This is a genomic window from Bradyrhizobium sp. GW821-FHT12B03, assembly GCF_058807535.1.
This window is the reverse complement of the sequence record NZ_JBXAQU010000010.1, coordinates 113,813-168,126: the sequence shown is the minus strand read 5'-3', so window position 1 is coordinate 168,126 and position 54,314 is coordinate 113,813. Positions and strand designations below refer to the sequence as shown.

General features: G+C 64.8%; 57 protein-coding genes (2 of these 57 running past the window's edge). 27 read left to right on the top strand and 30 right to left on the bottom strand.

The annotated features are described in order from the left end of the window. The 5 genes in view from AC1RUR_RS20600 to AC1RUR_RS20580 are tightly spaced (at most 42 nt apart) and all read right to left on the bottom strand, a layout consistent with a single transcriptional unit that may run on beyond the window. Nucleotides 1–385, bottom strand: the 5' portion of a protein-coding gene (locus AC1RUR_RS20600; RefSeq protein ID WP_492847411.1) for an aspartate/glutamate racemase family protein. It extends 347 nt beyond the left edge of the window; 385 of the gene's 732 nt are visible here — the first part of the coding sequence; its start codon is at nucleotides 383–385; the stop codon falls past the left edge of the window. 20 nt (nucleotides 386–405) lie between these two features. Further along, nucleotides 406–1,284: an ABC transporter permease gene (locus tag AC1RUR_RS20595; protein WP_492847264.1), complete on the bottom strand. Its 879-nt coding sequence runs from the start codon at nucleotides 1,282–1,284 to the stop codon at nucleotides 406–408. A 3-nt stretch (nucleotides 1,285–1,287) separates the two neighbouring features. Then, on the bottom strand, nucleotides 1,288–2,247 hold the full coding sequence (locus AC1RUR_RS20590; RefSeq protein ID WP_492847262.1) for an ABC transporter permease: 960 nt from the start codon (nucleotides 2,245–2,247) through the stop codon (nucleotides 1,288–1,290). Between the two features lie 4 nt (nucleotides 2,248–2,251). Continuing rightward, nucleotides 2,252–3,541, bottom strand: coding sequence for an ABC transporter substrate-binding protein (locus tag AC1RUR_RS20585; protein WP_492847261.1), 1,290 nt, complete (start codon nucleotides 3,539–3,541; stop codon nucleotides 2,252–2,254). Nucleotides 3,542–3,583: 42 nt separating this feature from the next. Beyond that, nucleotides 3,584–4,570: an ABC transporter ATP-binding protein gene (locus tag AC1RUR_RS20580; RefSeq protein WP_492847259.1), complete on the bottom strand. Its 987-nt coding sequence runs from the start codon at nucleotides 4,568–4,570 to the stop codon at nucleotides 3,584–3,586. Between the two features lie 268 nt (nucleotides 4,571–4,838). Between AC1RUR_RS20580 and AC1RUR_RS20575 the strand changes: the two genes are divergently transcribed. Then, nucleotides 4,839–5,546 carry a GntR family transcriptional regulator gene (locus AC1RUR_RS20575; RefSeq protein ID WP_492847257.1) on the top strand — a complete coding sequence of 236 codons (708 nt, stop codon included), beginning with the start codon at nucleotides 4,839–4,841 and terminating at the stop codon, nucleotides 5,544–5,546. A gap of 119 nt (nucleotides 5,547–5,665) precedes the next feature. Here the strand turns inward: AC1RUR_RS20575 and AC1RUR_RS20570 are convergent, their stop codons facing one another. The 4 genes from AC1RUR_RS20570 to AC1RUR_RS20555 all read right to left on the bottom strand — a co-directional run bounded on the left by AC1RUR_RS20570 (nucleotide 5,666) and on the right by AC1RUR_RS20555 (nucleotide 9,766). Continuing rightward, the gene (locus AC1RUR_RS20570; protein WP_492847255.1) at nucleotides 5,666–6,289 is read right to left on the bottom strand and encodes a transglutaminase-like cysteine peptidase; all 624 of its coding nucleotides are present in this window, start codon (nucleotides 6,287–6,289) and stop codon (nucleotides 5,666–5,668) included. A 330-nt stretch (nucleotides 6,290–6,619) separates the two neighbouring features. Continuing rightward, on the bottom strand, nucleotides 6,620–7,231 hold the full coding sequence (locus AC1RUR_RS20565) for a PilZ domain-containing protein (protein WP_008140941.1): 612 nt from the start codon (nucleotides 7,229–7,231) through the stop codon (nucleotides 6,620–6,622). 68 nt (nucleotides 7,232–7,299) lie between these two features. Beyond that, nucleotides 7,300–8,466, bottom strand: a complete 1,167-nt coding sequence (locus AC1RUR_RS20560; protein ID WP_492847253.1) for an MFS transporter — start codon at nucleotides 8,464–8,466, stop codon at nucleotides 7,300–7,302. A gap of 52 nt (nucleotides 8,467–8,518) precedes the next feature. After that, the gene (locus AC1RUR_RS20555; protein WP_492847251.1) at nucleotides 8,519–9,766 is read right to left on the bottom strand and encodes an MFS transporter; all 1,248 of its coding nucleotides are present in this window, start codon (nucleotides 9,764–9,766) and stop codon (nucleotides 8,519–8,521) included. A gap of 440 nt (nucleotides 9,767–10,206) precedes the next feature. Between AC1RUR_RS20555 and AC1RUR_RS20550 the strand changes: the two genes are divergently transcribed. Beyond that, nucleotides 10,207–11,358 carry a zinc-binding dehydrogenase gene (locus AC1RUR_RS20550; RefSeq protein WP_492847249.1) on the top strand — a complete coding sequence of 384 codons (1,152 nt, stop codon included), beginning with the start codon at nucleotides 10,207–10,209 and terminating at the stop codon, nucleotides 11,356–11,358. A gap of 102 nt (nucleotides 11,359–11,460) precedes the next feature. After that, a complete protein-coding gene (locus AC1RUR_RS20545; protein WP_492847247.1) occupies nucleotides 11,461–11,883 on the top strand; it encodes a VOC family protein in 423 nt (140 codons plus the stop codon). Between the two features lies 1 nt (nucleotide 11,884). Here AC1RUR_RS20545 and AC1RUR_RS20540 read toward each other — a convergent pair whose 3' ends face one another. Both AC1RUR_RS20540 and AC1RUR_RS20535 read right to left on the bottom strand, forming a co-directional pair. Then, nucleotides 11,885–12,238, bottom strand: coding sequence for a cupin domain-containing protein (locus AC1RUR_RS20540; protein WP_492847245.1), 354 nt, complete (start codon nucleotides 12,236–12,238; stop codon nucleotides 11,885–11,887). A gap of 71 nt (nucleotides 12,239–12,309) precedes the next feature. Further along, nucleotides 12,310–12,810: a hypothetical protein gene (locus AC1RUR_RS20535; protein ID WP_492847243.1), complete on the bottom strand. Its 501-nt coding sequence runs from the start codon at nucleotides 12,808–12,810 to the stop codon at nucleotides 12,310–12,312. On the opposite strand from AC1RUR_RS20535, the gene AC1RUR_RS20530 reads away from it, so the two are divergent. Both AC1RUR_RS20530 and AC1RUR_RS20525 read left to right on the top strand, forming a co-directional pair. Beyond that, entirely contained in the window at nucleotides 12,809–13,141 is a 333-nt protein-coding gene (locus AC1RUR_RS20530; RefSeq protein WP_492847241.1) for a hypothetical protein, read from the top strand. The genes AC1RUR_RS20535 and AC1RUR_RS20530 overlap by 2 nt on opposite strands. After that, entirely contained in the window at nucleotides 13,138–15,072 is a 1,935-nt protein-coding gene (locus tag AC1RUR_RS20525) for a DEAD/DEAH box helicase (RefSeq protein ID WP_492847410.1), read from the top strand. The genes AC1RUR_RS20530 and AC1RUR_RS20525 overlap by 4 nt, the downstream gene beginning before the upstream one ends. Nucleotides 15,073–15,141: 69 nt before the next feature. Here AC1RUR_RS20525 and AC1RUR_RS20520 read toward each other — a convergent pair whose 3' ends face one another. Beyond that, nucleotides 15,142–15,447: a hypothetical protein gene (locus tag AC1RUR_RS20520; RefSeq protein ID WP_492847238.1), complete on the bottom strand. Its 306-nt coding sequence runs from the start codon at nucleotides 15,445–15,447 to the stop codon at nucleotides 15,142–15,144. A gap of 125 nt (nucleotides 15,448–15,572) precedes the next feature. Continuing rightward, complete coding sequence (locus tag AC1RUR_RS20515) at nucleotides 15,573–16,079, bottom strand: GNAT family N-acetyltransferase (RefSeq protein WP_492847409.1); 507 nt, start codon at nucleotides 16,077–16,079, stop codon at nucleotides 15,573–15,575. A gap of 146 nt (nucleotides 16,080–16,225) precedes the next feature. Here AC1RUR_RS20515 and AC1RUR_RS20510 point away from each other — a divergent pair, with 146 nt between their 5' ends. Next, on the top strand, nucleotides 16,226–16,615 hold the full coding sequence (locus tag AC1RUR_RS20510; RefSeq protein WP_492847236.1) for a COG4315 family predicted lipoprotein: 390 nt from the start codon (nucleotides 16,226–16,228) through the stop codon (nucleotides 16,613–16,615). 172 nt (nucleotides 16,616–16,787) lie between these two features. Here AC1RUR_RS20510 and AC1RUR_RS20505 read toward each other — a convergent pair whose 3' ends face one another. Then, nucleotides 16,788–17,342 (bottom strand): PAS domain-containing protein, encoded by a 555-nt coding sequence (locus tag AC1RUR_RS20505; protein ID WP_492847234.1) that lies wholly within the window; start codon nucleotides 17,340–17,342, stop codon nucleotides 16,788–16,790. A 575-nt stretch (nucleotides 17,343–17,917) separates the two neighbouring features. On the opposite strand from AC1RUR_RS20505, the gene AC1RUR_RS20500 reads away from it, so the two are divergent. Together AC1RUR_RS20500 and AC1RUR_RS20495 are read left to right on the top strand one after the other, a co-directional pair. After that, on the top strand, nucleotides 17,918–18,739 hold the full coding sequence (locus AC1RUR_RS20500) for a rhomboid family intramembrane serine protease (RefSeq protein ID WP_492847232.1): 822 nt from the start codon (nucleotides 17,918–17,920) through the stop codon (nucleotides 18,737–18,739). A gap of 190 nt (nucleotides 18,740–18,929) precedes the next feature. Further along, the gene (locus AC1RUR_RS20495) at nucleotides 18,930–19,358 is read left to right on the top strand and encodes a CBS domain-containing protein (RefSeq protein WP_492847230.1); all 429 of its coding nucleotides are present in this window, start codon (nucleotides 18,930–18,932) and stop codon (nucleotides 19,356–19,358) included. Nucleotides 19,359–19,364: 6 nt separating this feature from the next. Here the strand turns inward: AC1RUR_RS20495 and AC1RUR_RS20490 are convergent, their stop codons facing one another. Then, complete coding sequence (locus AC1RUR_RS20490) at nucleotides 19,365–20,396, bottom strand: patatin-like phospholipase family protein (RefSeq protein WP_492847228.1); 1,032 nt, start codon at nucleotides 20,394–20,396, stop codon at nucleotides 19,365–19,367. Nucleotides 20,397–20,646: 250 nt separating this feature from the next. Between AC1RUR_RS20490 and AC1RUR_RS20485 the strand changes: the two genes are divergently transcribed. Continuing rightward, the gene (locus tag AC1RUR_RS20485; protein ID WP_492847226.1) at nucleotides 20,647–21,720 is read left to right on the top strand and encodes an RgsD C-terminal domain-containing protein; all 1,074 of its coding nucleotides are present in this window, start codon (nucleotides 20,647–20,649) and stop codon (nucleotides 21,718–21,720) included. 170 nt (nucleotides 21,721–21,890) lie between these two features. Here the strand turns inward: AC1RUR_RS20485 and AC1RUR_RS20480 are convergent, their stop codons facing one another. Continuing rightward, the gene (locus AC1RUR_RS20480) at nucleotides 21,891–22,784 is read right to left on the bottom strand and encodes a LysR family transcriptional regulator (protein ID WP_492847224.1); all 894 of its coding nucleotides are present in this window, start codon (nucleotides 22,782–22,784) and stop codon (nucleotides 21,891–21,893) included. Between the two features lie 101 nt (nucleotides 22,785–22,885). Between AC1RUR_RS20480 and AC1RUR_RS20475 the strand changes: the two genes are divergently transcribed. Together AC1RUR_RS20475 and AC1RUR_RS20470 are read left to right on the top strand one after the other, a co-directional pair. Further along, entirely contained in the window at nucleotides 22,886–23,869 is a 984-nt protein-coding gene (locus AC1RUR_RS20475; protein ID WP_492847222.1) for an aldo/keto reductase, read from the top strand. Between the two features lie 260 nt (nucleotides 23,870–24,129). Next, a complete protein-coding gene (locus AC1RUR_RS20470; RefSeq protein WP_492847220.1) occupies nucleotides 24,130–24,369 on the top strand; it encodes a hypothetical protein in 240 nt (79 codons plus the stop codon). Nucleotides 24,370–24,409: 40 nt separating this feature from the next. Here the strand turns inward: AC1RUR_RS20470 and AC1RUR_RS20465 are convergent, their stop codons facing one another. Both AC1RUR_RS20465 and AC1RUR_RS20460 read right to left on the bottom strand, forming a co-directional pair. Then, complete coding sequence (locus tag AC1RUR_RS20465) at nucleotides 24,410–25,279, bottom strand: tripartite tricarboxylate transporter substrate-binding protein (RefSeq protein WP_492847408.1); 870 nt, start codon at nucleotides 25,277–25,279, stop codon at nucleotides 24,410–24,412. A gap of 101 nt (nucleotides 25,280–25,380) precedes the next feature. Next, nucleotides 25,381–26,244: a PhzF family phenazine biosynthesis protein gene (locus AC1RUR_RS20460; RefSeq protein WP_492847217.1), complete on the bottom strand. Its 864-nt coding sequence runs from the start codon at nucleotides 26,242–26,244 to the stop codon at nucleotides 25,381–25,383. A gap of 116 nt (nucleotides 26,245–26,360) precedes the next feature. Here AC1RUR_RS20460 and AC1RUR_RS20455 point away from each other — a divergent pair, with 116 nt between their 5' ends. Both AC1RUR_RS20455 and AC1RUR_RS20450 read left to right on the top strand, forming a co-directional pair. Next, nucleotides 26,361–27,212, top strand: a complete 852-nt coding sequence (locus AC1RUR_RS20455) for a helix-turn-helix domain-containing protein (protein WP_492847215.1) — start codon at nucleotides 26,361–26,363, stop codon at nucleotides 27,210–27,212. A gap of 1,051 nt (nucleotides 27,213–28,263) precedes the next feature. Next, nucleotides 28,264–30,726 carry a putative bifunctional diguanylate cyclase/phosphodiesterase gene (locus AC1RUR_RS20450; protein WP_492847212.1) on the top strand — a complete coding sequence of 821 codons (2,463 nt, stop codon included), beginning with the start codon at nucleotides 28,264–28,266 and terminating at the stop codon, nucleotides 30,724–30,726. Here AC1RUR_RS20450 and AC1RUR_RS20445 read toward each other — a convergent pair. Beyond that, complete coding sequence (locus AC1RUR_RS20445; RefSeq protein WP_492847211.1) at nucleotides 30,712–31,971, bottom strand: serine hydrolase domain-containing protein; 1,260 nt, start codon at nucleotides 31,969–31,971, stop codon at nucleotides 30,712–30,714. The two genes, AC1RUR_RS20450 and AC1RUR_RS20445, sit on opposite strands and share 15 nt — an antisense overlap. 63 nt (nucleotides 31,972–32,034) lie before the next feature. After that, the gene (locus tag AC1RUR_RS20440; protein ID WP_492847209.1) at nucleotides 32,035–32,598 is read right to left on the bottom strand and encodes a nitroreductase family protein; all 564 of its coding nucleotides are present in this window, start codon (nucleotides 32,596–32,598) and stop codon (nucleotides 32,035–32,037) included. A gap of 144 nt (nucleotides 32,599–32,742) precedes the next feature. Between AC1RUR_RS20440 and AC1RUR_RS20435 the strand changes: the two genes are divergently transcribed. Together AC1RUR_RS20435 and AC1RUR_RS20430 are read left to right on the top strand one after the other, a co-directional pair. Continuing rightward, nucleotides 32,743–33,045: a type II toxin-antitoxin system HigB family toxin gene (locus AC1RUR_RS20435; protein WP_492847207.1), complete on the top strand. Its 303-nt coding sequence runs from the start codon at nucleotides 32,743–32,745 to the stop codon at nucleotides 33,043–33,045. A gap of 10 nt (nucleotides 33,046–33,055) precedes the next feature. After that, nucleotides 33,056–33,427 (top strand): helix-turn-helix domain-containing protein, encoded by a 372-nt coding sequence (locus tag AC1RUR_RS20430; protein WP_492847407.1) that lies wholly within the window; start codon nucleotides 33,056–33,058, stop codon nucleotides 33,425–33,427. A 6-nt stretch (nucleotides 33,428–33,433) separates the two neighbouring features. On the opposite strand, the gene thrS is transcribed toward AC1RUR_RS20430, so the two are convergent. Continuing rightward, the gene (gene thrS / locus AC1RUR_RS20425; protein WP_492847205.1) at nucleotides 33,434–35,476 is read right to left on the bottom strand and encodes a threonine--tRNA ligase; all 2,043 of its coding nucleotides are present in this window, start codon (nucleotides 35,474–35,476) and stop codon (nucleotides 33,434–33,436) included. Between the two features lie 182 nt (nucleotides 35,477–35,658). On the opposite strand from thrS, the gene AC1RUR_RS20420 reads away from it, so the two are divergent. Next, complete coding sequence (locus AC1RUR_RS20420; RefSeq protein WP_492847203.1) at nucleotides 35,659–36,834, top strand: MFS transporter; 1,176 nt, start codon at nucleotides 35,659–35,661, stop codon at nucleotides 36,832–36,834. A gap of 91 nt (nucleotides 36,835–36,925) precedes the next feature. Beyond that, a complete protein-coding gene (locus tag AC1RUR_RS20415; RefSeq protein WP_492847201.1) occupies nucleotides 36,926–37,315 on the top strand; it encodes a hypothetical protein in 390 nt (129 codons plus the stop codon). A gap of 18 nt (nucleotides 37,316–37,333) precedes the next feature. Here AC1RUR_RS20415 and AC1RUR_RS20410 read toward each other — a convergent pair whose 3' ends face one another. Together AC1RUR_RS20410 and AC1RUR_RS20405 are read right to left on the bottom strand one after the other, a co-directional pair. Further along, complete coding sequence (locus tag AC1RUR_RS20410) at nucleotides 37,334–37,660, bottom strand: hypothetical protein (protein WP_492847199.1); 327 nt, start codon at nucleotides 37,658–37,660, stop codon at nucleotides 37,334–37,336. A gap of 161 nt (nucleotides 37,661–37,821) precedes the next feature. Further along, nucleotides 37,822–39,123 (bottom strand): alpha/beta hydrolase, encoded by a 1,302-nt coding sequence (locus tag AC1RUR_RS20405; RefSeq protein ID WP_492847197.1) that lies wholly within the window; start codon nucleotides 39,121–39,123, stop codon nucleotides 37,822–37,824. A 354-nt stretch (nucleotides 39,124–39,477) separates the two neighbouring features. Here AC1RUR_RS20405 and AC1RUR_RS20400 point away from each other — a divergent pair, with 354 nt between their 5' ends. Together AC1RUR_RS20400 and AC1RUR_RS20395 are read left to right on the top strand one after the other, a co-directional pair. Continuing rightward, a complete protein-coding gene (locus tag AC1RUR_RS20400; RefSeq protein ID WP_492847195.1) occupies nucleotides 39,478–40,845 on the top strand; it encodes an APC family permease in 1,368 nt (455 codons plus the stop codon). 2 nt (nucleotides 40,846–40,847) lie between these two features. Next, nucleotides 40,848–42,059, top strand: a complete 1,212-nt coding sequence (locus AC1RUR_RS20395; protein WP_492847193.1) for a hypothetical protein — start codon at nucleotides 40,848–40,850, stop codon at nucleotides 42,057–42,059. Between the two features lie 21 nt (nucleotides 42,060–42,080). On the opposite strand, the gene AC1RUR_RS20390 is transcribed toward AC1RUR_RS20395, so the two are convergent. Continuing rightward, a complete protein-coding gene (locus AC1RUR_RS20390; RefSeq protein WP_492847192.1) occupies nucleotides 42,081–42,644 on the bottom strand; it encodes a helix-turn-helix domain-containing protein in 564 nt (187 codons plus the stop codon). Nucleotides 42,645–42,999: 355 nt separating this feature from the next. Here AC1RUR_RS20390 and AC1RUR_RS20385 point away from each other — a divergent pair, with 355 nt between their 5' ends. Genes AC1RUR_RS20385 through AC1RUR_RS20375 form a run of 3 tightly spaced genes read left to right on the top strand, consistent with a single transcriptional unit; the run spans nucleotide 43,000 to nucleotide 45,843 of the window. Continuing rightward, nucleotides 43,000–44,313, top strand: a complete 1,314-nt coding sequence (locus AC1RUR_RS20385) for an MFS transporter (protein WP_492847190.1) — start codon at nucleotides 43,000–43,002, stop codon at nucleotides 44,311–44,313. A gap of 55 nt (nucleotides 44,314–44,368) precedes the next feature. Beyond that, nucleotides 44,369–44,890 (top strand): MOSC domain-containing protein, encoded by a 522-nt coding sequence (locus AC1RUR_RS20380; RefSeq protein WP_492847188.1) that lies wholly within the window; start codon nucleotides 44,369–44,371, stop codon nucleotides 44,888–44,890. After that, nucleotides 44,887–45,843, top strand: a complete 957-nt coding sequence (locus AC1RUR_RS20375) for a PDR/VanB family oxidoreductase (RefSeq protein WP_492847186.1) — start codon at nucleotides 44,887–44,889, stop codon at nucleotides 45,841–45,843. The genes AC1RUR_RS20380 and AC1RUR_RS20375 overlap by 4 nt, the downstream gene beginning before the upstream one ends. 8 nt (nucleotides 45,844–45,851) lie before the next feature. Here AC1RUR_RS20375 and AC1RUR_RS20370 read toward each other — a convergent pair whose 3' ends face one another. Together AC1RUR_RS20370 and yidD are read right to left on the bottom strand one after the other, a co-directional pair. Next, nucleotides 45,852–46,064, bottom strand: a complete 213-nt coding sequence (locus tag AC1RUR_RS20370; protein ID WP_492847184.1) for a hypothetical protein — start codon at nucleotides 46,062–46,064, stop codon at nucleotides 45,852–45,854. 90 nt (nucleotides 46,065–46,154) lie between these two features. Beyond that, nucleotides 46,155–46,493, bottom strand: a complete 339-nt coding sequence (gene yidD, locus AC1RUR_RS20365) for a membrane protein insertion efficiency factor YidD (RefSeq protein ID WP_492847182.1) — start codon at nucleotides 46,491–46,493, stop codon at nucleotides 46,155–46,157. A gap of 243 nt (nucleotides 46,494–46,736) precedes the next feature. Here yidD and AC1RUR_RS20360 point away from each other — a divergent pair, with 243 nt between their 5' ends. Continuing rightward, the gene (locus AC1RUR_RS20360) at nucleotides 46,737–47,636 is read left to right on the top strand and encodes a COG3904 family protein (RefSeq protein WP_492847180.1); all 900 of its coding nucleotides are present in this window, start codon (nucleotides 46,737–46,739) and stop codon (nucleotides 47,634–47,636) included. Nucleotides 47,637–47,641: 5 nt separating this feature from the next. Here AC1RUR_RS20360 and AC1RUR_RS20355 read toward each other — a convergent pair whose 3' ends face one another. Continuing rightward, nucleotides 47,642–48,097, bottom strand: coding sequence for an iron-sulfur cluster assembly scaffold protein (locus AC1RUR_RS20355; RefSeq protein ID WP_492847178.1), 456 nt, complete (start codon nucleotides 48,095–48,097; stop codon nucleotides 47,642–47,644). Between the two features lie 240 nt (nucleotides 48,098–48,337). On the opposite strand from AC1RUR_RS20355, the gene folE reads away from it, so the two are divergent. The 4 genes from folE to AC1RUR_RS20335 all read left to right on the top strand — a co-directional run bounded on the left by folE (nucleotide 48,338) and on the right by AC1RUR_RS20335 (nucleotide 52,123). Next, entirely contained in the window at nucleotides 48,338–49,030 is a 693-nt protein-coding gene (gene folE / locus AC1RUR_RS20350) for a GTP cyclohydrolase I FolE (protein WP_492847176.1), read from the top strand. 28 nt (nucleotides 49,031–49,058) lie between these two features. Next, nucleotides 49,059–49,481, top strand: a complete 423-nt coding sequence (gene hisI / locus AC1RUR_RS20345; protein WP_492847174.1) for a phosphoribosyl-AMP cyclohydrolase — start codon at nucleotides 49,059–49,061, stop codon at nucleotides 49,479–49,481. Nucleotides 49,482–49,595: 114 nt separating this feature from the next. Then, entirely contained in the window at nucleotides 49,596–50,657 is a 1,062-nt protein-coding gene (locus AC1RUR_RS20340) for a lytic transglycosylase domain-containing protein (RefSeq protein WP_492847172.1), read from the top strand. 290 nt (nucleotides 50,658–50,947) lie between these two features. Continuing rightward, the gene (locus tag AC1RUR_RS20335) at nucleotides 50,948–52,123 is read left to right on the top strand and encodes a DUF2336 domain-containing protein (protein ID WP_492847170.1); all 1,176 of its coding nucleotides are present in this window, start codon (nucleotides 50,948–50,950) and stop codon (nucleotides 52,121–52,123) included. Nucleotides 52,124–52,293: 170 nt separating this feature from the next. On the opposite strand, the gene AC1RUR_RS20330 is transcribed toward AC1RUR_RS20335, so the two are convergent. The 3 genes from AC1RUR_RS20330 to AC1RUR_RS20320 form a co-directional block, all read right to left on the bottom strand. Continuing rightward, nucleotides 52,294–52,872 carry an Hpt domain-containing protein gene (locus AC1RUR_RS20330; protein ID WP_492847168.1) on the bottom strand — a complete coding sequence of 193 codons (579 nt, stop codon included), beginning with the start codon at nucleotides 52,870–52,872 and terminating at the stop codon, nucleotides 52,294–52,296. A 27-nt stretch (nucleotides 52,873–52,899) separates the two neighbouring features. Continuing rightward, nucleotides 52,900–53,445, bottom strand: a complete 546-nt coding sequence (locus tag AC1RUR_RS20325) for a response regulator (RefSeq protein WP_008549760.1) — start codon at nucleotides 53,443–53,445, stop codon at nucleotides 52,900–52,902. 108 nt (nucleotides 53,446–53,553) lie between these two features. Beyond that, nucleotides 53,554–54,314, bottom strand: the 3' portion of a protein-coding gene (locus AC1RUR_RS20320) for an NAD kinase (protein ID WP_492847166.1). The gene runs 19 nt beyond the window's last position; the window shows 761 of its 780 coding nt (coding positions 20–780); the start codon falls outside the window, past its right edge — the gene reads right to left on this strand; its stop codon occupies nucleotides 53,554–53,556.

The window sequence follows — 54,314 nt, the reverse complement described above, 5'->3', positions numbered from 1 at the left end:
TCAGATTGTGCTCGATCGGCACGATGGAGACACCGAGCGTCGTCACCACGGCAAAGCGCGCCGCGATCAGGCTCGCCATGTGGAATCCAGCCTCGCCAATCCCGATCACCGGTGCTCTTGCCACCGCGCGGGCGGCGTCGAGGCCGGTGTCGTCGAAACAGGCGATGATGTGCGCGTCCGCGCCGTCGCGGTCGGCCTCGCGGATGCAGCCGAGCATGCCGGGGACGGCGAAGGCCTCGTCGTAAAAGCCCTCGATCGAGACCGGGCCCATGGTCGGCTGGCGCGCGTCGATCAATGTGTCGGGCAAAGCGACGCTGCGCGCCGCAGCGGCGATCTTCGCCGTCATCGACGCCGTGGTGTTGGGGTTGACGACGTGAAGTCGCATCAGATCAGACAAGCCCCTTTTCAGACAAGCCCTTTGCCGGCGTCCGAGCCTTTGGCCGCCTGGCGCTTGTTCAGCACGTGGATGGTGCCGAGCGCAAGCGTGATCACCGTGAACGAGACGGCCGAGATCACGGTGCCGAGCGCATAGATGTCGGGGTTCGTCACGGTCGTGGTGAGGCCCTGGAGATCGAGCGGCAATGTATTCACCGCTCCGATCGCCTGGCTGGAGCGCGCGAGTTCGTCCCAGGACAGGGTGAAGCCGAACAGGCCGATACCGATCACCGAGGGCAGGATGATCGGCAGCACGACATGACGGAAGGCCTGCCACGGCGTCGCGCCGAGATCGCGCGCGGCTTCCTCGAGCCTGGGGTCGAAGCGGTTGAAGATCGCGAACATGATGAGAAGCCCGAACGGCAGCGTCCAGGTCAGATGCGCGCCGAGTCCGGAGGTGAGCAGGCCCATCGATGTCTCGAAATTCTCGTTCCAATGCGCCTTGATCAGATCGTCGATGATGCGGAATTCCAGCGAGATGCCGAGCGAGGTGATGATCGAGGGCACGATGAGGCTCGCGATCGCCGAATAAAACAGGATGCTCTGCGCCCTAAACTTGCGGCGGAACGCCATGCCGGCGGCGACCGACAGCACGACGGTGACGACCATCACGATGATCCCGAGCAGCAGCGATCGGCGGAAGGCCGCGCCGAGATCGACGATGCCGGTGCCCTGGAACAGCTTGGCGATCCAGAAGGTCGACACGCCGTTCATCGGAAAGGTGAGGCCGCCCTGCGGCCCCTGGAACGACAGCACGTAGATCGCGATCATCGGGCCGTAGAGAAACAGCACATAGGCCGCGAAGAAGATCGCGAGCACGTAGAAAGAGCGCGGGCGTCCTTCCTTCATGCGCTAGAGCTCCTTCTTGATGTCGACGATGCGCGACATCATGGTGATGATCAGGAAGGTGATGGCGAGCAGGATCACGGCGTTGGCCGCGGCAGCCGGGAATTGCAGCGCGTTGACCCGCGTCTCGATGATCTTGCCGGCGGCGGCGATCTGCTGGCCGCCCATCACGCCGATGGTGATGAAATCGCCCATCACGATGGTGATGACGAAGATCGAGCCGATCACGATGCCGGGCTTGGCGAGCGGAATAACGACGTTCACGAGCGTCTGGAAGCCGGTGGCGCCGGCGTCATAGGCGGCCTCGATCAGCGACTTGTCGATACGCACCATCGAATTGAAGATCGGCACCACCATGAAGAAGGTGAAGAGGTGGACGAGTGCCAGCACCACGGAGAATTCGGAGAACAGCAGCCATTCCAGCGGCTGGTTGATCAGTCCTGTCTTGACCAGGCCGGAATTGACGAGGCCGTTGCGGCCGAGCAGCGGGATCCAGGCGATCATGCGGATCACGTTGGAGGTCCAGAACGGAATCGTGCAGAGCAGCGACAATCCCATCTGCCAGGTCTTCGACTTGACGTGGAAGGCGAGGAAGTAGGCGACCCAGAAGCCGATGAACAGCGTGATGGCCCAGACCATGAAGCACAGCTTCAGCGTCATGACATAGGTTCGGCCGATCGTGCAGAGATCGGGGAGCTGCGCGATGCAGCCTTCGAACGTGTCGGTGTAGCCGCGGCCCGAGAAGGCCGGCAGCAACTGGTATTCGTTGTAGTCCCAGAACGAGACGATGACGACGAACACCAGCGGGATCAGGAAGAAGGCGAGAAACACCAGCATCATCGGCCCGGCCTGGAGCCAGGAGACGAAGGACGGCGACAGGCGCGTCGGCTTTGCGGCGCGCGCTGTGCCCGACCCCGGGATCAATCCCGGGGATGCCTGTTGCAGGATGTCCTCTGACGTGTCCATCAAATTACGCCGCGATGAACTCGTTCCACTTGCGGACCATGTAGTCGTTCTCGTCCATCACCGCGTTCCAGCAGGCGACGCCGCCCATGCGGTCCTCGTAGGAGCCGCCGTCGCGCACCGCGCCGGCCTTCTCGAGCAGCGAGCCGTCGGGCGCCTTGATGTCCTTCTCGGCCGGCTTGCCTTCCATCCAGTAGGCCCACTCGTAGGGCTCCATGTGCGCCTTCGCGGTGGAGAGCACGGCGGAGTAGTAGCCCTGGCGATTGAGGTAAGCGCCGGCATAGCCTGATAGAAACCAGTTGACGAACTCGTAGGCCCATTCGAGCTTGGCACCCGACACGCCCTTGGAGACGCAGAAGCCCGAGGCCCAGGAGCGATAGCCTTCCTTGAGCGGCTGGAAGGTGCAGGCGATGCCCATCGAACGCACTTTGGTCACGGCCGGCGACCACATCGACTGGATCACGGTCTCGCCCGAGGCCATCAGGTTGACGCTCTCGTTGAAGTCCTTCCAGAAGGCGCGGAACTGGCCGGCCTTCTTCGCCTCGGTCATCACCTTCATGGTGAGATCGATCTCTTCCTTGGTCATGTTGCCCTTGTCGGCATATTTGTACTTGCCGGAGGCTTCCACGACCATCGCGGCGTCCATGATGCCGATCGAGGGGATGTTGAGGATCGAGGCCTTGCCTTTGAACTCGGGGTTGAGCAGTTCGGACCACGAGCTGATCGGGCGCTTGATGAGGTCGGGACGGATGCCGAGCGTGTCGGCGTTGTAGACGGTCGGGATCAGCGTGACGAACTCGGTCGCGGATGTCGCGAACTTCTTGGAGTCCTTGCCTTCGAGATAGAGCACCTTCCAGGGCGCGGTGCCCTGGTTGCCGATCTTCTTGCCGCCGGGCGTCTCGCCCTTGGTGAAGACGGGCGTGATGTTGCCGAATTCCTTGATCTTCCTGGCATCGAGGGCAAGGATGTTGCCGGACGGCACCAGCTTCTTCAGCGAGAAATATTCAGTGTCCAGCACGTCGAAGGAATTCGGCTGGGTCATCACGCGCTTGGTGACGTCGTCGGTGGTCGCGGTGATGTATTCGATCTTGATGCCGGTGTCCTTGAGGCACTGCTTGGAGATGTCGTCGCCCTCGTTCACGGCGGTGCCGAGATAGCGCAGCACCTTGGTCTCGGCCGACTTCACATAGGGAAAGCCGGTGATGGCGCCGGAGCCGGCGGCAAGGCCGGCGAGACCGGCGGTGCCCTTCAATAGCGTACGGCGGCTGACGCCGGTTGTCTTGGTCGTCTCGGTCATATCGCTCACTCCTCTGTGTTGCGCATTTTCTGGATGACGGCGCTATTGCAGGCGCTGCGCCTTGGCGGGATCCCAGGTGGCCAGCACGCGATCGCCCGGTCGGAACGGGTGAACGTCGAAGGCGGCCTCGGGGAGGTGGGAGAACAGGGCGGTGCCGTCGTCGAGCGTGAGCGAGACGGCAATGTAGGAGCCCTGGTACTCGGTCTGGGTCAGCAGCGCCGGCGCGCCGAACGCGCCGTCAGTGAACGGCACGATGCCGAGCTGATCGGCGCGCACGGCGATGAGCTTGCCGGCGTCGCTGAGGACGTTGTGGCCGCCGATGAAGCGCGCCACGAATTCGGTGCGGGGATGGTGGAAGATGTCGCGGGCGGTGCCCTGCTGCTCGATCCTGCCGTGGTTCATCACCACGATGTGGTCGGCGAGCGCCATCGCCTCTTCCTGGCCGTGGGTGACCTGGATGAAGCTGATGCCGAGCTCGCGCTGCAGCCGTTTCAATTCGCCCCGCATCCGGACCCGCAGGAACGGATCGAGCGCGGAGAGCGGCTCGTCGAGCAGCAGGATCTGCGGCTCGGTGATCAGCGCGCGGGCGAGCGCGACACGCTGCTGTTGCCCGCCGGAAAGCTGGGCCGGCAGCCGCGCCGCATAGGGGCTCATCGCCACCAGCTCGAGCAGTTCGCCGGCGCGCTTGTGCCGCGTCGCGCGGTCGACGCCGCGCATCTTCAAGGCGAATGCCACGTTGTCGAGCACCGTCAGATGCGGAAACAGCGCGTAGGACTGGAACATCATCGCCGTACCGCGCTTGGCCGGCTCGAGATCTGTGACGTTCTGCGCGCCCAGGATGATATCGCCCTCACTGACGGCCTCATGGCCAGCGACCATGCGCAGGGTCGAGGTCTTGCCGCAGCCGGAGGGGCCAAGCAGGCAGCAATAGGTGCCGGCCGGGATCTTGAGGTTGACGTTGTCCACCGCCAGCGTCGTGTCGTAGCGCTTGGTGACGGCGACCAGTTCGAGAGCGGCGGGAGTGGCCATGGCGTGTCCGCTGGAAGGGCGATGCTCCGGCTTTCTCCGCAAGGTCCGTGCCAACCGCCCGGAGACTGCCGAATTTGGAAACTGTGCAGTGGAGTCAGGTCGTTAGATCGAATCCGGCGCAGCGGCGCGGCTCGCCGGGTGGGCAGTAATATGCACACAAAATGTGCGCGGATTGTATAAAGTTTCGCCTGTGATTGGATACAGCTGGTCGACTAACATTCGAGGCCGAACGTCGCCGATCGAGCCCTCAAACCCAACCCTCGAACTGATGGCCGCCAAGACCCGCCCAAAATCCGATGCGCCAGATGCGAGCGATCGCGTCAGCCGTATCCGGGAGGGCGTGACCGCTGCGATCCTCGAGCATCGTCTGCTGCCGGGCACCAAGCTCGGCGAGGACGAGATCGGCGAGATCTACGGGGCGAGCCGCACGCTGGTCCGCACCGCGCTCCAGCAGCTCGCGCATGAGGGCATCGTCAACATCGAGAAGAATCGCGGCGCCTTCGTCGCGCGGCCGACGCCTGCCGACGCGCGGGAAGTGTTCGAGGCGCGCCGGCTGATCGAGCCCACCATCGTCGACCACGCGATCGACGCGGTCTCGCCGGCCTGGCTCGATCGTCTCCAGCGTCATCTCACCGAAGAGCGCGAGGCGGAGCTGCGCGGCGACGCGCGCGCCTCGGTTCGGCTCTCCGGCGAATTTCACAAGCTCGTCGCCGAGATGAGCGGTCACAGCATCTATCTCGGCTTCCTGAAGGAGCTGATCGCGCGCTCCTCGCTGATCATCCTGCTCTATCGCCGCCACGATACGCCGGCCTGCGGCACCGACCACCACGCCGAGATCGTCACCGCAATCCGCAAGCGCGACAAGTCGCGCGCGCGGGCCTTGATGCTGTCGCACCTGACGGAGATCGAGGCCGAGCTGTTCCTGAAGGATCCCGCCGCCGATGAGATGCGGCTGGCCGACGTGCTCGGCGCGTGAACGCGCACTCAAAAAAGTTGCGGCCAGGCTTTGGGGGAAGCCTGGCCGCGCGCGAACCGGTCTGGGACGGGGAGGGGTGGGGATGTGACCGGGTCGCGTAACCTGTTGTCTCGTTCCTGCTAATCTCTTGCGCTGGCGGTGGAGACCGCCGGCTTGGTATCGCCCAGCGAGACCCAGACGTTGGGATCGCTCTGCGACTGGCGCTTGACGAAGCGGTAGCCGGTCTCCGTCCAGGCAACGACGTTCTCGTTCTGATTGTCGAGAACGAACTCGCCCTTGTCGGTCTTCACCGTCAGCACCGCGTGCCCTTCGCCCTTCTTGTCGCGCACGACGGTGATGAGCAGGGCCTCGCGGGGCCATCCGGCATCGATCAGCATCTTGCGCTTCAACAACACGTAGTCTTCACAGTCGCCGTAGCCGTCTGACGGCAGCGACCACTTCTCGATCACGCCCCAGTGCTCCTGGTCGGTCAAAGGCTTGACGGTCTCGTTGACCCAGCGATTGACCTTGACGAGGTCGCGCCATGCGGCCTGCGACATCACGATGTCGCGCGGCTGCGTCGACCCGCCCTGGCACTGCGCGGCATTGTCCGCACAGAACTCGACCCAGCCGATCGGCGCGCGCGTGGTGTCGCCGAGGCTTGCGTAGAGCAGACGGTTCTCACCGGCCTGCACTGTCGCGCTGATCCCGAAGAGCATGGCGGCGATCGCCAGCCTCTTCCCCTGTCCCCTGAAGTCCAACATTGCGGCCCCCGTTTCTTGTTGGGACCACATTTCGCATGGAGCTTTTGAGTTGCCGCTAAGTCGACCAAGTCAAGTCGAGACGAATGCAAGTAAAATGCGCGGCGAATTCGATCTATACTTGAATCGAATTCTCATAAAATTTGAAATGACTGCAATTGATTCAAGTTTTATCGATTAACGCGGAAACGCTGGCGGAACCGGCCTTTCCATGCGCGCGGAGGCCGCGCGTTAACCCGTGCAAGCGCGCTGCCGGGCACGAAAAAGGCGGCCTCCGCATCGCGGAGGCCGCCTTTTGGGCTGGAAATACAGTGGTTTTCGCGCGCTCTCGCTTTACCGCGCGGTAACGCTCTCTTCGAGTGTCTCGATCGGTTGCGCGTGGACGAACTCCAGCGCGAAGCCGTCTTCGAGGTTTCGGACCACGCGGCCCTGCACGCGGCCGAGCAGAACCGTCGATTTCAGCGGCGGGCGGTTCTCGGCGGCAATGGCCGCGCCTGACAGTGAGAGGTCGATGATGCGGCAGGTCATCTTGGTGCCGTCCTCGAGCGTCAGCACCGCGATCGGGTTGCGCGGCACGATACGGTCGTGGCGGCGGTCCTCCGGCAGGTTGAGGATGTCGCGGTTGGCGAGCCAGGTCAGCTGTGCGGCGAGCTTGTCGCGCTTCCTGGGCGTCGCCCCGATCGTCATGGCAAAGCCATTGTCGATGATGCGGGTGATCTTGCCCTCGACGCGGCCGATATGGTCGAGATAGGCGACCACGCGGTCGCCGACATTGCCGATGCCGGGAGCAAGCAAGGCGAGGCCCCCCGGTGACATGTTGATCACCTGGCAGGGGAATTCCCGGCGGTCCGGCAGCATGTAGCGGCCGAGCAGGTGCACCTTGACCCGCTGGAAACGCCGACGTTCCTCGGCGGCCGGAAGAAATTTTTTATTCGCCAACGCCATTTTCACAACCCGACCCCCCGCCTGGCGGAGTCCGGGACGACCCTAAGGTGCATAGGGTTAATGCCGCGTTAGGATGCGGCGCGTCGATAACGGACGGAAACAATGCGCTCGAAAAGCCACATCAAGGGCGGGCAGGCGAGCACGGTCAGGGCACCGAGGTCGAGCGCGACCGCGGCGGTTCCGGCCGATTTGGCAAGCCGCCCGGCGACCGCCGGACCCAGCATCATCGCGGCATAGAAGAGCGTGTAGAACACGCCCATCCCGATCGCCCTGGTTTCCGGCGCGAGCACACGGGCGGCCAGGCTCATGATCGGCCCGGCCGGATGGCCGCCGATCAGGCCGATCAGGACGAGGACGGTGATGATGGCGTCCGTTCGCGGCAGCCAGGCCAGCAGGAGGGCGACCGCGAGGCTGGCAGCGATCGCCAACATGAAGGGCCGCTTGAAGCGGTCAGCGAGATAGCCGCCCGCCGGCACCGAGATCACCGACAGCCACATCACGACGCTGATCGCCGAGCCTGCCGCTGCGATGCTCCAGCCGCGCTCGACCAGCAGCGTGGGGCCGAACGAGAAGATCATGGCGAAGCCGACATTATAGAGGCCCCAGATCGCGCCGGCGACGATCACCGCCATCAGCGCGAACGGATCGAGCCGGCCGGAGCCGGCAGCGCTCGCTGTCGCGCCCGGTGGCGGCCGGTAGAGCATGATCAGCAGAATGCCGACTGCCGTCAGTGCGCCTGCGGCCAGGAATACGGCGCCCGCGCCATAGGCGGTGCCGATCGCCGGCAGCACCAGCAGCGAGATCGCGACGCCGGCCGGCCAGGAATTGACGAAGATCGCCATCGCGGTCGCGATCTCCTTACCCGCGAACCAGTCGGTGCCCATCTTGGTGAGCTGCACCGTCAGCAGCACGCCGCCGGCGCCGGAGGCGAGCCGGCCCGCCATCTGCCAGCCCCAGATGTCGGCGGTGGCCATGACGAGGCTGCCGGCCGTCATCAGCAACAGCGCGGCGATCGTCGTCGGCTTGTCGCCGAGGGCCCGGCCGATCGCGCCGCCCGGCAGCGCCAGCACGACGCCCGGTGTGAAATAGAGCCCGATCAGGATGCCGATATCGGCGAGCCCGACGCCAAAGCTCTGTTGCAGCAGCGGCGCCACCGCGGCCACGCTCTGGAACTGGAACGCGATGGTGAGGCGCACGACGAACAGGATCGCAAGAATGCCCCAGCGATTGTGCAACGCCCCATCTCCCCAAATCCTGCGCCGAGCGTGCGGTGGGGAGAGGCCGGAGTCAACCGGCCGCCTTCCTCGCCGCGCGCTGATAGAGAAGACACAACAGCCCCAGCAGCACGGCAGCCGACAACCCGAGCGACCAGTGAATGCCGATCGCCGCGCCGAACACGCCGACCGTGATGCCGCTGAAGGCGCGCATGCCGAGGCCCGCCATGTTGTAGAGCCCGACGACCCGTCCGCGGATGTCGTGCGGCGCGTTCAGCTGCACCAGCGCCTGCGCCATGGTGTTGAACGACAGCTCGAAGAAGCCCGCAAAGAACAGCAGCACGATCGCGACCGGATAGATATGCACCGCGGCGAAGCCGAGCAGTGCCACGCTCCAGAGCATCGCAAGCGTGATCGCGGTGCGCGGCGTGCCCTTCAGCCGGCCCCAGGATTCCAGCGCGATGCCGGCAAGCAGCGCACCGGCGGCGTCGGCCGCGAGCAGCACGCTGTAGGACACGCCGGGATCGCCATGGCCGAGATCGCCGGCAAAGCCAGGCATCTGGGCGTGGTAGGCGTTGCCGATCATGAAGGAGGTGAGGCCGGCGAGCCACGTCATCGCGGTGAGCACCGGCTGGGTGCCGATGGCGCGGATGGTCAGCAGAATGTCGGCAAAGCCGCGCACGGCGAAGCGCCGCACGGCAATGCTCTTGTCGCGCACCGGCGCCCAGAACAGCCAGAGCAGCATCGGCAGGTAGAACAGCGTGTTGAAGATGATGCCGTGCGAGGTGCCGAGCGTCAGCATGATGATGCCGCCGACCGCAGGCCCGACCAGGATGCCGAGATAGCGCGCCATCGCGTTGAGCCGCACCGCGCTCGGAAGATCGGCGGGGCCGACGAGGTCGTAGAGCAGCAGCTGGTTCGGAGTCTGCCACAAGACGCCCGCGCAGCCGTGGATCACCAGCAGCAGCATCGCGTGCCACATCTGGATCGTGTCGGTGATGAAGAAGAAGCCCCATCCGGCGGAGGCCACGATGAACAGCAGCATGCCGCATTGGATGATGCGGCGCGGATCGAACCGGTCGGCAAGCCCGCCCACCGCAACCGAGAACAGCAGGAACGGCAGCCAGTGCGACAGCACGGCAAAACCACCCAGCGTCGGCGAATGGAATTTCTGGAACACCACCCAATAGCTGATCACATGCTCGATATTGTCGGCCATCATCGCCAACACGTAGGCGATGAACTGGAGTCGGTACGGCACGGACTTCATCGCCGCGAACGAGCCTGAGGCGGCGACGGGATTTTGGGGAAGGGGGGTCAAGGGGCACCTGGGTGGGGACTTCATCCGTCCGTACACGCTGGCTGGTGAAGGCTCAAGACACTTGGGTGTGCTTGAGCACCAGCCATGCACTGCCGCCACAACCACCGCCGTCATCCCCGCGCAACCGCGAAGCGGTTGTCGCTGGAGGTGCGAGCAAAGCGAGCCTCGAAGGATGAGCCGCAGGCGCCCTCGGCCCATCCTTCGAGGCTCCCCTCGCGATGCTGACGCATCGCAGGGCTCGCACCTCAGGATGACGGTTGAGCTTGTGGCGGCGTCGTAGCCCGGATGGAGCGAAGCGCAATCCGGGACCACTGTCCCCGCATTGCGCTGCGCTCCATGCGGGCTACGAGACTGTCCGCTTGGCACGACCGCGCATCTCACATACGCTTCGCCTCAGCCCGCACCATCAATCATAACAGACGGGCAGCGAGGACACATCGATGGACCAGATCCGCGTCTGCACCCACGCCGGGCCGGGCTCGGAGCCCGTCATCCGCACCGTGCCGTGGCCGAAGGTCGGCCGCAAGGCGGCGCTGATCAAGGTCGGCGCCTGCGGGGTCTGCGGCACTGATCTGCACATCCTGAAGGGCCACTGGCCGAAGCCGCTGCCCTGGCCGTTCACGCTCGGCCACGAGCTCGGCGGCGTCATCGTCGAATGCGGCGATGAATTCACCGAGGACTTCATGAGCAAGCCGCTGAAGGTCGGCTCCAAAGTAATGATCCCGCCGCTGATGCCGTGCGGGCGTTGCTATTACTGCATCCATTATCCGCAAGTAGCGAACAAATGCCTGACGCCGGTCTATTACGGCCGCTATCTCGGCTTCGACAAGGCGCCGCACATGTGGGGCGGCTGGGCCGAATATGTCTATGTCGATCTCGACATGCTGCCGGGCACCAAGATCTACAAGCTGCCCGACGACATGTCGCTGCGGCTCGGCGCGCTGTCGGAGCCGCTGACCTCCTGCATCCGCGCCTTCAACCGCGCCAGCCGCGCCGGCGGTTTTTCCTGGGGCGATACGGTGGTGATCCAGGGCTCGGGCCCGATCGGCATTCTCGCGGTCGCAGCCGCAAAGGAGATGGGAGCCGGGCGCGTCGTCTGCGTCGGCGCGCCGGAGGAGCCGCGGCTCAAGCTCGCGCGCGAATTCGGCGCGGAGGCGACGGTCGACATCGAGGAGCTGAAATCGCCGCAAGAGCGCATCGCGCGCGTGCGCGAGATCGTCGGCGGTTTTGGCGCCGATCTCGTGATGGACTGCTCGGGGCATCCGACCGCCGGGCCTGAGGGCATCGAGATGCTGCGCGACGGCGGCACCTATGTCGAGATGGGCCAGTTCACCGACGCCGGTTCGATCGACACGTCCTGGCACCGCATCTGCACCAAGGACCTCAACGTGCTGGGATCCTGGGGCTTCACCGGCAACGATCTGCCGCTCGGTGTCGACATGCTCTATCGCACGCGTGACAAATATCCCTGGCTGAAGATGCAGACGATCTACCCGTTCACGGAAGCGGGCGTCGCGCAGGCGGTGAGGGATGCGATGGCGATGAAGACGGTGAAGTCGACGATCGTGCCGTGGCCGGAACTGGTGGAGTGAGACCGTAGCCCGGATGGAGCGCAGCGCAATCCCGGGCCGCCGGTCCCGCATTCCGCTTCGCTCCATGCGGGCTACGAGCTGGAGTTTGGAATGAAGGACGAGATGACAAACGAACAAGGAACCGAACCGAACCGGAATTCTCCCTTCAGCGCCATCCGCGCGATCGACTACACCGTCATCTTCGTGCGCGACATGACCGCGATGCGCCGCTTCTACGAGGACGTTCTGGCCTTTCCGCTGCTGCGCGAGCTTTCGCCGAACTGGATCGAGTACGGCCTGGGCGGCAACACGCTGGCCCTGGCAAGACCGAGCCGCACCGCGGCGGATGCGCCGACGCCTGCGGGCAGCGCCTCGCTGCAATTGGCCTTCAAGGTGTCCGCGGCCGAGGTCGACCAGTGTGCCGACGAGCTGCTTCGGCAGGGTGTTGAACTGCTGTCGCCGCCGACGAACCAGTCCTTTGGACATCGGACGCTGTTCTTCCGCGACCCCGACGGCAATCTCTTGGAGGTTTACGCGGAGATCTGATCTATGCCAGCTTGCGCGCCGCGGCGGTGGCCTTGTCGCCGGTGTTCGGCGTGCCGGTCGGCTCGATCAGCATGAGGTGAACCTCTTCGCGCGCCACCGGGCGATGCTCGACTCCTTTGGGTACGACATAGAGTTCGCCCGGACCGAGCGTTACGGTGCGATCCCGCAACTCGATATCCAGATGGCCCTTCAGGACCAGAAAGAAATCGTCGGTGTCGTCATGCTTGTGCCAGGTGAACTCGCCCTTCACCTTCACCACCATCACGTCGCAATCGTTGAAGGTCGTGATCGTGCGCGGCGACCAGAAATCCTGAAAGCTCGCCAGCTTGTCGGCAAGCGAAATGCTGTCGGTCATGTTTCCCCCAAATCTGTCTCGTAAGGCACGATTTGGGATCGAATGGCCGACGCGACAAGACTTGCATTCAATCAATCGCTCTCCTTCACCACCATTGCACCCACGACCTTGCTGCCCTCCAGCTCCCGCACGATCCGCTCGTCCGGTTGCACGATGCCAAGATCGAACTCTCGCTCCGGCGTGACGAGGACCACGCGCTGGCCGACGATCACGACCACCGTCATGTCGCTGATCTCGCCTTCGACGGCCCAGGCGCGGATGTCGTCGGCGTAGGGCTGCTTGCGCCAGGCGTCGGGAAAGCCCGGGTCGCATCGGACTTCGATGCCGTCCTCCGAGGTGGTCAGGACCAGCTTCGACCGGCTCGGCTTCCAGCACTCGTCGAGGAGATCATTGACGAGCCACAGGCAGGCGAAGTCCTCGCATTCGGCTGGCCGCTCGGCGTAGACCCTGCAGCCGCGGCCGGGTTTGCAATGCCGGCACCAGCTGCCGGCCGGCTTGGCCAAGGCCTCGATGGCCATCACCTTGCAGCAGAGCGTGCAGTCGCCGCAGGTGCGTTTGACGGAAGAGGTCATGCGCGCAGTCCAGGCACGTCCAGTCGCGCATAATTTAAGCGAGGTGGCCGCGAAAATCTGCCGCTTCGGTTCAAAATTTCGCTATATGCAGCAAAACGGCCCGAAAACGCTGGATGTAGTGGGTCGGGCGGCCGGTAAGCTTATTCTCGATGGCGCCAAAGCCATGCGTCATAGGCATGGTGATTTGCCCGCGCTTGGCGTAAAGAGCGTGCAAATCAAATCACCACGCGTGCGGCCGGACCATTTGCCGCCTACGCAGCTTCAGGTCGCGCGGCTCGACGTTCCGCGCCTGGACCAACCAAGGTTTATCCCGTGTCATTCCCGACCATGAGTCCGCCGCTCGCCCGAGCTTTGGCCGAGCGCAACTACGATCGTCCGACCCCCGTCCAGCTCGCCGTGCTCACGGAGGAGGCCGCGGACCGCGACCTCCTGGTTTCGGCCCAGACCGGCTCCGGCAAGACCCTGGCCTATGGCCTCGCCATGGCCAAGGAGCTGCTTGGTGACGCCGAGCGATTTGAACGCGCAGGCGCACCGCTCGCCCTGATCGTGGCGCCGACCCGTGAGCTCGCCTTGCAGGTTCAGCGCGAACTGGCCTGGATTTACCAGTACGCGGACGCGCGCGTGGTCTCCTGCGTCGGCGGCATGGATCCGCGGCGCGAGCAGCGCGAGCTTGCGGCCGGCGCTCACGTCGTCGTCGGCACGCCCGGCCGGTTGTGCGATCATTTGCGCCGCGGCCGTCTCGACATTTCGGAATTGAAGGTGGTCGTCCTCGACGAGGCCGACGAGATGCTCAATCTCGGCTTTCGCGAGGACATGGAATTCATCCTCAAGACCACGCCGGAGACGCGCCGCACGTTGCTGTTCTCGGCGACGTTCCCGCGCGGCATCGTGGCGCTGGCCAAGCAATATCAGCAGCAGGCGTTCCGGATCGAGGTCGCCGGCGATGAAGGCGGTCACGCCGACATCGAGTACCGCGCCATCCGGGTCGCCGCCGGTGACGTCGAACATGCGGTCGTCAACGTGCTGCGCTTCTACGAGGCGCCAAGCGCGCTGGTGTTCTGCAGCACGCGCGATAACGTCAGGCATTTGCAGGCGGCGCTGCTGGAGCGCGGCTTCTCCGTGGTCGCTTTGTCAGGCGAATTGACGCAGAACGAGCGAACCACGGCACTCCAGTCGCTCCGGGACGGACGCGCGCGCGTTTGCGTCGCGACCGACGTCGCCGCCCGCGGCATCGACCTGCCGAGCCTCGATCTCGTCATCCATGCCGACCTGCCCAACGACGCCGAGGTCATGCAGCATCGCTCGGGCCGTACCGGACGTGCGGGCCGAAAGGGCACGAGCGTCCTGCTGGTGGTGCCGGCACGCCGGCGGCGCGCGGAGCTGCTGCTCAATCTCTCAGGGATCGATGCGGTCTGGGGGACTGCGCCTCAGGCGGACGAGATCCGCAAGCTCGATCACGAGCGCATGAAGGACGTGCTGTTCACCGAAGAGACCACGCCCGACGATCTGGCGCTGGCGCAGGCGCTGCTCGCCGAGCGGTCCGCCGAGGACATCGCCGCAGCGCTGGCACGGCTTTATCGCGCGCGGCTGCCGTCGCCCGAGGACATCATCGATCCCGGCGAGCGGGCTGGCCGGCCGCGCGATGATCGTGGTCGCGACAAATTGCAGGACAGGGGCGGAGAGGATCGTCCCGAAAGGCCTCGGCCCAAATCGGGAAAATCGTCGTCGAAGCACGGCATGGCGGATGGCAGCGTCTGGTTCCGCGCCAACATCGGACGACGAAAGAATGCGGAAGCGCGCTGGCTGTTGCCGATGATCTGCCGTCGCGGCGGCATCGACAAGGGCGACATCGGCGCCATCAGGATCATGGACACGACGACCGAGTTCGAAATCTCCGAGCGGGTCGCGGACGCCTTCGCAGCCAAGATCAAGCGTCCGGACAAGGAAGACAATATCCGCCTCGAACCGATGGCGGATGCACCGCAGCGGCAAGCGCCTTCGGAAGAGCGGTCGCCTGCGCCCAGGCGCGAGAGGGACGAGGGCGGTCATCGTGAACGTCGCGACGATCGGCCGCGCGAGGCCCGTGAATTCAAGCCGCGGGACAAGGGGCACGGCGAACGCAAGCCGAAGTTCGACGATGCGCCTCCGTTCGGAAAGAAGAAGCACAAGAACAAGCAGGCCCGCGCGGAGCCGTCGGTCACGCCGTGGCCCATAACGGGCGCGCCGGGAAAGAAGCCGAAGAAGAAAAAGCACCGCGGCTGAACTGGTCAGGAAGGACGGCGATGCTGCCGCCGGATTGCACCGGCGGCATCATCGTATCGTCGGGTGGGCTCAGCGGCCACCGCCGCCACCACCACCTCCGCCTCCGCCTCCGCCGCCACCACCGCCGCCGGCATCACGCATGGCCGAGCTGTAGCGGGGATCGGTCTGCTTCATGTAGGTGGGGGAAGTGTCGAGAGGGATGACGCTGGTGCGGGTTCGGCCCACGTTCGGTGTCTCGACCACGATGCCACAGCCTTCGAAGAAGGCGGAATCGCAGCCATAGGTCCGATACGGCGCCGCGTTGGCACTGGTCGCGGTGAACGCGGTCGTCGCAACGAAGGCAATCAAGGCAACTTTCGACAATGTGAGTTTCATGGAAATTCTCCAGTCTCGGTTCGGCGAGACCGGAACGGCCCGCACGTACCTTCGACGGGGGCTGATTGAAGCCGGTTCGAGGGGGCGGCTTCACGCCCGCGTGAGCCGCGGGTGGGGGCGGGACGTTACGTCGCAGCGAGGTCGCGCAGCATATAGGTCGCGTTGTCGCCATAGGATGCGAGCTTCACGCGCAATCGCGCATCCGCCGTGACGGGCCGGAAGCCGAGACGTTCCCACAGCGGCCGCGTGGCGTAGACCGAGACCAGCGCGAGCGTTGTGATGTGCGAAGCACGTGCCAGTGCCTCGATCGTCGAAACATAGTCGCGCGCCACGCCGCCGCGAAAGTCGGGCAGCACGGCGACATCGTGCACGTAAAGGCAGTCCGCATCATCGTGCAATCGTTCGAGAAACGCATCGAGCGGTGGAATCCGGTATTGCTTCCACGGGTGCGCGAGCCCGTAGCCGGCGATCTCATCGCCCGCGGCAAGCACGAGACAGCCGTCAGGATAGAGCCGCATTTTCTCCGCGAACACGTCGGGGCGTTCCGGCAGATCGGGATGGATGCGCGCTGCGATCGCGCCGATCGCGGGCAGATCGGAGGCGCGCGCGGGACGCCAGTGCGGCTTGCTCATGTCGATCCGTCGTTCCGTCTCACGCATTCCAGTTTATTCCGGCGCAAGGATGCGTGCAGCGAAAAATTTGTTTGCCGCGCTCGGAGGAATACGACGGCTCGCGCGGCGTCCTACACATGCAAGCCAATTGCATGACAGGAGAGACCATGACGACATCCCCGATCCGCCTCGCGCTCACGCTCGCCGTGTCGCTCGCCATCATTCCCGCCGCGTTCGCCGCGCCGCCGACCAAGGCCGGCAAGACCGACAAGGGCAACGTGCTCACCGATGCCAAGGGCATGACGCTCTACACGTTCGACAAGGATGCGGAGGGCAAGTCGGCCTGCAACGGTCCCTGCGCGACGAACTGGCCGGTGCTGAAGGCCGAGGCCAGCGATGCCGCCGGCGACGGCTACACCATCATCACGCGCGACGACGGCTCCAGGCAATGGGCCTACAAGGGCAAGCCGCTCTACACTTTCGCCAAGGACACCAAGCCCGGCGACGTCACCGGCGACGGTTTTCTGAACGGTGCCTGGCATCTGGCGATGCCGTGAGCGCGGCTGCATTGTACGAATGATGGCTCGTGCCCCGGACGCAGCGCAGCACTTCTTCAGTGATGCGCTGCAGAGCCGGGGCCCATGTCGCGGCGTCGTACTGTGTCGCCTTCTGTTGGGTCCCGGCTCTGCGCAGCAGCGTTGCACGCTGCAGCGCGTCCGGGACACGAGACTATCTGAGCCCCTCATAGACCATCAGTCCGCGTGCGATCTGCAATTTGCGGATCGCGCGTGGCAGCAGTTTTTCCGGCTGGTGCAGGTAGCGCCAGGAGGTGAGGGTGAAGGTGCCGAGCGCGCCGCATTCGTCGTCGAACGGCGCGAGCACGCCGGTGACGCTGACGGGCGTATGCGGGCGGGCGTTGAAGGGCAGCAGCAGCAATTCGAGATGCGCCTTGCTGCCGTCCTCGCGCGCGGCGGTGACGCCGGCGATCGCCCCCAACGTCTCGTCGGCGACCACAGTCGTGATCTCCTCGATCTCGCCGCGGCTCGCCTCGTTGAACAACGCCGTAAAGCTCTGGTCCTTGAGATCGAGGCCTGCGAGCGCGCAGACGCGGGTGCCGGCGACGCGGAACGGGAAGCCGAGATTTTGTTCGCAGGACAGCACGAAGATGTCGCCGAGCAGTTCGCGGACGGCGGCCGGATCGATGTCGGCCCTGTCGGGGGCCCGCGCAGTGCCGCGCTTCTTGTCCCAATACGCGAAGAACGCGCGGCTCGACGGATGTTTCATGACTGAACGCTAACCCCGGGGCGCAACCTTGCGGGACAGACCTGTCCCGCTTCAGTGCACCCGCGATCCCTGTGTTGTTGTGCAGGACGGGCTTTGCAGCGTCCATGCCGCGAGGGCGTTTTCGGCACCCCCAGGGCTGCCTTTGCGTCGTTAACGTTAAATTAACTATGCGCTTTGCGTGTCCCGCAGCCCTGCTAGGGTGACCGCGGTCGCAAGCTTCGCCGCTTTTCTCCAGGTTCTCGGCGAGGCCTGTACACAGGCGTCAAACAGTTTGGTCACGGGCCGCGGGGAGGGGTGGGGATACTCCTTATTCCTCTCGGCACCGGAAGGCCGACACGGACAGGCAGGGCTTCCCAGGGCCCTGCCTTTTCCTTTTTTCAGGCACTCTCTCCAGTGCCCCGGACGCAGCGCAGCGCTTCTTTAGCGGTGCGCTGCAGAGCCGGGGCTCAGCCGGCCGACAATTGGAATGACCGAGTGTTTACCGCTGCCTTTTCCTTTTGTGCACTTGCGCAGGGCCGGTAAAGGCGACTATCTCCAAGCGGATCGCTCCGATCGCGCCTGAAAGCGAAGCTGCCTTGGATTCCCCGCAAGATTCTCCGCCGCACGGATCTCTGCCCGACGTGCCGGCCGTCACTGAGGAGGCTCCGCGCGAGCCGATCCTGACGCTGCCGTTCGCGCTGACGGCCTATATCGTCCTGCTGGCGCTGATCCATCTGCGGGTGCTGCTGCCGCCGGAGCTGGAGAACTGGACCATCGACGTCTTCGGCTTCATCCCGAAGCGCTACGATTCCTCGCTGCTCAATTTGCAGATCCCGGGCGGGGCGGGCGCCAAGGTCTGGAGCTTCGTCACCTATTCGCTGCTGCACGCCAATCTGACCCATCTCGGCTTCAACGTGCTGTGGCTGCTGCCGTTCGGCAGCGCGCTGGCGCGGCGCTTTGGCGCCGTCAGGTTCTTCCTGTTTCTCGCAGTGACGGCGGCGGCCGGCGCGCTCGCCCATCTCGTCACCCATGAGCACGCGGTGGCGCCGATGATCGGCGCCTCGGCCTCGGTGTCGGGCGCGATGGCGGCCGCGATCCGCTTCGCCTTCGTCCGCGGCAGCTTCCTGTCGTTCAGCCGTTCGGACGCCGATACCGCCGCAAGGGTTCCGGCCCTGCCGCTGTCGCGCGCGCTGCGCGACGGGCGGGTGGTCGGCTTCCTCGCGGTGTGGTTCGGCGTCAACATCATTTTCGGCGTTGGCGCGATCGGGATCGATGCCGAGACCACGAGCGTCGCCTGGCAGGCCCATATCGGCGGCTTCTTCGCCGGCCTGCTGCTGTTCGCGCTGTTCGATCCGGTGCCGCGCGTGCGAAACGATGCTGCGGATGCGTCATCACAGGACGTTTCAGACCGTATTTGAAGCGGCGCTTGCGGCGCGGCCCGAATTCATCCATCATTCGGTGAAGAATGTTCCGAAGCTGCAAGCCGCTAGCGGCGATGCTTCGACAAGCGCCTGAAGCGTGAAACCGGCGCCTAAACTGTTAGTTGAAGACTCGAAGAACAAGTCCGGACCGCCAAAAGGCGGACGGCTCCGATTCAGGGAGGCGACAATGACGGTACGTTCCATTCTCAACACCAAGGGCCACCAGATCATGAGCGTCGAGCCCGACGCCAAGCTGGCCGTCGCGGTCAAGCTGCTCGGCGAGAAGAAGATCGGCGCGGTGCTGGTGATGAACCAGAGCCGGCTCGAAGGCATCCTCTCCGAGCGCGACATCGTGCGCGTGATCGGCGAGCGCGGCGCCGGCGCGCTGGAGGAGCCGGTCTCCCAGGTCATGACCCGCAAGGTCGTGACCTGCAAGGAGACCGACACGGTCGCCGAGCTCATGGAGATGATGACGACAGGCAAGTTCCGCCATCTGCCGGTAACCGACAACGGCAAGGTGGTCGGGCTGATCTCGATCGGCGACATCGTCAAGCGCCGCGTCCAGGAATACGAGTCCGAGCAGGAAGCCCTGCGCGACTACATCAAGACGGCCTGACCGGCATCACTCGCTGGCTTTGGGCGCCGCGCCCTCGGGCGGCGGCGCCAGCACGTGGATCGCCTCCTGGATCGACTCCAGCGCGCGCTCGGCGGCGCGCGTGCCATGCGCGATCAGATCCTCGGAACGGTGGAAGTCGAACCAGCCGAAATGGCCGACCCGCGGCGAGATCAGCAGATCCGGCGGATCGCCGGCGAGGCGGGCGCGGGTGATGCGGTCCTGCATGATGTTGAAGGCATCGACCATCACAGAGGAGATGCCGGGGCGTCCGACGCTGCCGAAGAACTCGCGCTTCATGGTCTTCTCCGCCGAGAACAGCCGCGGGAAGCGCCGCTTGGCGGTCGTGGTCTCCTCGGGCACAGCCTCGACCGGCGCGGGCATCGCGCCGTGCGAATAGATCGTCGTGGAATGGGTGAAGATGTCGCTGGAAAGATTTGCGGCAATGACGATTTCGGCGCCGAGCGCGCGGGCGGCCGAGACCGGCACCGGATTCACCAGCGCGCCGTCGACCAGCCAGCGGTCACCGATCAGGATCGGTGCGAAGATGCCGGGCAGGGCATAGGAGGCGCGCATCGCGTCGACCACGCGGCCGCGCGTCAGCCAGATCTCGTGGCCGGTGCGGACCTCGGTGGCCACGCTGGCGAACTTGATGGGCAGGTCCTCGATCAGGATCTGCCCGATCGCCTCCTCGAGCCGGGTGGCCAGCTTCTCGCCGCCGAGCAGGCCCGAGCCGTTGAGGCGGATGTCGAGATAGCCGAGGATGTTGCGCATGCCTTGCAGGCTGCGGCCCCATTCTTCCAGCGTGTCGAGCCGGCCGGCCGCATGGAGGCCGCCGACCACGGCGCCGATCGAGGTGCCGACCACAACGTCGGGCACGATGCCGTTGGCAATGAGGGTTCTCAGGATTCCGATATGGGCAAAGCCGCGCGCCGCACCGCCGCCGAGTGCGAGGCCGATGACCGGCCGGCGGATGCTGCCGAGGCCGACCTTTTCGCCGTTCGAGCCGTTCGCACTGCGGCCCTTCAAGATGTCCAGCACCAAAACTCTCCTACGCCGGGGCCAGCCCACGTCACCAGACTAGGCACCGCACTCGCGCTCCGCCATATCCGGGGCGAAGCATGGTTTATGCCGCTTTGGAAAGGGCGCTGGGCAGGAGTATGGCGGGGGCGGGTTGCCTCGGGTCTAATCACGCAGGCGTCATCCGGGTTCCATAGAACCGTATCGGGGCCGTATTTCCTGGGGTATCGGAGGCTTGAATTTGCCGCGTTTTCGGTGAAAAGCAGGAGACATGACACGCGGGGGTGACGGCATCATCGGATGGCGGCGCAGCGGCAGGCTGCTGCCGGCGCTGATCCTTGCTGCGTGCTTGGTTACCCTCGGCCAAAGTGCTGCGCAGGCGCAGCTTTTCTCCGATCGTCCGCCGCCGGTCCCGCCCGCCTCGGTGCCCGACCCCGGGGGGGCGATCAATCTGGCGCCTCCTTCCGGCCCGGGCGCGGGACCGCCGAGCCTGCCGCCGACCCTGATGCAGCCGGCGACGCCCAGCATGCCGCCGCCTGCGGTCGCGACCGTGCCGTCGGCTCCGCCGCTCAACGCGGCCGTGCCCGGACAGGGCGTGCTGTCGCTGACCGCCAAATACGGCAAGGACTCCCCCGCGATCACCAGCGGCCTGGTCTGGCGGGTGTTTGCCGACCGTCCTGACGAGAACGGCACCTTCAAGCTGATCCGCGAGGACCGTAACGCCACGCCCAACATCGTGCTGCCGCCCGGCAATTACGTCGTGCACGTCGCCTTTGGCCTGGTCAGCGCGGTGCGCACGGTCAGCCTGAAGGCCGAGACCGACCGCGAATCCTTCGTGCTGCCGGCCGGCGGCCTGCGCATCGAGGGCCGCGTCGGCACCAGCCGCATCCCGCAGAACCAGATCTCGTTCGCGATCTACAAGGGCAGCCAGTTCGAAGCCGGTGAGCGCGCCTCGCTGGTGCCGAACGTCGCCGCCGGCGACGTCGTGCTGATTCCGGAGGGCACCTACTACATCATCTCCAATTATGGCGACGCCAATTCGGTGGTGCGCTCGGACATCCGCGTCCAGGCCGGCAAGCTCACCGACGTCACCATCACCCACCGCGCCGCCGTGATCACCCTCAAGCTGGTCAGCGACAGGGGCGGCGAGGCGCTCGCCAACACCGCCTGGTCGGTGCTGACCCCCGGCGGCGACGTGATCAAGGAATCGATCGGCGCCTTCCCGCGCGTCGTGCTCTCCGAAGGCGAATACCGCGCCATCGCCAAGAACGAGGGCAAGGTCTACGAGCGCGGCTTCAACGTCGTGAACGGCGTCGACGGCGAAGTCGAGGTCGTCGCGCGGTAGCCTCGTGTCCCGGACGCGGTGCGGCATGCAATGCCGCTCCGCAGAGCCGGGACCCATCTCTCACAGAATGATGTGCCGCTCCATGGGCCCCGGCTCGGCAGCGCACCGCTGAAGGAGCGTTGCGCTGCGTCCGGGGCACGAGAGCGCCAATCCCGCTGCGGCTGCGCCCCTCACTTCCGATACCTCAGCGCCTCCACCAGCACGGCAAACGCCGGCGTCGGCTGCCGCCGGCTCGGGTAATAGAGGTGATAGCCGGCAAACGGCGCGCACCAGTCGGCGAGCACGCGGATCAGCTGGCCGTCGGCGATCTCGCGCTTCACGAGATCTTCCGGGACATAGGCAAGACCAAGCCCCGCCAGCACCGCATTCATCCGGAGCAGGCCGGTGTTGAGCACCAGCTGGCCGTCGACGCGCACCTTCATGGCGCGGCCGCGCTTCTCGAACTCCCAGGCATAGATGCCGCCATAGGTCGGCAGGCGAAGGTTGATGCAATTGTGCTCGGTGAGCTCCTGCGGCTGCTTCGGCTTGCCCCGCGCGGCGAAATAGGCGGGCGCGCCGACCACGGCCATGCGCATCTCCGGCCCGATCCGCACCGCGATCATGTCCTTGGCAACCTGCTCGCCGAGCCGTACGCCGGCGTCGTAGCGCTCGGCGACGATGTCGGTCAGGCCGTAGTCGACGACGAGCTCGACCTTGATATCAGGGTAGCGTGGCAACAGCTTGGCGAGCGCCGGCCACAGGATAGTCTGCGCCGAATGTTCGCCGGCGGTGATGCGGACGGTGCCGGCCGGCGTCGCGCGCAGCGCAGTCAGCGCCGACAGCTCCGTGTCGATCTCCGCAAAGCGCGGCCCGATATTGCGCAGCAGCCGCTCGCCGGCCTCCGTCGGCGCGACGCTGCGGGTGGTGCGGGTGAGCAGCCTTAAGCCCAGCCGTTCCTCCAGCGCGCGCACGGTGTGGCTGAGCGCGGATTGCGATACGCCGAGCTGGGCGGCGGCGCGGGTAAAGCTGCGCTCGCGGGCGACCGCGAGGAAGGCGAGGAGGTCGTTGACGTTGCTGCGGGCCATTCATGAATCCGGATCATGAGTACATGCCGCTTTTATCATCTAATCGCAGGCTGGCATGCGGCTTAAATTCGCAGCCGACGTGATTTTGAAGGAGAACGGCGATGCAGACACGCAAACTGGGCAAGAGTGGTCTGGAGGTCTCGGCCCTCGGCCTCGGCTGCATGGGGTTGAGCTACGGTTATGGTCCGGCCACCGAGACGTCACAGGCGATCACACTGATCAGAACCGCCTTCGCGCGTGGCGTGACCTTCTTCGACACCGCCGAGGCCTACGGTCCATTCGCCAATGAGGAGCTGCTGGGCGAAGCGCTGGCGCCGTTCCGCGACAAGGTCGTGATCGCCACCAAGTTCGGCTTCAAGGGCGGCAAGGTCGAAGCCGGCCTCGACAGCACGCCCGCCAACGTCAAGGCGGTGGCGGAGGCCGCCCTGAAGCGGCTCAAGACCGACCGCATCGATCTGTTCTATCAGCACCGTGTCGATCCCGACGTGCCGGTCGAGGACACCGCAGGCGCGGTGAAGGACCTGATCCGCGACGGCAAGGTGCTGCATTTCGGCATGTCGGAGGCGAGCGCGCCAACCATCCGCCGCGCTCACGCGGTCCAGCCCGTGACCGCATTGCAAAGCGAATATTCGCTGTGGTGGCGCGAGCCGGAGCAGGAGATCCTGCCGACGCTGGAAGAGCTCGGCATCGGCTTCGTTCCGTTCAGTCCGCTCGGCAAGGGTTTTCTGACCGGTGCGATCACCGAGAGCACGACGTTCGAGGCGAGCGATTTCCGCAACATCGTACCGCGCTTCTCATCCAGCGCACGCAAATCCAATCAGACACTGGTCGAGCTGCTCGGGCAGATCGCTGCCGCGAAAAAAGTGACGCCGGCGCAGATCGCATTGGCCTGGCTGCTGGCGCAGAAGCCGTGGATCGTGCCGATTCCCGGTACCACCAAGCTGCAGCGGCTCGAGGAAAATCTCGGCGCGGCGGTGGTAACGTTGTCCCAAGCCGATCTCGCGGCCATTGCAGAGGTGCTGGCCAAGGTCGCGGTGCAAGGTGATCGCTATCCCGCTCATCTCCAGGCGCGAGTCGGTCGCTAGAGATTGTCATCAGACGCCCGGTGAGCGTTCGCTTACCGGGCGTTGTCGTCTTGTGTTCCGATTTGCATACCACTGTCAGCGCTATCAAGCTGCGTCGGAAGGCCGGTTAACACCGGGAGCATCAGCTTATTCCGGACGCGCCGCGCCTTCGTCACGGCCGGTGGAAGATACGTATTTCCGATAATCAATTTTATTCTCTTTCCATCCTGCTGGGTTATATGTCGGGCATCCGCCCAATGGGGGAGGCCGGAGCAGGTGGGTTGACCTGCGAGACCGGCGAGGAGCAGGGGGCCAAGCCTGTCGGCATGTTCGAAGTGATCCTTACCAGGCGCAAGCGGTTTGGTTGGCGGTGGCAGGTGTGCGACCAGTCCGGCAAGATATTTGCCGACGGGTTCGAGCGCACGCGGCCGGCCGCCAAATATCATGGCGAGCGCGCATTGTTCTTCCTGCTGTCGCAGGCTCATCTGCGCAACCGCTCCGCGGCGTCCAGCGAGGACTAGAGGCTTCGGCTGCGTGCACTCGTTCTGGGGTCCGGACGGATCAAGGTGCAGCCGGCGCGATACCGGCGCTGCGAAGAACTGGCTGCCATTTTGCCATCTCCGCGGCAATGAAGGCGTCCGTCGCCTCGGGCGTCGTGCCCTTTGCGATGGCAATGCCGAGTTCGTCGAACCGCTTGACCAGGGCCGGGTTGGACAGAGCGGTGTTGGTCATCCCATTCATCGCGGCGATGATCTCGGGCGCGGTGCCCGCTGGCGCAAGGATCGCATTCCACGTGTAGGCTTCGTAGCCGGGCAGCGTTTCAGCTGCGGTTGGCAGATCCGGCAAGGCGGAAAGTCGCTCCTTCGTCGTCACCGCAAGCGCGCGCAATGCGCCGCCCTTGATATGGGAGAGCCCCGTCGCTGCACTATCAATCACCAGATCGATCTGGCCACCCATGAGATCGGTGACGGCCGGCCCGCTGCCGCGGTAGGGGACGTGAACCATGTTGATCTTCGCCAAGCTCGCGAGCAGTTCCGCAGCAAGATGCTGGGCTGAGCCGATGCCGGCCGAGCCGTAGGTCAGGGCTCCCGGTTTGGCGCGCGCAGCCGCTATGAGATCAGCGAGCGAGGTTGCGGGGAAATCCTTCTTGACCAGAACGATCTGCGGGACTGTTCCGATGAGGGCCACACTGCGGAAGTCCTGGACCGGGTCGAAAGGCAGATTGGTGTAGAGCACGGCGTTCACTGCGTGTGCGACGGTCGCGATCAGGAAAGTGTGCCCGTCCTTGGCGCCAGCCGCTCTCGCCGTGCCGACCGTCGTGCCCGCGCCCGTGATGTTCTCGATCAGCACCTGCCTGGGCAATTGTTGGGAAATGGTTTCTGCCAGGATTCGCGCTGCGACATCGGTCGGTCCGCCTGCCGCGTAGGGCACGATCAATCGGATCGGCTTTGTCGGCCAGGACGTCGCGTTGTGTTGCGCGAAGCTCTTGCTGGCCGCCGTCGCGGCAAGAAATGCGAGAAACAAGCGGCGGTTCATAGCGGCATCTCCCCAATCAGCTCGGCGTCGCCGGACAGCCAGCAGCGGTCGCCCTCGCGTTCGATCGTGATCTGCGAGGGCCGTCCCATCGCCTCACCCTGCCGGACGACGACGCGATGCTGCGAAATCAGGCCCAATTCCCAAGCGCTCCATGCCAGCGCCGTTGCGGCGATCCCGGTCGCCGCATCCTCCGGATAACCGGACGAGCGCGGAAACTGTCTGGCGGAGAAGATCGATGCTGTCGCGTCGACCAGTGCGAAAGGGTAGAGCCCTGTCGAGCCAATCTGGTCACACACGCTCGCAACCCGTGAGAAGTCCGGTCGAAGGCCGTGGAGGATCTCGACCGAGCGAAGCGGGACAAGTGTTTTTACGCGGCTGGTTGCGGCGTTCTGGACTGGATAGTCGAACAGGTCGGAGGGCTGCAGTCCGAGAACGTCCAGCACCGCGCCGACATCTTCGACAGTGTTGCACCATCCCTTGGGCTGACTGATGCGTGCCTGCCCGCCGTCGACGCGCGCCTCGACCGGTCCGGAAAGCGTCATGATCGAGACGTCCTTCAGCGCCAGCCGACCAAGTTGATCGAGCAGCCAGATCGCTCCCAGCGTCGCATGCCCGCACATCTCCATTTCGTGGTTCGGGACGAAGAAGCGAAAATGGTAGTCGGAACTGCCCCGTCCGGGCAGAACGAAGGCGCTCTCGTGGCCGTGCGTTGCCGCGATCCGCCGCATCGCTTCGCCATCGAGCCCGCGAGCGTCAACAACGACGGGTGCCGGGTTGCCGCCTCCGGGTCCGTTGCTGAACACGTTGACCAGGAAGGCCCGGTCAGGGTAGCGCCGATCGCGGATGTGCTGGTGTGTCATGCCACCAGAATGCGGGCTCGGGCAGCATCTGGCGCACCCGATCGGGCCAAATCAGATGACCGGATGGGCCATCAGGATTTCGGCGGACGTCCTGGATGTGCTAAGGTGACAGATCCATGCTTCGATCATTTGAACAAATTCTACGTTCGGTGCCGCCATCGCGCCTCCTCGACGCGGGCGAGCATCGCGCCGTCGTCGCAGGAGGCGGCGTGCAATACCGGACGCAGTGGCACTGGCACGACTGCGCGATGATCTTGATGCCGACGAGTGGGACGATCGCGTTTCGGGACGAAACGCGCCGCTCGGTGATGTATCTCAGCGAGGAACGGTTCATCGTGGTGCCCAAAATGCAGGCCCACGAATCGCAGGCGATTCGTCGCCTCAGCAATCACGTCGTTCTTTATCTCACCGAACCAGCGCTCGCGCAGTTCGCGCCTTCGGTTGATCTTCAGCGGCATGCAAAGAAGCCTGCGATGTTCGCGACGACTCCCTTTATCCGGACGCTGCTGCGTTTGTGCTGCACGGGCCAGAGCGATGCCGCGCCGAAGCAGGCGCTGGACCATCTGGCGACCGCGCTGCTGGTTGCGATGCTGAATCGGGTCGAGCAGGGCGAACTGCTCTCCAGCGCAACCGGCGATGACCATGGTGGCGTCGTCGTTGCCGAGATGCGTGCGACCATCGACGAACGGCTTGACCAGGACGTGCCGATTGACGATATCGCTGCCGCATTCGGGCTGTCGCGCCGCCATGCGACGCGGCTGTTCCGGCGGCACACCGGCTTGTCGATTGGCGAGTATCGAAATCGTCAACGCGTCGAGAGCGCACGTCGCATGCTGGTGGAGACGTCGCTTTCGATCGGTGAGGTCGCGTGGCGCACGGGTTTTGAATCAGGATCAGGCTTGTCGCGCGCGATGCGTCGGACATTTGGCGTATCCCCCGGCGCGTTTCGCCGTATCCCGTTCACCTGATCCGGGCGGGCCGTCTCGCATCTGGTCCGTGCGGCGATGGGCCTTCCTCTCCGACATGGCCTGGCAAGCTGGGCTCGGCCGAAGTGAATCGTCATCCGGGCTACAAGCTCTTGTGTTGCCTGTCGGGCAAAACACCCAATATGCCCGTCAATCTGCGTCCGCAAAAATATTCCACTTTACCGAAATTCGGAATTGGCGGATAGTGCGCGCACTCCGGCCCAAGGAAGAGGGGCGTATCGCGATCGTCACGAACGCGGGCCGGGCGGCGGTGGACGCAGGCCACATCGGCGCGAAGGATTTCGCAGGGCGGAGAGCCGTGAGCGAAACACCTCGCGCACACGACCGGTGTGATCTGCGTACGGCAAAATCGTGTGGTCCTGGCGCCCGGGGTCTGTGCGCCAAGTCTTGCGGTGATGCGTGCGGCCCAACCGGGCCCTCGCATCAGTCATCTGCAACGGCGACGGGGGCAATAGTGCAACGCTCCCCGGGGAGAGCACGACATAAGCCGTAAAACCACTGCGCAGGGAAGGCCGGGATGCTCCGGTTGCCCTGTTACCCGCTGTGCATGAAGCATACGCAATCTGCTCTTGGCATGGCGGTCGATGGGAGCCAACCGGCTCCCGGCCTTCCCTGCGCCCTCTTTCAGTTGAGGGTGAGGCGATCAAGCAAAGCTCGGGCGAAATGCGCCGCGAGGATGCGAAGGTGTGTCTGCGTGCTGAAGTGCGAGCTGCAGAAGCGATGTCGACGCTCCTTGCTCCGTCATTGCGAGCGCCGCGAAGCAATCCAGAGTCTTTCCGCGGAGGGATTCTGGATTGCTTCGCGGCGCTCGCAATGACGGTGTTGATGCAATTGCGTACTAGGCCGGGACGACACCGAAGAGTGGCGCAGCGCAGCCCGCAAAACAAAACCGTCATAGTCTCTAACGCGCCCTAACCAACACCTGACTTAAATCTGTCATAATCGCCGAATGGAACCCGCGACCACGCGCTCTTTACACGCCGTTAAGTGCAGCTGCATTGGATGCCGCTCGGAAAGTGCGTTGGGGACTGCAATGAGTGCCGCGAAGAAGATGCCGGGAAAACCGGCCGCCGAAATGTTTGACGACATCCCGGTGCTTCAGCGCAAATGGCGCGCCGCGTTGAAACCGGGCGAACGGCTGCCGCGCTACGAGGACGTGATGCTCGGCAGCCTCGGCCGGCTTGCCGATCATATCGCGCTGCTGAAGAACGACGGTACGCTCGAACTGTCGCGCAGCGGACGCTACGTGCAGAAATGGCTCGGCGAGGAGCGCTGGGACATCCCCGTCGCCGAGCTCTCGCCCGACTGCGCCACGGCGCTGTCGGAGGCAGCGACAAGCGCGCTTGCGAACGGACGGCCGCACCAGGGAAGCGCGCATTGCGTCCGCGACGGCATGGTCCGGACCTACGATGTGCTGGCGTTGCCGACCGCCTCGCGCTGGGGTGTCACGCTGGTCGGTGCCTACATCAACGAGCGCGGCGCGCAATACAATCTGCTGGATGCGATCTTCTCAGCAACCGACGATGCGGTGATCTCGCTGGTGGCTCTGCGCGACGCCGGCGGCAAGCCGTTCGATCTCCAGATCGTGCATCACAACAAGAGCGCCGGACTGCTGCTGAAGACCGAAGGCGCGGGCCTGCTGTGGCGGCGGATCGGCGAGGGCGACACCCTGCTGGCTTCGCCCGACATCATGGAATTCCTGCTCAAGGCCGTCTCCGGCGGCCGCGGCGAGCAGCTCGAGATCGAGCATGATGGCCGACATCTGCGGCTGAGCGCCACCGCCTTCGCCGACGTGCTCTCGCTGACGATCTCCGACGTCACCGCGTTGAAGCGGCGCGACGCCTCGTTTCGCCTGCTGTTCGACAACAACCCGATGCCGATGTGGGTGTTCGACGCCGAGAGCAAGCAGTTCCTTGGCGTCAACGATGCCGCAGTCCAGCATTACGGCTACAGCCGCGCCACCTTCCTGCGCATGAAGCTGCACGAGATCTGGCCCGAGGACGAGTGGGACAGTCACGCCGAGGCGCTCGATCGCGTCGGCGACGCCTATCATTCCTCGCGCAACTGGCGACACCTGCGCGCCGACGGCAGCGAGATCGAGGTGCTCACCTTCGGCCGCCGTGTCGCCTTCGACGATCGCGACGGCTACCTCGTCGCGGTGGTCGATATCACCGAGCGGCGCAAGGCCGAGGCGCGCGTCGCTCACATGGCGCATCATGACGGGCTCACCGACCTGCCGAACCGCGAATATTTCCAGGAACGCCTGAAGCAGGCGCTCGACCAGGCCGCAGGCAAGCGGGTCGGTGTGCTCTACATCGATCTCGACCTGTTCAAGAACATCAACGATTCCTTCGGACATCCGGTGGGCGACCGCCTGTTGACGCAGGTGGCCGAACGTCTGACCACCGCGGTCCGCGGCGCCAATCTCGCGGCCCGGCTAGGTGGCGACGAGTTCGCGGTGATCCTGGCGGCCGACGTCTCGCCGAACGAGGCCAGCGCCTGCGCAGCCTTGCTGATCGACATGCTGAAGACGCCCTACGAGATCGACGGCCAGGAGATGGTGATCGGCGCCAGCATCGGCATTGCGCTGTCGCCGGGCGATGGCGTGACGTCGGAGGAGTTGATGCGCAATGCCGACATGGCGTTGTACCGGGCGAAGTCGGACGGCGGCGGCGTGCATCATTTCTTCGAGCGCGAAATGGACCTCCAGGCGCAGAAGCGCCGCGACATGGAGCTCGATCTGCGCCGCGCCTTTGCCAATGGCGAGTTCGAGCTGCACTACCAGCCGCTGGTGTCGATCGCCTCCGACCGTATCTCCGGCTTCGAATCGCTGCTGCGCTGGCGTCATCCCGACAAGGGCATGATCTCGCCGGCGGAGTTCATTCCGGTCGCCGAGGACATCGGCCTGATCACCCAGCTCGGCGAGTGGGTGCTGCGCGAAGCCTGTGCCGAGGCGGTGAAATGGCCTGTCGACGTCAAGGTCGCGGTCAATCTGTCGCCGGCGCAATTCCGCAGCCGCAATCTGGTCCAGGTCGTCATCTCCGCGCTGGCGCAATCAGGCCTGTCACCGAAGCGGCTCGAGCTGGAGATCACCGAGTCGATCTTCCTGGCCGAGACCGATGCCAATCTCGCGATCCTGCATCAATTGCGCGAGCTCGGCGTCAGCATCTCCATGGACGATTTCGGCACCGGCTATTCCAGCCTCAGCTATCTGCGCAGTTTCCCGTTCGACAAGATCAAGATCGACCGCTCCTTCGTCAAGGATCTGGCGCAGCGCCCCGATTGCGTCGCGATCGTGCGCGCGATCTCCGGCCTTGGCCGCAGCCTCAACATCACCACGACCGCGGAGGGCGTCGAGACCGAGGATCAGCTCGACTGGCTGCGCGCGGAAGGCTGCAACGAGGTTCAGGGCTTTCTGTTCAGCGCGGCCCGGCCTGCCGCCGAGATCGCCAAACTGCTCGCCGATTTCGGCCAGCGCGCCTCACGGGCGGCGTAGCGCGGGTGGGAAGCAGTCGTAGACCAGCGCCTTGAAGGCGGGGGTGATGCGGCTGCGCTCGTTCTGGGTCTGCTGCATCAAGAGGTAGACCATGTCGAGCTTGGGATCGACGCCGAAATAGGTGCCGCTGCCTGAGTCCCATTTCAACTCGCCGAGGGAGCCGGGCGGGGGCGGCTTGGCGTTGCCGGGATCGGTGCGCACGCCGATGCCGTAGCCATAGCCAAAACCGTCGCCCGGGAAATAGAAATAGTCGCGCCCCACACCCGAGCCGGGCCCGATGTGATCGGTCGTCATGTCCTTGAACGCGGCAGGGCTGAGGTAACGCTTACCCTCGAACTCGCCGCCGTTGAGCAGCATCTGGGAGAAGCGTTGATAGTCGATGATGGTCGACAGCAGCCCGCCGCCGCCGGACTCCCATTCGGGATGGGCGAGGCGGTCGCGCTCGCCGGCGAGCAGGATCGGGTCGCTCGGCAGCGGTCGTGCCATCCGCGCGCGCTCCTCCGGAGTCTTCAGCACGAATTTGGTGCTGCTCATTCCGAGCGGATCGAGAATGCGCTGCTTGAGGAATTCGTACAACGTCTGCCCCGAGATGATCTCGATGACGGCGCCGAGCACGTCGGTGGAATGGCCGTAGCGCCACAGCGTCCCGGGCTGGCGCGTGAGCGGCAACCTGGCGATGCGGTCGGCGAATTGTCTGTTGTCGAAGGGCCCTTCGAAAATGTTGGCGGCCTGATAAACCTGCATCACCCAGGGGGCGCCGATATAGTCGTAGCTGATGCCCGAGGTGTGCCGCAGCAGATCCTCGATGTTGACGGGGCGGAGCGGCGGCTCGAGCTTCACCGTCGAGGTGCCTTCCGGCTCCACGCCCACCTTGGTGTCGGCAAAGAGCGGGACGTATTTCGACACGGGATCAGTGAGCGCGAGCTTGCCCTCGTCGATCAGCATCATCGCGCCGAGGCAGGTGATCGGCTTGGTCATCGAGTGGATGGCGAAGATCGTGTCCGGCGTCATGGCGAGGCCGGTCCTGGTGTCGCGCACGCCGAAGGTCTTCTGATAGACTGGCTTGCCGTGCTGCTGGACCACGATCACGGCGCCCGGCAACCGGCCGCTTGCCACCTCGTTGTCGAAATATGCGGCGATGCGGTCGAGCCCGTCGGGCGACGGGGCGGGGATGTCGGCCGCGCGGCTGCGCGCCATGCTGCCGGCGAGCAGCGCGGCCCCGACCAGAAATTCACGACGCTTCATCCGGGCTTCCTCCCCAGTCGGGAACAAAGCCGCAAGACGCCAGAGGCGTCAACACGCCTTCGGTTAAAATCGCGTCACGATTTCCGAAAGGAACGGTCGCGGACGGTCCTCGCTCGGCTTGGTGGGCGTGCCGATATGGATGAAGCCGGCGAGCTTTTCGTCCGGCTTGAGGCCGAGGCCGTCGAGCACGTCGCGATCGAACGAGAACCAGCCGGTCAGCCAGCAGGCGCCGTAGCCGAGCGCGGTCGCGGCCGTGACGATGTTCATGGCGCTGGCGCCTGCCGACAATTCCTGCTCGAACGCCGGCACCTTGGGATGCGGCTTGGTGAAGCTGACGATGCCGATCACCAGCGGCGCATCGGTGAGGCGCTTGCGCTCGGTCTCGACGTCGGCCGCAGGCGCGCCGGGATTCTTGCGGGCAAAGACCTTGGCGATCACCTCGCCGGCGCGCGCGCGCGCATCGCCCTCGAAAATGATGAAGCGCCATGGCGCGAGCTTGCCGTGGTCGGGCACGCGCGCGCCGATGGTCAGGATCGTCTCGAGCTCGGCCGGGGAGGGACCGGGCCCGGTCATCTCGCGCGGCTTGACCGAGCGGCGGGTCTTCAGGAGTTCGATGGCGTCAGGCACGGGGCGTCCTTATGGCTTGCTGTTGTTGCCGGACATAAGCCTGGCAGAAGACGAATGGAAGGGATTTTAGAGGTATTATGAGATCTGCTGGTAGCAGGCCAGAAAGCTATGGTCCCAAGTTGGGACTATGCTAAGATGAATTGGATGAGGATCATAGCGCTCAGCACGATCAAGGCGTTTCTCGATCGGGCTGGCGAGGTCTCTGACGCACGCGAGCCCCTGATGGCCTGGTTTCGGCAGGTGAAACAGGCCGATTGGGCGAAGCCCGCGGACGTCAAGCGAGACATCCGAACCGCTAGTATCCTCAGGGACGGCCGCGTCGTCTTCAACGTCGCCGGCAACAAATATCGCGTCGTGGTCTGGATCAACTATCCATATCGCGTGGTCTATATCCGTTTTGTCGGAACACATCGGCAGTACGACGCAATCGATGCTCAAACCGTTTAGAAGGTCGATGATGGAAATCGCGCCAATCAAGTCCAACCGGGATTATCGCAGCGTCCTCAAGGAGATCGAGACGTTGATGAGTGCGCGCCGGAACTCGCCTGAGGGCGATCGGCTGGATGTGCTCGTGACGCTGGTGGAGGCGTGGGAGCGTAAGCACTATCGGCTCGATCTTCCGGATCCGGTCGAGGCGATCAAATATCATATGGAGCAGAGCGGCTTGCAGCCGAAAGATCTGATTCCCTTCATCGGCAGCCGAAACCGGGTTCACGAAGTGCTCAACCGTAGGCGCGAATTGACGCTGAGCATGATCAGACGGCTGCATGAGGGACTCGGCATTCCCGCAGAGTCCCTCATCAAAGTCGGGCAGGATCGGGCGGCCTGATCGCGATCAGGCCGCGTCGCGTGCCCGCTTCACGTCCGGCGGGGTCGCTTCCTCGACGAGGGCGGCGATCGCCTCCGCGGTCGTCATCACCTTCTGGCCGTCGCTGCCGAGCCGGCGGACGGAGACCGAATGGGTCTCGGCCTCCTTCTTGCCGACCACGAGCAGTGCCGGGATCTTGGCCAGCGAGTGCTCGCGGACCTTGTAGTTGATCTTTTCGTTGCGCAGGTCGATCTCGGCCCGCAGCCCGGCGCGCCGCGCCTGCTCCAGCACCTGCTTGGCGTACTCGTCGCCCTCGGAAGTGATCGTCGTGACCACGGCCTGCACGGGCGAGAGCCAGAGCGGGAAGTTGCCGGCATAGTGCTCGATCAGGATGCCGATATAACGCTCCATCGAGCCGCAGATCGCGCGATGCACCATCACAGGCGGCTTCTTGCCGCCGTCGTGGTCGATGTAGAACGCACCGAACCGCTCCGGCAGGTTGAAGTCGACCTGCGTGGTGCCGCACTGCCAGTCGCGGCCGATGGCGTCGCGCAGCACATATTCGAACTTCGGGCCGTAGAAGGCGCCTTCGCCCGGGTTGATCTCGGTCTTGATGTGATTGTTCTGCGACTGGATCTCGCGCAGCACGGTCGCCATCACCCGCTCGGCGTGATCCCACATCGCATCGGTGCCGACGCGCTTTTCAGGCCGGGTCGACAGCTTCACGGTGAGATCGCCGGTGAAGCCGAAATCCGCGTAGGTCGACAGGATCAGGTCGTTGATCTTCAGGCACTCGTCGGCGAGCTGGTCCTCGGTGCAGAAGATGTGCGCGTCGTCCTGGGTGAAGCCGCGCACGCGCATCAATCCGTGCATGGCACCGGACGGCTCATAGCGATGCACCACGCCGAACTCGGCGAGGCGCAACGGCAGGTCGCGGTAGCTTTTCAGGCCATGCTTGAAGATCTGGACATGGCCGGGACAGTTCATCGGCTTGAGCGCGAACCAGCGCTTGTCCTCGGCCTCGTCGCCGGCGGACTGCGCTGCGAACATGTTTTCGCGGTACCAGCCCCAATGGCCGGAGGTCTCCCACAAGACCTTGTCGAGGATCTGCGGTGCGTTGACCTCGCTGTAGTCGCCGGTCAGGCGTCGCCGCATATAGGCGATCAGCTGCTGGAAGATGGTCCAGCCCTTCGGATGCCAGAACACCACGCCCGGACCTTCCTCCTGGAAATGGAAGAGGTCGAGCTCGCGCCCGAGCTTGCGATGGTCGCGCTTTTCGGCTTCCTCGATCTGCTTCAGGTAAGCGTCGAGGTCCTCCTGCTTGGCGAACGCCGTGCCGTAGATGCGGGTCAGCATCGGGTTGTTGGAATCGCCGCGCCAATAGGCGCCGGCCACCTTCATCAATTTGAAGGCGTTGCCGACCTTGCCGGTCGAGGTCATGTGTGGGCCGCGGCACAGGTCGAACCAGTCGCCCTGGTAGTAGATCTTGATCGGCTCGTTGCCGGGAATGGCATCGACCAGCTCGACCTTGAAGGCCTCGCCCTTGTCGCGGAACACCTGCTTGGTCTTTTCGCGGTCCCAAACCTCTTTCGTGAAGGGTTTGTCGCGCGCGACGAGCTCGCGCATCTTCTTCTCGATCGCGGCAAAGTCTTCCGGCGTGAACGGCTCGTTGCGGAAGAAGTCGTAATAGAAGCCGTTCTCGATCACCGGGCCGATGGTGACTTGCGTGCCCGGCCACAGCGTCTGCACGGCTTCCGCCAGCACGTGCGCGCAGTCGTGGCGGATCAGCTCGAGGGCGCGCGGATCGTCGCGGTTGACGAGCTCGATCTTGGCATCGGCTTCGATCGGATCGTTGAGATCGGTGAGCTCGCCGTCGAGCGCCATCGCAACCGTGCGCTTGGCCAGCGACGGCGAGATGCCCTTGGCGATATCGAGGCCGGTGATGCTTTTGTCGTATTCGCGCCGGGCGCCGTCGGGGAAGGTGAGGGTGACTTTGGGCGCGGGGGTCACGGGCTTCAGATTGCTCAGGCTGTATTGGAAGCCGGATTCGGATTTGGGCTGTTCGGTCATTGCTTTTCTCCTGAGGCTCACTCCTGCGAACGAGCGCAGGTAAGCGGGAACGAGCGATATATCAGGCGATTCGGCCTGCGCAATCCGGCATTTCCAAGAAAGTGGCGTGCAAAAGCGGGGCCTTGCCAACTAATTCGACCGGCGCCCTTTAATCGGTGGCAAGCCGCTCTACATGCAATTGCATGCAAAAATCCCCCGCCGCCGGCCGTTTCGCGCCAACTGCCCTGATGCTTGGCAATCTCGTCACCGGCTGCTCGGTGCTGGCGCCGGCGGGGATGCTGCCGGAATTGTCGTCGGGGCTCGGCATCAGCATCCACGCGGCCGGGCTCCTGATCACCTTCGGCGCGATCATACTGTGCATCGGCTCGCCGCTGACGGCCTGGCTGACCAGCCGCATCGAACGGCGGACGCTGCTTGTGACGACGCTGGCGGTGCTGGCACTGGGCAATCTCGCTTCGGCGTTTGCGCCCGACTATATGAGCCTTCTCGTCATCCGCCTCGTGATGCTCGCGGTCGGCGCGCTCTACACGCCGCAGGCGGCCGGCACGGCGGCACTGATCGTGCCGGTGGAGCGGCGCGGCAGCACGATCGCCTATCTCTTTCTCGGCTGGTCGCTGGCAGCAGCTGTCGGGCTACCGTTGATCACGTTCATTGCCAGCCGCTACGGCTGGCGCGCGGCCTATGGCGGGATCGGCGCGCTTGGCTGCATCAACTTCCTGTTGTTGCTGCTGCGCCTGCCTGCTGGACTGAAGGGCACCCCGGTGGACCTGAAGACCTGGAGCGCGATCGGGCGCAGCAGGACGGTTGTGCTGCTGCTGGCGATCACCATGCTGCAAATGTCCGGACAGTTCGTGGTGTTCACCTTCATGGGCCCATTGCTCAAGAAGCTGACCGGGGCGGGGCCAGATGCAATCGGCATGGTGTTCGGCATCTACGGACTCTGCGGTTTCCTCGGCGTCGTGATCGCGACCCGCATCGTCGACACCTGGGGGCCCTATCGCACCTCGCTGCTGTTCACCTGCCTGCTGCTTGCGGGCATCACGGGCTGGGCGCTCGGCGCGGGGACGCTGGTCCTGATGGCGGGCGCGGTCGCGATCTGGGGCCTCGGCTTTGCCTCGACCAATTCGATGCAGCAGGTGCGGCTGGTCGCGGCCGCGCCGCCGCTGGCGTCGGCAACCGTCGCGCTCAACACTTCCGTCCTCTATATCGGCCAGGCGGTCGGCTCCGCCATCGGCGGATTGCTGTTCGCCCGCGAACTCCTGCATCCGCTGGGCTTCGTGGCGGTCGGCTTCGTCGTGCTGGCGCTGGTCCTGGTGATCCTGACCCGGCCCCGGCCGGCCGCCGCCGCTGTGGCCTGACGGGAGCGTATTCGTGCGTGCAAGGTCCTTGGCAAACCGCGCGGGAGAGCGCTAGAAGGCCGGTCATGGGGACCAAAGAGAGTTGACTGAAATGAGGATGATTCTGGCGGTTGCCGCGGTGCTCTATTCAGCCTCCGCGTTTGCGCAGACCGACAAGCCACCGATGGTCGGGGACAAGCCGCTGGTGCAGGTCAAGCCGAAGGGGACCAAATCGGGGACCAAGGAGGCCGCAGCCAAGCCGGTCGCAGCGCCGAAGGGCAAGCCGCAATCGATCGCGGTGCGGCTCCAGGCCTGTCTCGACATCGACGACGGCACCAAGGACCGCCTCAATTGCTACGATGGGGTCATCCCGCCGGCGCCGAAGCCGAAGCCGGCAAAGGCCAAGGGCTACGCCGATTGCCGTTTCTTCAAGGAAGAGGACGAGCGGCTGGCCTGCTTCAACGGTTTTGCCGAGAGCATTCCGAAGCTGCCCAAGACGTAAGGCCAGGATGCCGGACGCCTAGTCGCTGATCCGGCTCAGCACCGCCCTGAAGGCAACGCCCGGCACTTGCAGCGCGCTGCCTTCGAACTCCGCCGCGTCGCCGTCCTCCCGGCCGGTGAGCGTCAGCGTGACCCGGTCGACGCCGAACAGTCCCTTGAAGGAGGGGTCGTCGTTGTAGCGCTGGGTCGAGATCTTGACCTTGATCGCGTCGCCTTCGCCCGTATAGGTGCCCATGAACGCGAAGGCGGAATTGCCGCCGCGCATCTTGCCGTCCGTCACATAGACGACGCCGCATCCGGTGCCGTGAACCGTGTGGAAGTCGACCTTGTACAGTCCCTGACGCACGACCTGTCCCCGCAGAAAATTCCAAATCCAACTTGGCCGGCAAACTATGGCCGTTGCCAGCGGAAACAATCCGTTGGCGCCCGGGGATGTCGGCCATCAACATCAGATTTTGAGAGAATTGCAGGCGGCACACTGAAATACCGGCTGGCGCAATATCCGGATTATCGGTTCGATGCCGGTGGAGTGGTCGCCGCCACCCGAGTCAGCGCCAGCGCCGGCGTCGCCGACATCTTCACCAGCACGTCCTTGAGCGGATATTGCGTCCACGCGCGGTTCACGTAGTCGCGATGGGTGATGCCGTCGCCGGTCTCCACGAACACCACGCTGCCGGGACGCAGGGGCCCGTCCATGTCCTCGGAGACGCTGATGCCCTTCTGTCTGAGCATGCTCATCAGCTCACGGTCACGCCGTGCGGTGTAGTGGGTGTAGGAGCTGACGAAGAAGCCGGAGCGGTGGCTCGCGATCCAGGAGGCGAACTTGTCCATTTCGCCATAGACGGCGTCGAGCAGCACGACGCCGCGGACGCGGTCGCTGATGCCGCCGACTTCGAGGCTCCAGGCCGTCGGCAGGAAGCCGCCGCTATAGCCGACGATGACGATCGGCATGTTGGCGAAGGCGCGCGCGCTGTTGGGATCGCCGGTGAGGCGGGCTAGGTGGCTCGCCGATTCATCCATGAAGCGCTTGAAGCCGCCCGCCTGCCAGAACTTACCGGCGCTGGAATCGGCGGCATCGACTGCCATCTGCGGCGCAAGCAGGATGGCGTTCGCGCCGGAATCGGTAACCTGCCGTGGCACCAGCTGCCGGTCGCGCACGTCGCGCTCCAGCGTCGCGCCATTGCCGTGGAAGAACACCACGATCACGCCCGGCTTGCGCACGTCGAAATGCTCGGGGACGTGCATCAGCACGCGGTTGTCGCTATAGGTCTCGTCCTGCCAGTAGACACGTCCCGAATAGCTGCGGTGGCCGCGGCGGTCGCCCTTGGAGATGTTGAGGAAGGGCGCGTCGGAAGCCGGGTTGTTGCCGAAATAGGGGAAGGCCGAGGACTTCATGCTGACGAGCGTCGTCAGGTCTTCGCGGGGCGGACGCTGGTAGGGCACCTGCGGTGCGAGCGAAGCCACCTTGTAGGGCGCTTGCTCCGGCTGCGGCTGCACGGCGCGCTTGGGCGAGAAGTCCGACATCTGCCGTTGCAGGAAACCCTCGCTCGCCGAGGGGAAGCGCTCCCTGAACTGAGGGGCAGGGAAGCGATCCTCGAACGTGTCGCCGCTCGCAACTTGTGGATTGGTGGCTTGCGGATTGGTTTTGGCGACCACCTGGACGTTGGCCTGCGAGTTCGCCGCGAGCGCTGCTGGATTGGGCGCCTTGCCGCATTGAACCTGCGCGAGCAACAGCGGCACCAAGGCTGAGATCAGGCCGATCCGGAGCGCACGACCGCGTGCACCGGACGTCGTCCGGTCTGCAGGCATGTCAGCTCTCAATTTCGGAACGGCCCCGACCATCCACCCATGACCCCAAAGTCACGTCCATCGGCGATTTCCAGACAATTGAGCCGATTGGCGTTTAGGCGACGTTAAGTGTCCGGAGAAACTTCCCCACATCCGGAACGCTCAAAAGGACCACGCAATCGTGTCGTGATTGTGGGGGAGGGGAACGGGATTCTCCGGTGTTTGCGGAGCTTTATTGCCCAGGACCATGCATAAAAGGTGCTTTGATACCTATTTCCGTTGCCTCATTTAACCCTTGTTAACCCTGCTTGAATTGACTGGACCAAACTGCACGATGCTTTCCACGAGGCGTGACGCCTGAGGTTAAGGACCCCGATGACGGCATCAGATGCGGGACCGGCGCCCTGGACTGGCCGGCTGACCGGGAGCGGGGCCGGCGTCTCCGTTCTGGTCGCGACCGCCATCGTCGTTGCCGACATGATCGGGGTCGGCGTCTTCACCAGCCTCGGCTTTCAGGTCAAGGACATCCCGTCCGGCTTCTCGATCCTGCTGCTGTGGAGCGTCGGCGGCATCGTCGCGTTGTGCGGAGTGTTCTCCTACAGCGAGCTCGGGGCGATGTTTCCGCGCTCGAGCGGCGAGTACAATTTCCTCGGTCGCGCCTACCATCCCGCCTTCGGGTTTCTCGCCGGATGGGTCTCGGCGACGGTCGGCTTTGCCGCGCCGGTCGCGCTCGCCGCGATGGCCTTCGGCGAATATGCCAAATCGGTCGTCCCGGACCTGCCGCCGATCCCGCTCGCCATCGGCGTGGTGTGGCTGGTCTCGCTCGTCCAGCTGACCGGCGTCAGGCACTCCTCGACCTTCCAGCTGATCTCGACCATCCTGAAGGTCGTGCTGATCGTCGCCTTCCTGGTCGCCGGCTTCATCGTCGGCGTGCCGCAGCCGATCGCCTTCACGCCGCAGCCGGGCGACCTCACACACATCGTCAGCGCGCCCTTCGCGATCGGCCTCGTCTTCGTGATGTACTCGTTCTCGGGCTGGAATGCGGCGACCTACATCATCGGCGAGATGAACATGCCGCAGCAGAACCTGCCGCGGGCGCTGCTCGCGGGCACGCTGATCGTTCTCGTCCTGTACGTCGCGCTGAACGCAGTGTTTCTCTATTCCACGCCGGTCGGCGCGCTCGCCGGCCAGCTCGACGTCGCCAGCGTTGCCGGGAGCGCCATCTTCGGCAGCCTCGGCGGCCGGATCGTTGGCGCCATGATCTGCGTCGGCCTGATCTCCTCGATCAGCGCGATGATGTGGATCGGTCCGCGCGTGATGATGACGATGGGGGAGGACATTCCGGCGCTGCGGGCGTTCTCGCGCAAGTCGACGCGCGGCGCACCGGCCTATGCCATCCTGTTTCAGCTCGCGGTCGCAACCCTGCTGCTGTTCACGCGCAGCTTCGAGGCGGTGCTCGACTTCATCCAGTTCGCGCTGCTGTTCTGCTCGTTCTTCACGGTTGCCGGCGTCATCAAGCTGCGCATTACCGATCCCGACCTGCCGCGGCCCTATCGTGCCTGGGGATACCCCTTCACGCCGCTCGTTTTCCTGCTCGTGACCGCGTTCATGATGTACTACCTGTTGACCGAGCGGCCGGTGCAGTCGCTCTCGGGAATGCTCGTCATGCTCTCGGGTCTGTTGATTTATGCTGTTTTCCGCAGGCGGCCGGTCGCCGCTGGCACGTCACACCATCGCGAATAGACATGTTTCGACCCCTGAGAATTGCGGCCGTCGGTCTTGCCCTGCTGGCTGCAGCCATTTCGTCCGCGCACGCCGCCGACGCAACCTTCGACGATACCGCCCGCTTCCTTGCGGGCATGCAGCCTTCGGCAGACTCGCCCTTGGCGCCGCTCACGAAGGATCCGGGCTGGCAGCGCCACGCAAAATTCTTCGACGGGGCCTTCTCCCAGCTCGAGCAGCGGCAGCTCTCGAAGATTCGCACCTGGTCCGACGTCAATCTGGCTGCGCCAAGGCCGACCATGTTCTACTTGTTCAGCGGTCCGGATTTCCTCTACGCCAACGCCTTCTATTCCAAGGCCAGCACCTACGTGCTCGGTGCGCTGGAGCCGGTCGGCGCCGTGCCCGACCTGACGCGGCTGCCGCGCGGATCGGTCGGGGCCGCGCTCTACAATGTCGAGCGCTCGCTCGGCTCGATCCTGAGCTTCTCCTTCTTCATCACCAAGCAGATGAAGGTCGACCTGCACACCAACCAGGTCAACGGCACCCTGCCGATCCTCTATGTCTTCCTTGCGCGCTCCGGCAAGACCATCCGCAATGTCGAGATGATCGCACTCGACGACAAGGGCGGAATACATGCGGGCAACGACAATCCGGGACCGAATGCGACGCGCGGCGTTCGCATCACCTTCGCGGGCCCCGATGGCGAAGCGCGCACGCTGTATTATTTCTCGACCGATCTCTCCAATTCCGGCGCGCGCGCGGCCGGATTCCTGAAGTTCTGCGAGACGCTCGGCCCCGGCAACAGCCTGATCAAGAGCGCGTCCTATCTGCTGCATTCCGGCAACTTCACCGTCGCGCGCGACTGGCTGCTCGCCAACAGCGCCACCATCATCCAGGACGATTCCGGCATTCCGCTCGCGAACTACAATGCGCGGCAGTGGCGGTTCTTCCCGTTCGGCCGCTATCTCGGACCGATCGGCGAATTCCCCGGCCGCTACCAGGAGCGTTACGCCGAATTGTTCACGCGCGCCCAGCCGATCGATTTCGGCGTCGGGTATCGCTGGCGCACGCATGAATCCAACCTGCTGCTGTCGGTGAAGGTGCCGGGGAGCGAAGTGGCGCCTGCTGCGGAAACCACCTCGTCCGCCGAACCGGCGCCAAAACCGCCGCGCCCGAAGCGGCCGCGTCCGCCCGAGCCAGTGCCGCCGCAGGGGCGTTTCTTCTGGTTCCGCTAGGCTATTTGCGCAAATCCGGCGTTATGTCGTCGCGTTCTGGGCGACGACGACCAGAACCTCCGCCTTCTGCCGGCCGAGGCTCCTCACCTCGTGCGGCGTCTCGCCTGAAAAATACAGGCAGTCGCCCTTACCGAGGACGAGTTCTTCGCCGTCCAGCTTGATTGCAATTTTCCCGTTGACGACGAACAGCAACTCCTCGCCGGCATGCGAGGCGCGCGTCGCCGATTTGTGCGGCGGGCTGAGGAGGAACGGCTCCATCATCTTGCGGGTGCGGCCGGTTGCCAGCGGCACCACGCCAAACGTGTCCTGGAACAGCGGGACATTGCCGCCTTCGCGGCGGAACAGCGTGTAGCGCGGCGTGGGCTCGGCGTTCGGGTCGAAGAACGTCGCGACATTGACCTCGAGGGCGGCGGCCATCCGCAGCAGCGCGGCGAGCGAAGGGATCTTGAGATTGCGTTCGACCAGCGAAATGTAGCCGCGCGTGAGATCGCTCTGCCTGGCAAGCTGATCCAGCGTGAGGCCCTTGGCAATCCGCGCCTGGCGGATGTTGGCCCCGACCGCTGTCGCTTTGCTGACGTCAAGCACGCATGAGTCTCCCGAACTGCTGATGCTTCTTTTGCATCAGATGCCGTCCGACTGCCAGCCCGCCGGCGCGCGTGGCCTGTTCCGAACGCGTGAGCGTGTATTCCAAAGGAAAACTGATCCGCAGAAATTTCGAGCATGGTCGCGGATATTGTGAGCAGATACCCTGGTATACCGCATAATACAGCCGAAAAATCGAGCATTCTGTGCGTTCTGCCGCTCGCTGCGGCATTTGCCGTGTTTGGTGACGTTGATTTCCGTCAGTAAACATGATCGATTTTACCGTCGCGACAGCCGATGGGCTCCGCGGACCGAACCAACTGCTTTTCCCAGGCGCCGGTACCTTTTGGAGAGATCGATGACCGTAGCAGACGACGTAACCCTGAACGTAGCGCCGGACGAGGCGGCGAGCTTGCGACGGATCGTGTGGTCGAGCGTGATCGGCACCGCGGTCGAATGGTACGACTTCCTCATCTACGGCACGGCGACCGCGCTGGTGTTCAACAAAGTCTTCTTCGCCGCCGGCAATCCCGCGCTCGCCACCATCGCCGCCTTCGGCACCTATGCGGTCGGATTTCTGGCACGACCGCTCGGCGCTGCGATCTTCGGCCATTACGGCGATCGGGTCGGCCGCAAGGCGATGCTCGCGATCACGATCATGGTGATGGGCATCGGCACCTTCCTGATCGGCCTGCTTCCGACCTACCAGCAGATCGGCATCGCCGCGCCGCTGCTCCTGATCGGCCTTCGTTTCCTCCAGGGCATCGGCCTCGGCGGTGAATGGGGCGGGGCGGTGCTGATGGTGGTGGAGAACTGCCCGACGCACCGCCGCGGCCTGCTCGGCAGCATGGTGCAGGTCGGCAATCCCATCGGCAATCTCGCCGCAATCGGGATGTTTGCGCTGGTGGCGAGCCTGCCTGAAAGCGACTTCATGACTTACGGCTGGCGCATTCCCTTCCTGATCTCGATTCTCCTGGTCGGCGTCGGCCTCTACATCCGCCTCAACATGGAGGAGACCGCGGCCTTCCGTCAGGTCCAGGCCAAGAAGGACGTCGCGAAGATGCCGCTGGTCGAGATCTTCAAGCACCATCGCCGGCCGTTCTTCACCGCGGTCGGACTGAAGATCTCGGAGATCGCCTATGCCAGCATCGGCGGTGTGTTCGTGATGTCCTACGCCACGGCCAATCTCGGCCTGTCGCGCGCGGTGGTGCTGAACGGTGCGTTTGCCGCATCGCTGGTCGCGCTGCTCGCCATTCCCTTGTTCGGCTGGCTGTCCGATATCGTCGGCCGCAAGAGGATGTTCTATGCGAGCTGCCTGTTCTCGGCGCTGTTTGCCTTCCCGCTGTTCTGGCTGCTCGACACCCGCGATCCCGCCATCGTCATCTGCACCATCGTGGTCGCGATCACCTTCGGCCAGATGGTGATGTTCGGCATCGGCGCGCCCTGGTACTCCGAGCTGTTTTCCGCGCGGCTGCGCTACAGCGGCGCCTCGCTGGGATTTCAGGTCGGCGCGGCGATCAGCGGCGGGTTGACGCCGCTGATCGCGGCGTCTCTGATGGCGTGGAGCGGCGGCGCCACCTGGCCGGTCTCGCTGCTGCTGATCGCCTGCGCGGCCATCACGGCAACTGCGACCAATTTCGCGCCGGAAATGGCGAACAAGGAACTGACCTGATCCCGCGGCGCGCCGCCTCTTGCGGTGTGCCATCGCTTCTCACAAGGATTTTGTCATGCTCGACACCATCGGCGCCGGCCCGGCGCAGAAGACTGCACAGCTCGGCTGGGCCGGCGTGGTGCGCTTTCTCCATCTTACCCCGCGCGCGTTCCTGCCAATGCGCGCAGTTGACGCGATCACCCTTATCGCGGGCAAAGGCATCGAGGGCGACCGCTACATGATCGGCAACGAAGAGGGTTTTTACTCGCACAAGCCGGAAGAGGGTCGGCAGGTCACCCTGTTCGAGCTCGAGACGCTGGTCGCCCTCAAGCGCGATGCCGGCATCGAGCTCGGTCCCGAAGAGCATCGGCGCAACGTCACGGTCGAAGGCGTACCGCTGAACCATCTGGTCGGCCGCCGCTTCTGGCTCGGGGAAACCCTGCTGGAGGCAACCCGGCTGTCGGTGCCGTGCCGGCATATCGAGGAGATCACCGGCAAGACGATCTTCGATCCCCTGATCAACCGCTCCGGCCTGAACTGCAGGATCCTGCAAGGCGGCATCGTCAAGGTCGGCGATCCCGTGCGGAACGCGGCATGAAGGCGCGTCCCATTACGACGATCAAGACGATTGTCACCGGCATCGAGGACGCGGGAGCAGGCATAAAACTGTTCACGCTGGCCGATCCCGACCGTTGGGAGCTGCCGCCCTTCAAGCCCGGCGCGCATATCGATCTGCACCTGCCGAACGGCCTCGTCCGCACCTATTCGCTATGCAACGAGCCCGCCGACAATGCGCGCTACCTCATTGCGGTCAAGCGTGAGGCGGATGGGCGCGGCGGTTCGCGCGCGCTTCATGACGAGGTTGGAATCGGTGACGTGATCGGCGTCTCGCTGCCGCGCGGCGGCCTCGATCCCGGTGCAGGCATTGCGCGCCATGTGTTCATCGCTGGCGGCATCGGCGTGACGCCGTTCCTGTCGATGGCGCGGCATCTTTCGCGAACTGGCGAGGCGGATTTCGTGCTGCATCTGATCGTGCGCGAGGAGGTGCCGCTCGCTGCGCATCTCGGCGCGCTGATCGAGGCGGGCCGTGTCGTCGTGCATTGCACGTCCCGGACCGGGCGTCCCGATCTCGCGGTGCTCATTGGAGAGCGCGGGGCGGACACGCTGGTCGCCTGTTGCGGGCCGGAGGGCATGACCGACGATTTCGAGCAGGTGACCGCAACCTGGCCCGCGGCCAATGTCCATATCGAGCGCTTCATCGCGCCGCCGCCGGTCGTCGATCCCGACGCAAAGCCCTTCACGTTGTCGCTGGCGCGCTCGGGCGCCGAGATCGAGGTCCGCGCCGGCCAGACCATGCTGGCCGCATTACAGGAAGGGGGCATCGACATACCGACGTCGTGCTGCGGCGGCATCTGCGGCGCCTGCAAGGTCGGTTGGACCGAGGGCAAGCCCGTGCACCGCGACCGCATCCTGTCGCCGTATGAGCGCGAGCGCTATCTCATGGTGTGCGTCGCCGGATCGGACGCGGATCGGCTGGTGCTCGACCTCTAGCGTCCAGCCTACCAGTGCACGCTCTGGCTCGGCACGATGAACGCCGTCGTGCTCTGCGGTGTGGCGAAGCTTGCCGCCAAATACCAGCCGGAACCGATGACCAGCGTCAGCAGAGCGATGATGACGATCATGTCGATGGTTCTGGGATCGTGGCCCCTCGGACCAGTCTTGTGATGAGGCCCAAGCCCGAAGTGAAAATGAGGGCTGATTTTCCAGCGCATTGTTGTTTCCTCCCGCGGGAGCATCACATCAACGCGAACGGGAACTTCCGGTTCCCCCAGCACAGCAAAGCGCAAAGCAACGCAATGGGGCTAGGACGCATTCACCCCGCGCCAGCGCGCGTAGCGCCAGGGCAAATACCAGCGCGCGTTTTGCGGCGCGGCGAGGGGGACGTTGTCGATCCCTGACGTGCCGAACGGGTTGCAGCGGATCAGGCGCGCGAGCGTCATCCAGCCGCCGGCCCAGAGCCCGAAACGTTCGATTGCCTCGTCGCCATAGACGGAGCAGGTCGGCAGGTGCCGGCAATTGTAACCGACCAGCGGCGAGAGGGTATGGCGGTAGAGCCAGATCAGTGCGCGGCCGAAATTGCGCGGGAGCCGGAGCGCGCCCGCGACGGGACTGGAACAATGCTCGCAGGCTGAATGCTTCATGTGCGCTTTGCTGCGATGTTGGGCGAGGTGTTGCGCGGTTCCGGCGCAGGGAACAGCAAGCTGTTGTTTGCGCGCCATATTTTGCGTGCTTTTTGGGAGCAGTGCAGCAAGTACCTATGGACGATCTGTATTCCCCCGGATACCATTTTTGTGACGTCCATGTGTAGACTCGTTGGAACGCTAAAACGGGGCTTGCCTGAATCGGCTTAGGCTTAAAGCTTGGGGCTTGGGGAAGGGACCAGTTTGAAACTTCTGAAGTCGCTCAATCTTCGCGGCTGGTTGCTGGTGGGCACCGCTGTTTGTGGGGTCGTGTTGGCTGGCGCCGTCGCGACCTTCGGCTCGCCCGCCCGAGCCGGGAACGTGCTCGAAGAGCGCAAGCTGCCGATGAAGTTCAACTGGATCGCTTGCGAGCCGAACTGCCGCGGCTGGGTCAGCGCGGTCGGCATCATCACCGCGGATACGCCCAGGGATTTCGAGGAGTTTGCTCGCGGTCGCCAGCTCGGCGGCGCCACCGTGGTGCTCGACTCCAGCGGCGGTTCCGTCAATGACGCGATCACCCTCGGCCGCCGCTTCCGCAATCTCGGGCTTTTGACCACGGTCGGCATCAGCGTTCAGAGCCGCGACGGGCAGTCGGCCCGTCCGGCGGTCGCGCCCGAGGCCTATTGCGAATCCATGTGCGTGTTCCTGCTGCTGGCCGGCAAGAAGCGCTACGTGCCGGACGCCGCCCATGTCCGGGTCCACCAGATCTGGATGGGCGATCGTGCCGACGACGCCAAGGCGGCGAGCTACAGCGCGCAGGATCTGATGATCGTGGAGCGCGACATCGGCCGGCTCGCCAAATATACCTTCGACATGGGCGGCGCCGGCGATCTGCTGTCGCTCGCGCTCAGCGTGCCGCCGTGGGAAGATCTGCACGAGCTGGACGCCGGCGAGCTGAAGCTCACCAATCTCGTGACGACCGATCTGGTGGCCGATGTGCTGCCACATGTGGACGTCACAGCGCCGGCCATGGCGGAGCTGGCACCGAAGACGCAGGCCAGATTTGGCGCTGAACCGGAGCAGCCGGCCAAGTCGACCAAGACGGCGGAAGCCGTGGTTCCGACGGGGGGCGTGGCGACGCCGGTCGCGGCGTCGCAGAAGTAAGGGCTTCAGCCCTGCGCTGCAGCGGGCTGCCTGGCCTTCGCCTCGATCTGGCCGATGGCATCGACCACCGCATCGAAGGTCAGGAGCGTCGAGGCATGGCGCGCCTTGTAGTCGCGGACCGGCTCGAGGAATTTGATCTCTTCCCATTTGCCTTGAGGAGGCGCGCCGTTCTCCTTGAGCATCTTGCGAACGGTTTCGCGTAACTCACGGAGTTCGCTCGCAGTCGAGCCGACCACGTGACTTGCCATGATGGATGAAGAGGCCTGTCCCAGCGCGCAGGCCTTCACGTCATGGGCGAAGTCGGTGACCTTGTCTCCCTCCATCTTGAGATCGACCTTGACGGTCGAGCCGCACAGTTTGGAGTGGGCGGTCGCGGTGGCATCGGGGTCCGACAGCCGCCCGAGGCGCGGAATATTCCCGGCCAGTTCGATGATCCGCTTGTTATAGATGTCGTTCAGCATGTGATGGAGTCCAACACTTCCGCACCGGATCGGCCTTGGCGGGCGCCGTCCAGGGTCCTATATAGGGTCGGAACGGGTGGAAAAACAGTCCAGCGGCCCGGCAGCGGCGATCCAGGACCACGCGGCCGATATTCAAGCCTGCGACTTTTTTCACCAAAACTGTACTCTTCAGGCGTCCGGCGGCTTGCCGCCCCGTCTGCCGGTGACACTCCGGCCGCAAGGCCGTCGAACGGAGTCGATATGGACGCTGCAATCAAATCCATCCGCCCCAACAAGCCCGCTGACAAGCAGCCCGAGAGCCGTCCGGCCGAGCTTGACCCTGCCGAATTCCTCGCGGCCGCCGTCCGCGCCGACCAGCCGCGCCCCGCACGCGCCGAGGCCGAACAGGCGGTGAAGACGCTGCTGGCCTATATCGGTGAGAACACCGAGCGCGAAGGTCTCTTGGACACGCCGCGCCGCGTGGTCGAGGCGTTCGACGAGCTCTATCAGGGCTACCACCAGTGTCCCGCCGAGGTGCTCGACCGCACCTTTGGCGAGACCGCCGGCTATGACGACTTCGTCTTGGTGCGCGACATCGAGTTCACCTCGCAGTGCGAGCATCACATGATGCCGTTCTACGGCAAGGCGCACATCGCCTACACGCCGGTAGAGCGCGTCGTCGGCCTGTCGAAGCTCGCCCGCCTGACCGACATCTTCGCCCGCAGGCTCCAGACCCAGGAGCATCTGACGGCGCAGATCGCCGCCGCCATCGACGAGGTCCTCAAGCCGCGCGGCGTCGCGGTGCTGATCGAGGCCGAGCATACCTGCATGTCGGTGCGGGGCGTCGCCAAGCATGGTGCCTCCACGTTCACCAGCCGCTTCACCGGCATGTTCCGCGACAATCCGGCGGAGCAGGCCCGTTTCCTGTCCCTGGTGCGAGGCCTGCAGCGCTGACCTCGCGAGCAAGCCCGGCGAGGTCGTTGTGTCCGCTCACTCCCATGAGATCGAGGAAGGCCTCGCCTTCCTGCCCAAGTTCGACGCAAGCGGCCTCGTGACCTGCGTCGCGACCGACGTCGCCACCGGCGACGTGCTCATGGTCGCCCACATGAACGACGAGGCACTGCGCAAAACCATTGCGACCGGCGAGGCCTGGTACTTCAGCCGCTCGCGCAATGCCTTGTGGCGAAAAGGTGAGACATCAGGTCAAACCCAACGCGTGGTCGAGATGCGTACCGATTGCGACCAGGACGCGGTCTGGATCCGCGTCGAGCAGATCGGCGCGGCCTGCCACACCGGCCGCCGGTCCTGCTTTTACCGCAAGGTCGAGGCCGAGGGCGCGGGAGCGAAGCTGGTCTTTGTCGATGCGGACAGGCTGTTCGATCCGCACGACGTCTATAAGAAGTAGGCCTCGGGTTCGCACCTTCGGCGTGCCCCGGAATGACTCGGGAATGGGGCCGGCAGCCAAATTAACCCCGCATTAACCATAACTGTCCCACGTTGAAACGACAGGGCGTCCGAATTGCCGGCGCCGCTCAACGCCGCGCGGGGCGGGCACTCCATCATGTCGGTCGACAATTCCAGTGCCACGCAGACGGCGGTTCTCGATCCGTCGCGGGCGCGCGTCGCCGGTGCGATCAAGCAGGCCTCGAACGTCACCGGCGTCAGCTTCCAATACATGCTGACCACCGCCAAGATGGAATCGGATTTCAATCCGACCGCCGGTGCCACCACCTCGTCCGCACACGGGCTCTACCAGTTCATCGACCAGACCTGGCTCGGGACGGTGAAGGAGGCGGGGACCCAGCTCGGCTATGGCAACTATTCCGACGCCATCACCAAGACCTCGTCGGGCACCTACACCGTCGACGATCCCGTGATGAAGCGGTCGATCATGAAGCTGCGCGACGACCCGGAGGCCGCCTCGAGCATGGCGGCGGCGCTGACGCAGTCGAACAGCTTCAAGCTCACTGGTCTGCTCGGCCGCAGGCCCAGCGACAGCGAGCTCTATATGGCGCATTTCATGGGCGTCGGCGGGGCCGCGAAACTGATCGCCAATGCCGAGGACAATCCTCAAGCGGTCGGCGCGCGGCTGTTCCCCAATGCGGCGTCCGCGAACCGTTCGATCTTCTATGCCAAGGACGGCCGGGCCCGCAGCGTTTCCGAAGTCTATTCGGTGCTGGACGCGCGCTATGCGAGCGCGGCAAACTCGAAGACGACGCGTAGCGCGATGGCGATGTATGGCGGCGCGCCGTCGACCACACAGGTGGCGAGCGCCAACGGCGTGCAGCCGACCGCGCCAATGGTCGACAACGCCGCTTATCTCCAGACGTTTCCCAGTACGAATGCCGTGACGCCGGTCGGCGCGACATCGTCGTCGACGGTGGCTGACAACACGCCGGTCGCGCCGGCTTTCCGCTCGATCTACCAGCCTGGTGATGTGACGCAGCCGGTCTCGACCACGGTGCAGAAACTGTGGGGCAACAACGCCTCGCTCACCTCGGTCGCGTCGGCATCGCCCGACGTGCGGCCGCCGCAGCCGCTCGATCTCTTCAGCGATCGTAGCGGCACGTTCTCGAGCTAATCTCGGCTCTCGTGTCCCGGACGCGCTGCGGCGCGCAAGCGCTGCTGCGCAGAGCCGGGACCCACGTAACAAGCTCCGCCGTCTGAATTATGGGCTCCGGCTCTGCGGTGCATCACCGATGAGGCGCTGCACTGCGTCCGGGGCACGGAAGCGGTCGCGATTTTCGTCCTTAACAAAACGTCAATAAAACCAGCCAGTTATGGTGAACGCTTTGTTAAGCGTCGTGGTTTATTTTGTGTTGCAGGTGACGAGCCGTCACCATTTTCGTTTGTTGTGTAGCCGGAAGCAGCATGATTGTTCGGCAGTTCATCAATTGGATCAGGACCGCGCCCGCAGGCGAGCGGGCCGAGGCGACACGGGCGCTCGCCCGGGCCTGGCTGATCTCAGACCTTTCCCATGACGATCGCGTCGCGGCCGAAGGCGCGCTGCTGATGCTGCTCGACGATCCCTCGCCGCTGGTGCGGCAGGCGATGGCCGAGGCCTTTGCGCGCAGTACGGATGCTCCGGCCTCGATCGTGCGGGCGCTGTCGGCGGACCAGCCGACGGTCGCGCTGCCCGTGCTCGAACATTCTCCGCTCCTGATCGACGCCGATCTCGTCGACATCGTCGCGACCGGCAATGACGAGGTGCAGTGCGCGGTCGCGCGCCGGATCGCGCTGCCGACCTCGGTCTGCGCCGCCATCGCCGAAGTCGGCTGCGCGGCGGCAGCGCTCGAGCTGATCGAAAATCCCCATGCCGAGCTTGCACCGTTTTCCTGGGACCGTATCGTCGAGCGTCACGGCCATCTTGCCGCGATCCGCGAGGCGATGCTGGTGCTGGAGGATCTGCCGGCCGCAACGCGCGCGGCGCTGGTGGCAAAGCTCTCGGAGACGCTGGCGCAATTCGTCGTGGCGCGAAACTGGCTGAGTGCCGATCGCGCCGACCGCATCACCACCGAGGCGCGCGACCGTTCCACCATGAACATCGCGGCGCGCTCGCGCGGCGAGGACATGCAGGGCCTGGTGCATCATTTGCGCGTCACTGGCCAGCTGACCGCGGGCCTGATCCTGCGCGCGCTATTGTCCAGCAATCTCGATTTGTTCGACGCAGCGCTGGCTGAACTCGCCGATCTGCCGCTGGCACGCGTCACCGCGCTGCTGCACGACCGCGGCGGCAACAGTCAGCACGCGCTGCTGCGCCGCGCCGGCCTTCCCGAGGCGACGTTTGCGGCGTTCCAGGTGGCGCTCGATGCCTGCCACGAGCAGGGCTTCGTCGACAGCGACGACGGGGCGGTGCGGCTGCGCCGGCGCATGGTCGAACGCGTGCTCACCCATTGCGAGACCGACCGCGGCGCCGCCGAACCGCTGATGGTCCTGCTTCGCCGCTTCGCCACCGAGTCCGCGCGCGAAGAGGCGCGGCTGTTCTGCGACGAACTGGTCGCGGATGATGCGGTCGATCCGGTATATGACGATCTGATTGCGGCCTAGCGAGATGCCGTAGGGCGGGCAAAGGCGCGTCGCGCCGTGCCCACCCATCCATCCGCATATCAAGGTCGATTGGTGGGCACGCTTCCGCCTTCGCTCTTCGAGCTACGGCGGACAAGTCGCTTTGCCCACCCTTGTATATCTGTGCTGGCAATGACGAGAGAAGAGAGCCCTTACTCCGCCGGCGCGATGCTCGGCGCCAGGATCACCTCGAGATGCTCGGGGCGGTCGCGATTGACGTCGGCGAGATAGTCGTCGGCGACCTTGCGCAGGCGGCGGCTGAGCTCGGCGGAGACGCTGATGCTGTCGAGCTTGGTGTTCTCGTGCAAGATGGCGAGAATGGCGTTGATGTGGTGCGTGAACAGCTCGGCCGGCACCCGTTCGAGATCGGGCGCATGCTCGATGACGCGGCACAGGCTCTCGGCGATTCCCGCCGCGGCCGGATAGCCGAACGTCGCAGCGTCACCCTTGATGTCGTGCGCGGCGCGAAACAGCTCGTCGCGCCTGTCCTTGGTGAAACCGTCATTGCGGATGGCGACGTAGGCTGCGGACAGCCGATTGACCTCGGTCGTCATCCAGTCCTTGAACTCGCCGGCGAGGCCCGCAAGCGCCTGCTCGGCGCGGCTGACCGGATCGTCCATGTCCTTTTCCTCGACACGGCGCAGAACCTTGCGCAGCGGATTGGGCTGCGTGATCAATTGGTGCGTGGCGAAGGCCGTGACCTCGATGTCCCTTGCACTGTTCTTCGCCATGATACCTGCCTCGCGTGAGACGCTGCGCTAGATGGAGGAGCGGGCCTTGTCGAGCAACGAGGGCTGCTGGAGCACCTCGTGCTTTTCGCCGACGCGGCGCTCGGGGCCCATATAGGCGGAGTTGGTGTTGCGGCGCCGGTCCGGGCCGAAATAGGTCTTGGTCTTGATGAAGGGCCGGGGATTGGCGACCACGTTGAGGATGCGCTGATAGAGACCCTTGGCCGAGATCGGCTTGGCCAGGAACTCGGTGACGCCGGCATCGCGCGCGACCGTGACGCGGCGCTTCTCGGAATGACCGGTCAGCATGATGATCGGCGCGTAGGGATTGCCCTTGGATTCCGGCTGCCGGATCATCTGCGCGAGCTCGAGCCCGTCGAAGATCGGCATCGCCCAGTCGGTGATGACGATGTCGGGCACGTAATGGCTGTACATTTCCAGCGCGGTGGCGCCGTCTTCGGCCTCGTAGACTTCGCGCGCGCCGAACGAATGCAGCAGCGTCCGCAGGATACGGCGCATGTGCGGATTGTCGTCGCAGACGAGAAAGCGCAGCTTGTTGAAGTCGATGCGGAACATGGCGCCCGGGCTGAAGCGGTCAATCTTCGTTAACCATATCGTGGCGGGGGTTAACGAAGGGTTGCGACCAGGCGTCCCAAGCGCCGGTCGAGCCGCCGGGCAGGGGGCTCAGTACCCGAACTGCTCGCGCAGGATGCGCTCTTCCAGGCTGTGGCCGGGGTCGAACAGCATCCGCATCGAGATGGTCTTGTCGGAGAGGACCTCGACGCGGCGGACGTCGCGCACCTCATCATGGTCGGCGACCGCGGCGACGGGGCGCTTGTCGCCCTCCAGCACCTCGATCACGACATAGGCTGTGTTGGGCAGCAGCGCACCGCGCCAGCGGCGCGGGCGGAAGGCGCTGATCGGGGTCAACGCCAGCAGTGCGGCGTTGATCGGCAGGATCGGCCCCTGGGCGGACAGATTGTAGGCGGTGGAGCCGGCCGGCGTCGCCACCATGATGCCGTCGGCGATCAGCTCGGGCATGCGCTCGCGCTCGTCGATCAGGATCCGCAAGCGCGCCGCCTGGTAGGTCTGCCGGAACAGCGCGACCTCGTTGATGGCGTGATGCAAATGGACACGGTCGTTGACGTCGGTCGCCCGCATCAAGAGCGGGTTGATCTCGGATTCATGCGCCGCCTCGAGCCGTGCGCGCAGATCGTGCGTCGAGTATTCGTTCATCAGGAAGCCGACCGTGCCGCGGTGCATGCCGTAGATCGGCTTTCCCGAGTGCATGTTCTGGTGCAGCGTCTGGAGCATCAACCCGTCGCCGCCGAGCGCGACGACGACGTCGGCGTCCTGCGGGGCGCAATTGCCATAGTCCCTGGTGAGCTGGCCGAAGGCGGCCTGCGCCTCGCTGCTCAGGCTGGCGACGAAGGCGATCCGGTCGT

Bases quoted from the DNA above. Each gene is read 5' to 3' on its own strand.
- AC1RUR_RS20595 (WP_492847264.1), bottom strand. From the start codon at position 1,284: ATGAAGGAAGGACGCCCGCGCTCTTTCTACGTGCTCGCGATCTTCTTC.
- AC1RUR_RS20590 (WP_492847262.1), bottom strand. From the start codon at position 2,247: ATGGACACGTCAGAGGACATCCTGCAACAGGCATCCCCGGGATTGATC.
- AC1RUR_RS20585 (WP_492847261.1), bottom strand. From the start codon at position 3,541: ATGACCGAGACGACCAAGACAACCGGCGTCAGCCGCCGTACGCTATTG.
- AC1RUR_RS20580 (WP_492847259.1), bottom strand. From the start codon at position 4,570: ATGGCCACTCCCGCCGCTCTCGAACTGGTCGCCGTCACCAAGCGCTAC.
- AC1RUR_RS20575 (WP_492847257.1), top strand. From the start codon at position 4,839: ATGGCCGCCAAGACCCGCCCAAAATCCGATGCGCCAGATGCGAGCGAT.
- AC1RUR_RS20570 (WP_492847255.1), bottom strand. From the start codon at position 6,289: ATGTTGGACTTCAGGGGACAGGGGAAGAGGCTGGCGATCGCCGCCATG.
- AC1RUR_RS20565 (WP_008140941.1), bottom strand. From the start codon at position 7,231: ATGGCGTTGGCGAATAAAAAATTTCTTCCGGCCGCCGAGGAACGTCGG.
- AC1RUR_RS20550 (WP_492847249.1), top strand. From the start codon at position 10,207: ATGGACCAGATCCGCGTCTGCACCCACGCCGGGCCGGGCTCGGAGCCC.
- AC1RUR_RS20545 (WP_492847247.1), top strand. From the start codon at position 11,461: ATGACAAACGAACAAGGAACCGAACCGAACCGGAATTCTCCCTTCAGC.
- AC1RUR_RS20540 (WP_492847245.1), bottom strand. From the start codon at position 12,238: ATGACCGACAGCATTTCGCTTGCCGACAAGCTGGCGAGCTTTCAGGAT.
- AC1RUR_RS20530 (WP_492847241.1), top strand. From the start codon at position 12,809: ATGCGCGCAGTCCAGGCACGTCCAGTCGCGCATAATTTAAGCGAGGTG.
- AC1RUR_RS20535 (WP_492847243.1), bottom strand. From the start codon at position 12,810: ATGACCTCTTCCGTCAAACGCACCTGCGGCGACTGCACGCTCTGCTGC.
- AC1RUR_RS20525 (WP_492847410.1), top strand. From the start codon at position 13,138: ATGAGTCCGCCGCTCGCCCGAGCTTTGGCCGAGCGCAACTACGATCGT.
- AC1RUR_RS20520 (WP_492847238.1), bottom strand. From the start codon at position 15,447: ATGAAACTCACATTGTCGAAAGTTGCCTTGATTGCCTTCGTTGCGACG.
- AC1RUR_RS20515 (WP_492847409.1), bottom strand. From the start codon at position 16,079: ATGAGCAAGCCGCACTGGCGTCCCGCGCGCGCCTCCGATCTGCCCGCG.
- AC1RUR_RS20510 (WP_492847236.1), top strand. From the start codon at position 16,226: ATGACGACATCCCCGATCCGCCTCGCGCTCACGCTCGCCGTGTCGCTC.
- AC1RUR_RS20505 (WP_492847234.1), bottom strand. From the start codon at position 17,342: ATGAAACATCCGTCGAGCCGCGCGTTCTTCGCGTATTGGGACAAGAAG.
- AC1RUR_RS20495 (WP_492847230.1), top strand. From the start codon at position 18,930: ATGACGGTACGTTCCATTCTCAACACCAAGGGCCACCAGATCATGAGC.
- AC1RUR_RS20485 (WP_492847226.1), top strand. From the start codon at position 20,647: ATGACACGCGGGGGTGACGGCATCATCGGATGGCGGCGCAGCGGCAGG.
- AC1RUR_RS20480 (WP_492847224.1), bottom strand. From the start codon at position 22,784: ATGGCCCGCAGCAACGTCAACGACCTCCTCGCCTTCCTCGCGGTCGCC.
- AC1RUR_RS20475 (WP_492847222.1), top strand. From the start codon at position 22,886: ATGCAGACACGCAAACTGGGCAAGAGTGGTCTGGAGGTCTCGGCCCTC.
- AC1RUR_RS20460 (WP_492847217.1), bottom strand. From the start codon at position 26,244: ATGACACACCAGCACATCCGCGATCGGCGCTACCCTGACCGGGCCTTC.
- AC1RUR_RS20455 (WP_492847215.1), top strand. From the start codon at position 26,361: ATGCTTCGATCATTTGAACAAATTCTACGTTCGGTGCCGCCATCGCGC.
- AC1RUR_RS20450 (WP_492847212.1), top strand. From the start codon at position 28,264: ATGAGTGCCGCGAAGAAGATGCCGGGAAAACCGGCCGCCGAAATGTTT.
- AC1RUR_RS20445 (WP_492847211.1), bottom strand. From the start codon at position 31,971: ATGAAGCGTCGTGAATTTCTGGTCGGGGCCGCGCTGCTCGCCGGCAGC.
- AC1RUR_RS20435 (WP_492847207.1), top strand. From the start codon at position 32,743: ATGAGGATCATAGCGCTCAGCACGATCAAGGCGTTTCTCGATCGGGCT.
- AC1RUR_RS20430 (WP_492847407.1), top strand. From the start codon at position 33,056: ATGGAAATCGCGCCAATCAAGTCCAACCGGGATTATCGCAGCGTCCTC.
- thrS (WP_492847205.1), bottom strand. From the start codon at position 35,476: ATGACCGAACAGCCCAAATCCGAATCCGGCTTCCAATACAGCCTGAGC.
- AC1RUR_RS20420 (WP_492847203.1), top strand. From the start codon at position 35,659: ATGCAAAAATCCCCCGCCGCCGGCCGTTTCGCGCCAACTGCCCTGATG.
- AC1RUR_RS20415 (WP_492847201.1), top strand. From the start codon at position 36,926: ATGAGGATGATTCTGGCGGTTGCCGCGGTGCTCTATTCAGCCTCCGCG.
- AC1RUR_RS20405 (WP_492847197.1), bottom strand. From the start codon at position 39,123: ATGCCTGCAGACCGGACGACGTCCGGTGCACGCGGTCGTGCGCTCCGG.
- AC1RUR_RS20400 (WP_492847195.1), top strand. From the start codon at position 39,478: ATGACGGCATCAGATGCGGGACCGGCGCCCTGGACTGGCCGGCTGACC.
- AC1RUR_RS20395 (WP_492847193.1), top strand. From the start codon at position 40,848: ATGTTTCGACCCCTGAGAATTGCGGCCGTCGGTCTTGCCCTGCTGGCT.
- AC1RUR_RS20385 (WP_492847190.1), top strand. From the start codon at position 43,000: ATGACCGTAGCAGACGACGTAACCCTGAACGTAGCGCCGGACGAGGCG.
- AC1RUR_RS20380 (WP_492847188.1), top strand. From the start codon at position 44,369: ATGCTCGACACCATCGGCGCCGGCCCGGCGCAGAAGACTGCACAGCTC.
- AC1RUR_RS20375 (WP_492847186.1), top strand. From the start codon at position 44,887: ATGAAGGCGCGTCCCATTACGACGATCAAGACGATTGTCACCGGCATC.
- AC1RUR_RS20370 (WP_492847184.1), bottom strand. From the start codon at position 46,064: ATGCGCTGGAAAATCAGCCCTCATTTTCACTTCGGGCTTGGGCCTCAT.
- yidD (WP_492847182.1), bottom strand. From the start codon at position 46,493: ATGAAGCATTCAGCCTGCGAGCATTGTTCCAGTCCCGTCGCGGGCGCG.
- AC1RUR_RS20355 (WP_492847178.1), bottom strand. From the start codon at position 48,097: ATGCTGAACGACATCTATAACAAGCGGATCATCGAACTGGCCGGGAAT.
- folE (WP_492847176.1), top strand. From the start codon at position 48,338: ATGGACGCTGCAATCAAATCCATCCGCCCCAACAAGCCCGCTGACAAG.
- AC1RUR_RS20335 (WP_492847170.1), top strand. From the start codon at position 50,948: ATGATTGTTCGGCAGTTCATCAATTGGATCAGGACCGCGCCCGCAGGC.
- AC1RUR_RS20330 (WP_492847168.1), bottom strand. From the start codon at position 52,872: ATGGCGAAGAACAGTGCAAGGGACATCGAGGTCACGGCCTTCGCCACG.
- AC1RUR_RS20325 (WP_008549760.1), bottom strand. From the start codon at position 53,445: ATGTTCCGCATCGACTTCAACAAGCTGCGCTTTCTCGTCTGCGACGAC.